This is a genomic window from Novosphingobium sp. ZN18A2 (assembly GCF_036784765.1).
Taxonomy (GTDB): domain Bacteria; phylum Pseudomonadota; class Alphaproteobacteria; order Sphingomonadales; family Sphingomonadaceae; genus Novosphingobium.
On the sequence record NZ_CP136651.1, the window covers coordinates 386,498 to 443,385 of the forward strand.

Annotated in this window: 49 protein-coding genes (2 of these 49 running past the window's edge); 25 read left to right on the plus strand and 24 right to left on the minus strand. The window is 65.0% G+C overall.

Annotated elements, in window-relative coordinates:
- Positions 1–580, minus strand: the 5' end (the start) of a protein-coding gene (gene mnmA, locus RXV95_RS01985) for a tRNA 2-thiouridine(34) synthase MnmA (RefSeq protein ID WP_338467352.1). Its footprint begins 620 nt before the window's first position; the window shows 580 of its 1,200 coding nt (coding positions 1–580); it begins with the start codon at positions 578–580; its stop codon lies off the left edge, out of view.
- Between the two features lie 133 nt (positions 581–713).
- Between mnmA and RXV95_RS01990 the strand changes: the two genes are divergently transcribed.
- The 6 genes from RXV95_RS01990 to RXV95_RS02015 all read left to right on the plus strand — a co-directional run bounded on the left by RXV95_RS01990 (position 714) and on the right by RXV95_RS02015 (position 8,145).
- Positions 714–1,049, plus strand: a complete 336-nt coding sequence (locus RXV95_RS01990) for a hypothetical protein (protein ID WP_338467353.1) — start codon at positions 714–716, stop codon at positions 1,047–1,049.
- Positions 1,050–1,064: 15 nt separating this feature from the next.
- Positions 1,065–1,364, plus strand: coding sequence for a DUF1153 domain-containing protein (locus RXV95_RS01995; RefSeq protein ID WP_338467354.1), 300 nt, complete (start codon positions 1,065–1,067; stop codon positions 1,362–1,364).
- A gap of 302 nt (positions 1,365–1,666) precedes the next feature.
- On the plus strand, positions 1,667–2,863 hold the full coding sequence (locus RXV95_RS02000; protein WP_338467355.1) for an efflux RND transporter periplasmic adaptor subunit: 1,197 nt from the start codon (positions 1,667–1,669) through the stop codon (positions 2,861–2,863).
- 13 nt (positions 2,864–2,876) lie between these two features.
- A complete protein-coding gene (locus RXV95_RS02005) occupies positions 2,877–6,293 on the plus strand; it encodes an efflux RND transporter permease subunit (protein ID WP_338467356.1) in 3,417 nt (1,138 codons plus the stop codon).
- Between the two features lie 107 nt (positions 6,294–6,400).
- Positions 6,401–7,606, plus strand: coding sequence for a DUF445 domain-containing protein (locus RXV95_RS02010; protein WP_338467357.1), 1,206 nt, complete (start codon positions 6,401–6,403; stop codon positions 7,604–7,606).
- Positions 7,603–8,145 carry a GNAT family N-acetyltransferase gene (locus RXV95_RS02015; protein ID WP_338467358.1) on the plus strand — a complete coding sequence of 181 codons (543 nt, stop codon included), beginning with the start codon at positions 7,603–7,605 and terminating at the stop codon, positions 8,143–8,145. Before RXV95_RS02010 ends, RXV95_RS02015 begins: the two co-directional genes overlap by 4 nt.
- 90 nt (positions 8,146–8,235) lie before the next feature.
- On the opposite strand, the gene groL is transcribed toward RXV95_RS02015, so the two are convergent.
- The 3 genes from groL to RXV95_RS02030 all read right to left on the minus strand — a co-directional run bounded on the left by groL (position 8,236) and on the right by RXV95_RS02030 (position 11,833).
- The gene (gene groL, locus RXV95_RS02020) at positions 8,236–9,888 is read right to left on the minus strand and encodes a chaperonin GroEL (RefSeq protein WP_338467359.1); all 1,653 of its coding nucleotides are present in this window, start codon (positions 9,886–9,888) and stop codon (positions 8,236–8,238) included.
- A 128-nt stretch (positions 9,889–10,016) separates the two neighbouring features.
- The gene (groES, locus tag RXV95_RS02025; protein WP_338467360.1) at positions 10,017–10,304 is read right to left on the minus strand and encodes a co-chaperone GroES; all 288 of its coding nucleotides are present in this window, start codon (positions 10,302–10,304) and stop codon (positions 10,017–10,019) included.
- Positions 10,305–10,456: 152 nt separating this feature from the next.
- Entirely contained in the window at positions 10,457–11,833 is a 1,377-nt protein-coding gene (locus RXV95_RS02030) for an MATE family efflux transporter (protein WP_338467361.1), read from the minus strand.
- Positions 11,834–11,962: 129 nt separating this feature from the next.
- Between RXV95_RS02030 and RXV95_RS02035 the strand changes: the two genes are divergently transcribed.
- Positions 11,963–12,472, plus strand: a complete 510-nt coding sequence (locus RXV95_RS02035) for a c-type cytochrome (RefSeq protein WP_338467362.1) — start codon at positions 11,963–11,965, stop codon at positions 12,470–12,472.
- A gap of 172 nt (positions 12,473–12,644) precedes the next feature.
- Positions 12,645–13,508 (plus strand): transglutaminase-like cysteine peptidase, encoded by an 864-nt coding sequence (locus tag RXV95_RS02040; RefSeq protein ID WP_338467363.1) that lies wholly within the window; start codon positions 12,645–12,647, stop codon positions 13,506–13,508.
- 94 nt (positions 13,509–13,602) lie between these two features.
- Here RXV95_RS02040 and rplL read toward each other — a convergent pair whose 3' ends face one another.
- The 3 genes from rplL to RXV95_RS02055 all read right to left on the minus strand — a co-directional run bounded on the left by rplL (position 13,603) and on the right by RXV95_RS02055 (position 15,980).
- Complete coding sequence (gene rplL / locus RXV95_RS02045; RefSeq protein WP_338467364.1) at positions 13,603–13,986, minus strand: 50S ribosomal protein L7/L12; 384 nt, start codon at positions 13,984–13,986, stop codon at positions 13,603–13,605.
- Positions 13,987–14,049: 63 nt separating this feature from the next.
- Positions 14,050–14,565, minus strand: coding sequence for a 50S ribosomal protein L10 (gene rplJ / locus RXV95_RS02050; RefSeq protein ID WP_338467365.1), 516 nt, complete (start codon positions 14,563–14,565; stop codon positions 14,050–14,052).
- A gap of 353 nt (positions 14,566–14,918) precedes the next feature.
- On the minus strand, positions 14,919–15,980 hold the full coding sequence (locus RXV95_RS02055; protein ID WP_338467366.1) for a methyltransferase: 1,062 nt from the start codon (positions 15,978–15,980) through the stop codon (positions 14,919–14,921).
- A 367-nt stretch (positions 15,981–16,347) separates the two neighbouring features.
- Between RXV95_RS02055 and rpoB the strand changes: the two genes are divergently transcribed.
- Complete coding sequence (gene rpoB, locus RXV95_RS02060; RefSeq protein ID WP_338467367.1) at positions 16,348–20,517, plus strand: DNA-directed RNA polymerase subunit beta; 4,170 nt, start codon at positions 16,348–16,350, stop codon at positions 20,515–20,517.
- Between the two features lie 77 nt (positions 20,518–20,594).
- Positions 20,595–24,887, plus strand: coding sequence for a DNA-directed RNA polymerase subunit beta' (gene rpoC / locus RXV95_RS02065; protein WP_338467368.1), 4,293 nt, complete (start codon positions 20,595–20,597; stop codon positions 24,885–24,887).
- Between the two features lie 227 nt (positions 24,888–25,114).
- Here rpoC and RXV95_RS02070 read toward each other — a convergent pair whose 3' ends face one another.
- Both RXV95_RS02070 and glpX read right to left on the minus strand, forming a co-directional pair.
- On the minus strand, positions 25,115–26,257 hold the full coding sequence (locus RXV95_RS02070) for a serine hydrolase domain-containing protein (protein WP_338467369.1): 1,143 nt from the start codon (positions 26,255–26,257) through the stop codon (positions 25,115–25,117).
- Positions 26,258–26,309: 52 nt separating this feature from the next.
- Positions 26,310–27,305 carry a class II fructose-bisphosphatase gene (gene glpX, locus RXV95_RS02075; protein ID WP_338467370.1) on the minus strand — a complete coding sequence of 332 codons (996 nt, stop codon included), beginning with the start codon at positions 27,303–27,305 and terminating at the stop codon, positions 26,310–26,312.
- 68 nt (positions 27,306–27,373) lie between these two features.
- Here glpX and RXV95_RS02080 point away from each other — a divergent pair, with 68 nt between their 5' ends.
- Positions 27,374–27,832: a hypothetical protein gene (locus RXV95_RS02080; protein WP_338467371.1), complete on the plus strand. Its 459-nt coding sequence runs from the start codon at positions 27,374–27,376 to the stop codon at positions 27,830–27,832.
- Between the two features lie 10 nt (positions 27,833–27,842).
- On the opposite strand, the gene RXV95_RS02085 is transcribed toward RXV95_RS02080, so the two are convergent.
- Together RXV95_RS02085 and RXV95_RS02090 are read right to left on the minus strand one after the other, a co-directional pair.
- The gene (locus tag RXV95_RS02085; RefSeq protein WP_338467372.1) at positions 27,843–28,079 is read right to left on the minus strand and encodes a DUF2312 domain-containing protein; all 237 of its coding nucleotides are present in this window, start codon (positions 28,077–28,079) and stop codon (positions 27,843–27,845) included.
- Between the two features lie 105 nt (positions 28,080–28,184).
- Positions 28,185–28,502, minus strand: a complete 318-nt coding sequence (locus RXV95_RS02090; protein ID WP_338467373.1) for a DUF1244 domain-containing protein — start codon at positions 28,500–28,502, stop codon at positions 28,185–28,187.
- Between the two features lie 105 nt (positions 28,503–28,607).
- Between RXV95_RS02090 and pyk the strand changes: the two genes are divergently transcribed.
- Entirely contained in the window at positions 28,608–30,077 is a 1,470-nt protein-coding gene (gene pyk, locus RXV95_RS02095; RefSeq protein WP_338467374.1) for a pyruvate kinase, read from the plus strand.
- Between the two features lie 32 nt (positions 30,078–30,109).
- Here pyk and RXV95_RS02100 read toward each other — a convergent pair whose 3' ends face one another.
- Positions 30,110–30,772 (minus strand): YggS family pyridoxal phosphate-dependent enzyme, encoded by a 663-nt coding sequence (locus RXV95_RS02100; RefSeq protein ID WP_338467375.1) that lies wholly within the window; start codon positions 30,770–30,772, stop codon positions 30,110–30,112.
- Positions 30,773–30,794: 22 nt separating this feature from the next.
- Here RXV95_RS02100 and RXV95_RS02105 point away from each other — a divergent pair, with 22 nt between their 5' ends.
- The 3 genes from RXV95_RS02105 to RXV95_RS02115 all read left to right on the plus strand — a co-directional run bounded on the left by RXV95_RS02105 (position 30,795) and on the right by RXV95_RS02115 (position 34,784).
- Entirely contained in the window at positions 30,795–31,331 is a 537-nt protein-coding gene (locus tag RXV95_RS02105; protein ID WP_338467376.1) for a thiamine phosphate synthase, read from the plus strand.
- A gap of 133 nt (positions 31,332–31,464) precedes the next feature.
- The gene (locus RXV95_RS02110) at positions 31,465–33,843 is read left to right on the plus strand and encodes a DNA translocase FtsK 4TM domain-containing protein (RefSeq protein WP_338467377.1); all 2,379 of its coding nucleotides are present in this window, start codon (positions 31,465–31,467) and stop codon (positions 33,841–33,843) included.
- A gap of 170 nt (positions 33,844–34,013) precedes the next feature.
- Positions 34,014–34,784, plus strand: coding sequence for an SDR family NAD(P)-dependent oxidoreductase (locus tag RXV95_RS02115; RefSeq protein WP_338467378.1), 771 nt, complete (start codon positions 34,014–34,016; stop codon positions 34,782–34,784).
- On the opposite strand, the gene RXV95_RS02120 is transcribed toward RXV95_RS02115, so the two are convergent.
- Genes RXV95_RS02120 through RXV95_RS02130 form a run of 3 tightly spaced genes read right to left on the minus strand, consistent with a single transcriptional unit; the run spans position 34,781 to position 36,741 of the window.
- Positions 34,781–35,626 (minus strand): kinase, encoded by an 846-nt coding sequence (locus RXV95_RS02120; protein ID WP_338467379.1) that lies wholly within the window; start codon positions 35,624–35,626, stop codon positions 34,781–34,783. The genes RXV95_RS02115 and RXV95_RS02120 overlap by 4 nt on opposite strands.
- Positions 35,602–36,234 carry a flavin reductase family protein gene (locus RXV95_RS02125; RefSeq protein ID WP_338467380.1) on the minus strand — a complete coding sequence of 211 codons (633 nt, stop codon included), beginning with the start codon at positions 36,232–36,234 and terminating at the stop codon, positions 35,602–35,604. The genes RXV95_RS02120 and RXV95_RS02125 overlap by 25 nt, the downstream gene beginning before the upstream one ends.
- A gap of 45 nt (positions 36,235–36,279) precedes the next feature.
- Positions 36,280–36,741: an Lrp/AsnC family transcriptional regulator gene (locus RXV95_RS02130; RefSeq protein WP_338467381.1), complete on the minus strand. Its 462-nt coding sequence runs from the start codon at positions 36,739–36,741 to the stop codon at positions 36,280–36,282.
- A 134-nt stretch (positions 36,742–36,875) separates the two neighbouring features.
- Between RXV95_RS02130 and ald the strand changes: the two genes are divergently transcribed.
- Positions 36,876–37,991: an alanine dehydrogenase gene (ald, locus tag RXV95_RS02135; protein WP_338467382.1), complete on the plus strand. Its 1,116-nt coding sequence runs from the start codon at positions 36,876–36,878 to the stop codon at positions 37,989–37,991.
- Positions 37,992–38,066: 75 nt separating this feature from the next.
- Positions 38,067–39,782: a diguanylate cyclase gene (locus RXV95_RS02140; RefSeq protein WP_338467383.1), complete on the plus strand. Its 1,716-nt coding sequence runs from the start codon at positions 38,067–38,069 to the stop codon at positions 39,780–39,782.
- Positions 39,783–39,818: 36 nt separating this feature from the next.
- On the opposite strand, the gene RXV95_RS02145 is transcribed toward RXV95_RS02140, so the two are convergent.
- A complete protein-coding gene (locus RXV95_RS02145; protein ID WP_338467384.1) occupies positions 39,819–41,150 on the minus strand; it encodes a hemolysin family protein in 1,332 nt (443 codons plus the stop codon).
- 241 nt (positions 41,151–41,391) lie between these two features.
- Between RXV95_RS02145 and RXV95_RS02150 the strand changes: the two genes are divergently transcribed.
- Complete coding sequence (locus tag RXV95_RS02150; protein ID WP_338467385.1) at positions 41,392–42,087, plus strand: OmpA family protein; 696 nt, start codon at positions 41,392–41,394, stop codon at positions 42,085–42,087.
- Positions 42,088–42,198: 111 nt separating this feature from the next.
- Entirely contained in the window at positions 42,199–43,194 is a 996-nt protein-coding gene (locus tag RXV95_RS02155; protein WP_338467386.1) for an aldo/keto reductase, read from the plus strand.
- 45 nt (positions 43,195–43,239) lie between these two features.
- Here RXV95_RS02155 and RXV95_RS02160 read toward each other — a convergent pair whose 3' ends face one another.
- The gene (locus tag RXV95_RS02160; protein WP_338467387.1) at positions 43,240–44,022 is read right to left on the minus strand and encodes a 3'(2'),5'-bisphosphate nucleotidase CysQ; all 783 of its coding nucleotides are present in this window, start codon (positions 44,020–44,022) and stop codon (positions 43,240–43,242) included.
- Positions 44,023–44,270: 248 nt separating this feature from the next.
- Here RXV95_RS02160 and sucC point away from each other — a divergent pair, with 248 nt between their 5' ends.
- Positions 44,271–45,470 (plus strand): ADP-forming succinate--CoA ligase subunit beta, encoded by a 1,200-nt coding sequence (gene sucC, locus RXV95_RS02165; protein ID WP_338467388.1) that lies wholly within the window; start codon positions 44,271–44,273, stop codon positions 45,468–45,470.
- 89 nt (positions 45,471–45,559) lie between these two features.
- On the opposite strand, the gene RXV95_RS02170 is transcribed toward sucC, so the two are convergent.
- Positions 45,560–46,162, minus strand: coding sequence for a TetR/AcrR family transcriptional regulator (locus RXV95_RS02170; protein ID WP_338467389.1), 603 nt, complete (start codon positions 46,160–46,162; stop codon positions 45,560–45,562).
- Positions 46,163–46,236: 74 nt separating this feature from the next.
- Here RXV95_RS02170 and RXV95_RS02175 point away from each other — a divergent pair, with 74 nt between their 5' ends.
- The 3 genes from RXV95_RS02175 to RXV95_RS02185 all read left to right on the plus strand — a co-directional run bounded on the left by RXV95_RS02175 (position 46,237) and on the right by RXV95_RS02185 (position 49,164).
- A complete protein-coding gene (locus RXV95_RS02175; protein ID WP_338467390.1) occupies positions 46,237–47,223 on the plus strand; it encodes an alpha/beta hydrolase in 987 nt (328 codons plus the stop codon).
- Positions 47,224–47,451: 228 nt separating this feature from the next.
- The gene (locus RXV95_RS02180; protein ID WP_338467391.1) at positions 47,452–48,198 is read left to right on the plus strand and encodes an electron transfer flavoprotein subunit beta/FixA family protein; all 747 of its coding nucleotides are present in this window, start codon (positions 47,452–47,454) and stop codon (positions 48,196–48,198) included.
- A 36-nt stretch (positions 48,199–48,234) separates the two neighbouring features.
- Positions 48,235–49,164: an electron transfer flavoprotein subunit alpha/FixB family protein gene (locus RXV95_RS02185; RefSeq protein WP_338467392.1), complete on the plus strand. Its 930-nt coding sequence runs from the start codon at positions 48,235–48,237 to the stop codon at positions 49,162–49,164.
- 75 nt (positions 49,165–49,239) lie between these two features.
- On the opposite strand, the gene RXV95_RS02190 is transcribed toward RXV95_RS02185, so the two are convergent.
- Complete coding sequence (locus RXV95_RS02190; RefSeq protein WP_338467393.1) at positions 49,240–49,707, minus strand: GNAT family N-acetyltransferase; 468 nt, start codon at positions 49,705–49,707, stop codon at positions 49,240–49,242.
- Between the two features lie 44 nt (positions 49,708–49,751).
- On the opposite strand from RXV95_RS02190, the gene RXV95_RS02195 reads away from it, so the two are divergent.
- Together RXV95_RS02195 and RXV95_RS02200 are read left to right on the plus strand one after the other, a co-directional pair.
- Positions 49,752–50,690: an isoaspartyl peptidase/L-asparaginase gene (locus tag RXV95_RS02195; RefSeq protein ID WP_338467394.1), complete on the plus strand. Its 939-nt coding sequence runs from the start codon at positions 49,752–49,754 to the stop codon at positions 50,688–50,690.
- Between the two features lie 135 nt (positions 50,691–50,825).
- Complete coding sequence (locus tag RXV95_RS02200; RefSeq protein WP_338467395.1) at positions 50,826–51,275, plus strand: hypothetical protein; 450 nt, start codon at positions 50,826–50,828, stop codon at positions 51,273–51,275.
- Between the two features lie 52 nt (positions 51,276–51,327).
- Here the strand turns inward: RXV95_RS02200 and RXV95_RS02205 are convergent, their stop codons facing one another.
- The 5 genes in view from RXV95_RS02205 to RXV95_RS02225 are tightly spaced (at most 8 nt apart) and all read right to left on the minus strand, a layout consistent with a single transcriptional unit that may run on beyond the window.
- Positions 51,328–52,260: an RDD family protein gene (locus tag RXV95_RS02205; RefSeq protein ID WP_338467396.1), complete on the minus strand. Its 933-nt coding sequence runs from the start codon at positions 52,258–52,260 to the stop codon at positions 51,328–51,330.
- The gene (locus RXV95_RS02210; protein ID WP_338467397.1) at positions 52,260–53,330 is read right to left on the minus strand and encodes a stage II sporulation protein M; all 1,071 of its coding nucleotides are present in this window, start codon (positions 53,328–53,330) and stop codon (positions 52,260–52,262) included. Before RXV95_RS02210 ends, RXV95_RS02205 begins: the two co-directional genes overlap by 1 nt.
- On the minus strand, positions 53,327–54,655 hold the full coding sequence (locus RXV95_RS02215; protein ID WP_338467398.1) for a DUF58 domain-containing protein: 1,329 nt from the start codon (positions 54,653–54,655) through the stop codon (positions 53,327–53,329). Before RXV95_RS02215 ends, RXV95_RS02210 begins: the two co-directional genes overlap by 4 nt.
- Before the next feature lie 8 nt (positions 54,656–54,663).
- Positions 54,664–55,644, minus strand: a complete 981-nt coding sequence (locus tag RXV95_RS02220) for a MoxR family ATPase (protein ID WP_338467399.1) — start codon at positions 55,642–55,644, stop codon at positions 54,664–54,666.
- Positions 55,641–56,888: the 3' portion of a DUF4350 domain-containing protein gene (locus tag RXV95_RS02225; protein ID WP_338467400.1), read on the minus strand. It continues 30 nt past the right edge of the window; only the last 1,248 of its 1,278 coding nucleotides appear in the window; its start codon lies beyond the right edge, outside the window — the gene reads right to left on this strand; its stop codon occupies positions 55,641–55,643. The genes RXV95_RS02220 and RXV95_RS02225 overlap by 4 nt, the downstream gene beginning before the upstream one ends.

A 56,888-nucleotide genomic window follows, 5' to 3' on the forward strand; every position in this document is an offset into this window, starting at 1 on the left:
GGAATCGCAGGAAATCGAGCTGCGAATCGGTGGTGCCGTAAAGGAAATAGCTCTGGTCGCGCGCCGGGTCTGCCGCGCGGTGCAGTTCGGCGCCTGCACTGCCTTCCACACGGCGCACATAATGGCCGGTGGCAAGCGCATCGGCCCCCAGGTCGCGCGCCATCGCCAGCAGGTCGGTGAACTTCGGCCCCATGTTGCAGCGGATGCAGGGGATCGGCGTGCGTCCGGCCATGTATTCGTCGGCGAAACGCTCAACCACCTCGTCGCGAAAGGCGCTTTCGTGGTCGAAAACGTAATGCGCGATGCCCAGCCTGTCGGCCACGGCGCGCGCATCGCGGATGTCGTCGCCCGCGCAACACGCGCCCTTGCGGCCGGTCGCCGCGCCATAATCGTAAAGCTGGAGCGTGATGCCGATGGTTTCCAGCCCGGTCGCCGCGGCCAGCCCGGCGACGACCGAACTGTCCACGCCGCCCGACATCGCCACGACGATGCGCCGCGCGCCTTCGGGCAGGCCGAAAAGCGCAGCCGCATCGGCGGTGCTGCCGGTAACCTTGCCGATATCCAAGCCGGTGATGTTCATCGATGCGCCCATAAACCCCGATGCAGTATCGCGAAACCCCGCCATTCCGGAACGGCTCGCCGGGAAAGAACCTAATCGGAGGTAAATGGGGGGTTTACCCTTGATTATCCATGCCGGGGTTAGAAGCACGGTCATGGAGATGACCTTTCACCCTTCGCGACCTGCGGATTACGGCGAGTCGCAGCACGAATTGCGCGCGCTTGGCTGGGCAGAGCTGTGCGCGCGGATCGGGGCAGCGCAGGATTTGCGCGACGTGATGCGGCAAGGCGATGCCGCCGTGGCCCTTGAGGGCAGCTTCCACCGTCCGGCGGCACGCGCCCTTGCGCGAATCAGGACCACGGGCGGGGAAGGATTCGAGACCGGATTCGAAGAACGTGAATCGGTTATTAACCCAATCCCTTCAGCCCATGGCAAAGACGGGTCGGGCACACATGGTGGTGAGCCGGGGCAGCGCCCCGGCAAGGGCTGAATTCGAGAAGTTGGAATGATCGAGAACCAGAAAATCCGACCCGCGCAGGTCATTGGCCCACTCGGGGAGCCGCTCACGCTGGACAATCTGCCGCCGCCGGACACCACCCGCTGGGTCGTGCGGCGCAAGGCGGAAGTCGTTGCCGCCGTAAATGGCGGACTTCTGACGATCGAGGAGGTTTGCGAACGATACAGCCTTACGCTGGAGGAATTCGCCTCGTGGCAGCGCGCGGTTGACCGGTCGGGGATGCAGGGCCTGCGCGTTACGCGCATCCAGCATTACCGCGATCTTTACGAGCGCCAGCTGAAATACTGATCCGGCGCTTCTGCGCGATACGAAGGGCGGTCGCTCCCGGCGGGGCGGCCGCCCTTCGCATATCTGCCCTTTGCGGATAGGAATGCGTCCTCTCAATGACTTGCCGGGGTCACGTCGCTTGTCGAGCCGCAATTGCCCTTGGTCGGTCATGGGTCTAAGGAGCGCGCCGATTGCGCCTATCGGGGAAAGCGCACGGCATGGCGCAAGCTTGTCGGGACTGATTTAGCGATGTAATACACCGAATTCGGGACGCCGGGGAAGCTATCCTTGCGCGCCTGCCGGGACGAAGGCTTGTGAAGGACATGAACTACGAGACGAGCATCGACGCGGGAAGCACTGCGTCGCCCGAGCATTTCGATGACGGGATGGATGGCGATGAAGCGAAGTCGCGCCGGTTGCCGTGGATCATCGGGATCGTCCTCGCCGTTCTGGCGGTGGGCGGCTATGTCTATTCGCACCGCAGCGGTGCTGGCGAGGGCGCGGCTGCACAGGCGGGACAGCAGCAGGTCGTGACGGTAGTCGCGCCCGGTCGCACTGCCATTTCCAGGACCGTTACCGCCAGCGGCACGCTTGCCGCCCGGCGCGAACTGCCGGTCGGCATAGCGGGTGAAGGTGGCAAGGTTTCGCGTGTGCTGGTGGATGCGGGCGACTGGGTGAAGGCCGGACAGGTTCTCGCCGTGGTCGATCGATCGGTCCAGTCACAGCAGATCGCTGCGCAGGCGGCCAACGTTTCCGTGGCGGAAGCCAACGCCCGCCTTGCCCAGTCGAACCTCGATCGCGCGATGAAGCTGGTGGATCGCGGCTTCATCTCCAAGGCCGATATCGACCGGCTGACCGCGACGCGCGATTCTTCTGTCGCGCAGGTCCGGGTCGCGAAGGCAACGCTCGGCCAGTTGCAGGCCAGCACCGCCCGGCTCAACGTTGTCGCGCCCGAAGCGGGCCTCGTGCTGACGCGCGGGATCGAGCCGGGACAGGTAATCAGCCCTGGCACCGGCGTGCTGTTCTCGATCGCCAAGGGTGGCGAGATGGAAATGCAGGCCCATGTTTCCGAAGCGGACCTTGCGCAAATGTCCGTGGGCGAGAGTGCGAAGGTCGTCCCGGTCGGTGACCAGAAGGCATTCGACGGGCGGATCTGGCAAGTTGCGCCCACGGTGAACCAGCAGAGTCGCGAAGGGATCGTTCGCATCGCGCTTGCCTACAATCCGGCGCTGCGCCCGGGCGGTTTTGCCACTGCCACGATCAGCAGCGGCGTGGTCGATGCGCCGCAGCTTCCCGAATCGGCGATCCAGAGCGACGAAAAGGGCAGCTATGTCTACATCGTGGGCAAGGACAACAAGGTGGTCCGCCGCGACGTGAAGACCGGCGTGGTGAACGAACGCGGCATCGCCGTGATCCAGGGCCTGACCGGCAACGAAAAGGTTGTGCTGCGCGCCGGCGGGTTCCTCAACCCCGGCGACAAGGTGAAGCCCGTGGCTGCAAAGCCGGGAAGCGCCGGCTGAGCGGGGACGGTCAATGAACTTCCGCAACCTTTCCGCGTGGTCGATCCGCAATCCGGTCGTCCCCATCGTCCTGTTCCTGGCGCTGACCATCGCGGGCATCGTCTCGTTCATGGGCATGAAGGTCCAGGACCAGCCCGACATTGAGTTCCCGATGGTGATCGTCTCGATCAGCCAGCCGGGCGCAGCGCCGACCGAGATCGAGAACCAGATCACGCAGCGGGTGGAATCCGCCGTGCGCACGATCGAGGGCGTGGACGTGATCTCGTCAACCGCGACGGAAGGCAACAGCACCACGCGGGTGCAGTTCAAGATCGGCACCGATATCAACGCCGCGGTCAACGAAGTGAAAAATCAGGTCGATCAGGTGCGCGGCGATCTGCCTGACGGCATTCTCGAACCGCAGGTCTTCAAGGTAAACACCTCGTCGAACCCCATCGCCTATTTCGCGGTTTCGGCCGATGACATGACGATGGAGCAGCTTTCCTGGTTCATCGACGATACGGTGACCAAACGATTGCTGTCCGTTCCGGGCATGGCCGAGGTCCATCGCGGCGGCGGTGTGGACCGCGAGATCGAGGTGGTGCTGAACCCCGCGCGAATGAACTCGCTCGGCGTCACGGCCGCGCAGGTGAACAACGCGCTGCGTTCTCTGAATATCAACGCAGCCGGCGGGCGGACAGAGCTTGCCGGTTCACGGCAGGCCGTGCGCGTGCTGGGCAACGCAAGCGATGCCTACAAGCTTTCGCAAACGGAAATTGCGATTGGCAATGGCCGCACTGTCCGCCTGGGTGATATCGCGAAAGTGCGCGACGGCTATAGCGAACTGACCCGGATCGCCAAGATCAACGGACGTCCGGCGGTGACCATCTCCATCGCGCGTTCGCGCGGGGAGTCGGACGTCAGCGTCTATGATGACGCGGTCAAGGAACTGAACAAGATCGAGAAGGAGCAGGGCGGGCGCGTCCACTTCACCAACGTCTTCAACTCGGTGCAGTACACCAAGGAGCAGTACCATTCGTCTATGTCGGCGATGGTCGAAGGCGCGATTCTGGCGGTGATCGTGGTGTTCTTCTTCCTGCGCGACTGGCGCGCGACGATCGTTTCGGCGCTGGCTATCCCGCTGTCGTCGATCCCCACGTTTTTCGTGCTGCACCTGATGGGCTTCACGCTCAACACGATGTCACTGCTCGCGCTCGGCCTTGTCGCGGGCGTGCTGGTCGATGACGCGATCGTCGAAATCGAGAACATCGTGCGCCACATGCGAATGGGCAAAAGCGCGTATCAGGCATCGATAGACGCGGCGGACGAGATCGGCCTGGCGGTCGTCGCGACGACGTTTTCGATCGTCGCGGTGTTCTTCCCGGTCGCGTTGATGCCCGGTGTTTCGGGGCAGTTCTTCAAGAACTTTGGCCTGACCGTGGTTGTCGCCGTGCTGTTCAGCCTGCTGGTCGCGCGCATGATAACACCGATGGTCGCGGCCTATTTCCTGAAGGCGCACGGGCAGGAAAGCCATGGCGAAGGGCCGATGATGGACCGTTACATGAAGGTCCTTCACTGGTCGCTCAATCGCGACAAGGCCGAAGCCATTCGCAGCCGGCTGGTTCCGGCCAGCGGGCGCTGGTGGCACGTGATCGTCGGCACAGTTCTGTGGTTGCTGGTTGTCGCGGCATTTCCGGCGGCGGTTTACGGTGTCGTGAAACTTGGCGGCATGCTGAAACTGCCCGGCCTGGCCACGGCGATTGCGGCCCTTGTCGCGGGCGTTGCCGGGGTGATCGTTGCGGCCAAGGTGATTTCGTCCGTTGTCGGCCTGTCCAGCGGGCCGTTCGCCCGTTGGTACGGCTATGTCGCCCAGCGCGTCGATGCGCGTATCCGCGGCGATCACCGCGTATGGATGCTGGGTGTCGGCCTTGGTGCGCTGGCGCTGAGCGGGCTGATCGTCTCGCAGATTCCACAGCAGTTCTTCCCCGATACCGACATCGATTATGCGACGGTGAATATCGAGATGGTGCCGGGCACGACGCTTGAGCAAACCGAAAAGGTGACGGACAAGGTCGTTGCTCTCCTTGCCAGGCAACAGGAAGTGAAGAACCAGCTCGAATCCGTTCGCGAGGCAAGCGCGAATGTCTATGTCACGCTTCGCAACGACCGTAAGCGTTCGAGTATTGAATTCTCGCGCCAGCTCGCACCCGTGCTGCAGGCCATCCCCGACGCGCGCGTGACGTTCCAGGACATGAATGGCGGGGGGCCGGAAAGCGGTTCGGGCCGGGCGATCAGCGTAATGCTGTCAGGCTCGGACCCCCAACTGCTGCAGAGCACCGCGCAGACGCTGGTCAAGCAGATGAGCGGGCTGAAAAGCGTGGTCGCGCCGCGTATCAGCGCCGACCTGAAGCGGCCGGAGATCGTGATCACCCCCCACTTCGATCTTGCTGCGTCGCTGGGCGTCAACACCGCGGCCATGAGTCAGGTAATCCGCATCGCCACGCTGGGCGAGATCGACCAGAACAGTGCCAAGTTCTCCTTGTCCGACAGACAGATTCCCATCCGCGTCAAGCTGGCGGAGGATTCGCGGCGCGAGATCGCGACAATCGAGAACCTTCCGGTGCCCACCGCAAGCGGCGGATCGGTGCCGCTGTCCACGGTGGCGACGATCAGCTTCGGGTCCGGCCCGACTTCGATCCAGCGCTATAACCAGAGCCGCCGCGTGTTCGTTGGCGCAGACCTTCCGCCCGGCGGGCAGAAGGGCGTGGCCGATGCCGAGATCAGGAAGCTGCCGATCATGCAGAACCTGCCGCAGGGCGTGTCCAACACCGCTGCCGGGCAGGACCGATTCCAGGCGGAGATGTTGCACAACTTCGGAATCGCACTCGCTTCGGGTGTAATGCTGGTTTTCTCGGTCCTCGTGCTGCTTTATCGTCGGTTCGTGTCGCCGCTGGTCAACATGGGTTCGCTTTTCCTTGCGCCGCTGGGCGGATTGATCGCGCTGATCATCGTGAACCAGCCGTTTTCGCTGCCGGTGTTCATCGGCATCCTCATGCTCTTCGGCATCGTGGCCAAGAACTCGATCCTGCTGATCGACTTTGCCCTTGAAGAGATGGCGTCCGGTGTGCCCAAGCAGCAGGCGGTGACCGATGCAGGACACAAGCGCGCCCAGCCGATCGTGATGACCACGGTGGCGATGGTCGCGGGCATGGTCCCCACGGCGCTTTCGCTGGGCGGCGACGCGGGCTGGCGCGCGCCGATGGGCATCGTCGTGATCGGCGGGCTGACGCTGTCCACGCTGCTGACGCTGTTGATCGTCCCCGCCGGATTCAGCCTTGCCGACGGGCTTGAAAAGCGCCTGGGTCCGTGGCTGGCCCGCAATGTCCTTGGATACGAGCCGCATCATCGCGGTTCGGGTTCCCACGCGCCGGAGGCCGTTCCCGCGGAGTGACCAGCACGCCCTCCGATCCGGCCGCAAGGCCGGCTGCAGCCGCCCGGGCCCGTGGGGCGATTCGGCGGGCGCCGGGCCTGCTCGTGCCGGTCGACCGGGCGCGGCGAATGCGGATTATCGCGACGGCGCTGTTGCTGGCGATGGCCGGGCTGTTCGTCGTTTCGCGGCACTTCCTGGGCCTCCACCCCGCCTGGGGTTACGTTCGCGCCTTTTCCGAAGCGGCGATGGTCGGCGGACTGGCGGACTGGTTTGCCGTAACCGCGCTGTTCCGCCGCCCGCTGGGCCTGCCGATCCCGCACACGGCGATCATTCCCGAAAACAAGGACCGCATCGCCGATACGATGGCGGTGTTCCTGCAGGAGAACTTCCTGACGCCGCAGGTCGTCGCGCGTCGCCTTTCGGGCATGAACGCCGCCGCCGCCGCCGGTGCCTTCCTGTCCGACCCGCAAGGGGGCGAGGGGCGGCTGCGCGAAGGCGCGGCAAACCTGTTCGCCGATGTGCTGGAATCGCTCGACCAGGAAAAGCTGGGCGGCATCGCCAAGAACGCGCTGCGCACGCAGCTTGAAAAGTGGCAGGTCAGCCCGCTGCTCGGCAACCTGCTGGGCGCCGCTATCGCCGATGGACGGCACATGCCGGTGATCGAGGCGTTGATCCGCCGCGCGGCGATGACGCTGGAAGACAACGAAGACGTGATCCGCGCGATGATCCACGACCGCGCGAACACCCTGTTGCGCTGGACCAAGCTGGACGAACGGCTGGCGAACGCCATCCTCGATGGCCTCTACAAGCTCCTTGCCGAAACCGTGGTGGTGCCCGACCATCCGCTGCGCCGCCGGATTGAAGACGGGCTGGAACAGCTTGCGCACGATCTCGTCCACGATCCCCAAATGCGCGACCGGGTGGAGCGCATGAAGGTGGAAATCCTTGCCAATCCCGCTTTCGGCCAATGGCTCGATGCGCTTTGGGAGCGGGGCCGGACACGCCTGCTGGCCATGGTGCGCGAACCCGAAGGCGTACTGGCCGGTCAACTGGGAGACAGCCTGGCCGAACTGGGACGCGCGCTTGAAACGGACAAGCGACTGCAGATTCTGGTCAATCGCTTCGCGCGGCGTACGCTGGTGGGCGTTTCCAGCCGCTATGGCACGCAGATCGTGCGACTGGTTTCCGAAACCGTGCGCCGCTGGGATGCGCGCACCGTAACCGACCGGATCGAGGGCGCAGTGGGCCGCGACCTGCAGTTCATTCGCGTCAACGGCACGCTGGTGGGCGGGCTTGTCGGCGTGGCGATTCATACCGTGGATATCTGGCTATGACCCCGTACCTGTCGGACACCGCACCGATGATCGCTACCGACCGGCTGGAACTCTGGCGGCCGCGCCCCGGGGACGAACGCGGCCTGTTCGACGTGGTCGCCCCCGAAGAGGTCCGCTATTTCCTCGGCAACCGGCCGACCAGCATGGGCGAAGAGGCGGCGCGCCTTTTGCGCAACGCCGGATCGTGGGCGCTGTTCGGCTATGGCACGTTCGTTCTGCGCGAGAAGGGGCGCGACGAAATCGCGGGGATCGCCGGGGTGTTCCATTCATGGCGCGGCTTCGGCAAGGGCATGGACGACACGCCCGAAGCGGGTTGGATCCTGCGGCAGGACACGTGGGGCAAGGGCTATGCCGGCGAAGCGATGCGCGCCGCGCTTGCCTGGTTCGACGGTGCGCATGGCAAACGCCGGATCGCCTGCATGATTGAGGATGGTCATGACGCTTCGCTGGCGCTGGCGGCAAAGCTGGGCTTCTCTCGCTATGACACGCACCAGCCCGATCAGGGCGAACGCGCGCTGATCCTGCTGGAACGCACCTGATCCGGCGGAACGAAGGCTGCCCATGAAAAAGGGCCGGAGAACCTGCGTTCCCCGACCCCTTTCGATTTCGAGCGTTGGCTCGGCGCGGGCTTAGAAGCCCATGCCGCCCATGCCACCCATGCCGCCCATGTCGCCGCCCATAGGGGGCATCGCGGGCTTGTCTTCGGGCAGTTCGCTGATCGCCGCTTCGGTGGTGATCAGCAGGCCGGCAACCGAAGCCGCATCCTGAAGCGCGGTGCGAACGACCTTGGTCGGGTCAACCACGCCGGCATCCACGAGGTTCTCGTAAACGTCGGTCGCGGCGTTGAAGCCCTTGGTTTCGTCGTTTTCGCGCAGCAGGTTGCCCGCAACGACCGCGCCATCGTGGCCGGCGTTTTGGGCGATCTGGCGGATCGGCGCTTCGACTGCCTTGCGCACGATGTCCACACCGCGGGTCTGGTCGTCGTTGGCGCCCTTGAAGCCGTCAAGCACCTTTGCGGCGTAGAGAAGGGCCGTACCGCCACCGGGGACGATGCCTTCTTCCACAGCGGCGCGGGTCGCGTGAAGCGCGTCGTCGACGCGGTCCTTGCGTTCCTTCACCTCGACTTCCGAAGCACCGCCGACCTTGATCACCGCAACACCGCCAGCCAGCTTGGCCAGGCGTTCCTGCAGCTTTTCACGGTCGTAATCGCTGGTCGTGGTCTCGATCTGCGCGCGGATCTGCTCGACACGGGCCTTGATGTCTTCGGCCGAACCCGAACCGTCGACGATCGTGGTGTTGTCCTTGTCGATGGTGACCTTCTTGGCTTCGCCAAGCATGCCCAGCGTAACGCTTTCCAGCTTGATGCCCAGGTCTTCGCTGATCATCTCGCCCTGCGTGAGGATCGAGATGTCCTGCAGCATCGCCTTGCGGCGATCGCCGAAGCCCGGCGCCTTGACTGCCGCGACCTTCAGGCCGCCGCGCAGCTTGTTGACCACGAGGGTAGCCAGCGCTTCGCCTTCGATGTCCTCGGCGATGATGAGGAGCGGACGACCCGACTGCACCACGGCCTCGAGGATCGGCAGCATCGCCTGGAGCGACGACAGCTTCTTCTCGTGGATCAGGATGTAGGGGTTTTCCAGCTCGACAGTCATCTTGTCGGGGTTGGTCACGAAGTAGGGCGAAAGGTAGCCGCGGTCGAACTGCATGCCTTCGACGACGTCGAGCTCGAACTCGAGTCCCTTGGCTTCCTCGACGGTGATCACGCCTTCCTTGCCGACCTTTTCCATCGCTTCGGCGATCTTTTCGCCGACTTCGACGTCGCCGTTGGCCGAAATGATGCCGACCTGGGCGATTTCCTTGTTGCCCGAAACGTCCTTCGAACGGCCCTGCAGGTCAGCGATCACCTTGGTCACGGCAAGGTCGATGCCGCGCTTCAGGTCCATCGGGTTCATGCCCGCCGCAACCGACTTCATGCCTTCGCGAACGATCGCCTGGGCCAGCACGGTGGCGGTGGTGGTGCCGTCACCGGCAAGATCGTTGGTCTTGCTGGCGACTTCGCGCAGCATCTGCGCGCCCATGTTCTCGAACTTGTCCTTGAGTTCGATTTCCTTGGCGACGGAAACGCCGTCCTTGGTGATGCGCGGAGCGCCGAAGCTCTTGTCGATCACCACGTTGCGGCCCTTGGGGCCGAGCGTGACCTTCACCGCGTCGGCGAGGATGTCCACGCCCTTGAGAATGCGCTCACGAGCGTCGCGCGAGAAGCGTACGTCCTTGGCTGCCATTTAATGTCTCCTGAATTCGTCATCCCAGCGAAAGCTGGGATCGGGTGGCGCCGGGTGCGCCGTTGAAATGTTCGGTCCGGATGCCCGAGACCCCTGCTTTTGCAGGGGTGTCCGTTATCGCCTGATGATCAGGCAATCACCCCAAGGATGTCCGATTCCTTCATGATCAGCAGGTCTTCACCGTCGACCTTGACTTCGGTGCCCGACCACTTGCCGAACAGCACGCGGTCGCCAACCTTCACGTCGAGCGGCTGGACCTTGCCGCTTTCGTCGCGGGCGCCATTGCCAGCGGCCACGATCTCGCCCTCGGCGGGCTTTTCCTTGGCGCTGTCGGGGATGATGATGCCGCCGGCGGTCTTTTCCTCGGCCTCGACGCGGCGCACGAGCACGCGGTCGTGCAGCGGGCGGAAGTTCATGAGTAGTGCTCCCTCTACCAGGTAAGAATATTGCTGTTGGCACTCACGCAGGGAGAGTGCCAGCGGCGCGCATATGGGTGCGTGCCGACAGGGCGTCAAGCATACCGGTGCAGATTCTTTTCGCCGGAATGAACGACAACCGGAAAAGTCGCTCAGGCGGGGAGGAGAGCCAGCTTCCTGCGCCGTCCCCAACGCTGGAGCATCAGCGCGGCGACGACCACCAGCCCCGCCATCAGGCCCAGCCACACGCCCGTACCGCCCAGCGGCGTGCGCAGGCCCAGCCACAGCGATGCCGAAAAGCCTACCGCCCAATAGCCGAACAGCGCATAGACCATCGGCACGCGCGTGTCCTGCAACCCCCGCAGCACCCCGGCTCCCACGGCCTGCGCCCCGTCGAACAGCTGGAACGCGGCGGCGATGGTCATGAATTGCAGGGCGAAGCCGACCATCGCGGCATTCTGCGGCGCATCGGGATCGATATAGAGCCGCAGCAGAAGGAGCGGCGCCAGCAGGATCGTTATGGCGGATACCGCCATGAAGCCGATGCCCAGCACGATGCCGGTCCACCCCGCGCGCGCGATGCCTGCCGCGTCGCGTGCGCCATAGGCAAGGCCGACGCGGATCGTGGCCGCCTGCGATACGCCGTAGGGCACCTGGAAGGCGATCGCCACAAGCTGCAGCGCCACGGTATGCGCCGCCAGCTCTGCCTCTCCGATCCGGCCCATCACGAAAGCCGCGCCGCTGAACAGTCCGGCCTCGGCCAGCACCGTGGCGGCAATCGGCAGGCCGATGCGCACGAGTTCGAAGAACCGGGCGGCTTCCGGCTTCCACCAGTTGCCCATCAGGCGGTAGCGGCGGAACCGCCTGTCGCGCCGGATGATCACGGCATAGGCCGCGCACATCGCAAGGCTGGTGGTGACGCTGGAAAGCGCGGAGCCTTCAAGCCCCAGCGCCGGCATCCCGAAATGGCCGAAAACGAAAACGTAGTTGCCGATCGTGTTCACTATCAGCGCCAGCAGCGTCACGGCGGTGCCGATGCCGGCCCGGCCCAGCGTGGACACGAACGTGCGCTGGAGCATGGCGAACGTCGAAGGGATGGCCGCGAACATCAGGATGTGCAGGAACGGCCTTGCCCGTGCGATCACCGCCTCTTCCTGTCCCGTCAGCCGCATCAGCGGGATGCCCGCCATGCAGACGGCCATGATGAACAGTCCCGATAAAAGCGCCAGCCACCCGGCCATGCGCACGGTTCGGCGCACTTCGCGCACCGCGTGGCGACGCTTGCCCAGCTCCGCCGCGATCAGCGGCGAGGCCGCGCCGACCAGGCTGGTCATGCTCCACAGCAGAAGGCCGAACAGCGCGACCGACAGCGACGATGCGGCCAGCTGTTCCTGTCCCAGCCGTGAAATGAACACCACGTCGACCGAATAGACCGCCATCTGCAACAGGTTCGCGCCCACCAGCGGCGCGGCAAGGCGCGCGGTTGCGGCCAGTTCCTGCGGCCAGGTAGAGGCGGGGCGATCGAACATCGGCGCTGCCGCATACGCCTTCGCCATCCATTGCGAAAGCGGCCATTATGGCGCTAATGCGCAATTGTCAGATTACAACATTAGCAAAATGAGATAGATGCGGAAGCGCATCTTCGAGGGAGTTGAGAGATGAGGAAGACATCGCAAATTCTCGCCGTGGCAATGCTGTCGGCAGCAGTGGCGGCCTGCGGCGGCGCCAAGAACGATACGTCTGCCAGCGGTGACGAGGCAGCGGCGCCCGCTGCAACCGAAGCGGCCCCGGCCGATTCCGCGGCGGCCACCGATACGGCAACAGCCTCAGACGCCGCGACGACCACCGAAGCTGCGGCGGAAACCACCGCGGCCGATGCCGCGCCAAAAGCCTTCGCGATCTGCAAGACCTGCCACTCCGTGGAGAAGGGCAAGAACATGATCGGGCCGAGCCTGTTCGCGGTCTATGGCACCAAGGCGGCCGAAGTTGCCGGCTACAACTTCAGCGATGCGATGAAGAAGTCCGGCCTTACCTGGGACGACGCCACGCTGGATACCTATCTGGCCAACCCGATGAAGGTCGTCCCCGGCACGAAGATGACTTACGCCGGGCAGCCGGACGAGGCCAAGCGCCAGGCGATCATCGCCTACCTGAAAACGCTCAAGTAAGCGCGCACCGGAAGGGGGCGGGAGCAATTCCGCCAGCCGCGAAGGGGCCGGGGCGGAATTGCTCCGGCCCTTTTCGTGCACGCTTCCCGCGTCTCTCGTGCGCGGCCTCTGGCCGGATTCGCCGGATTCTGCCATATATGGCCGCACAAGAAGGGCGAAAGGTACGCTCGGCATGAATACGGGACGCGGGAAACGGGAATGCGCGGCGGTTGTCGCATGGATGACCGTTTGCGCTGCCGTTCTTCCCGTTGCGGCCTTCGCGGCGGTGGATCGCGCATCCGATATGGCTGCGCCGCAAGGCGTTCCGGCGGCGGGTGGCGATAGCGCGCTGCCCACCGGATGCCCCGCGCCGGGGCTGGCGGATTCCGCAGGGCAGGATGTTTTCTTCCCCGGTGCGGGCGAGATGTTCACGCTGCCGCCGGTCCCTGCGGACGAGCTTCCGCCCGGTTGCCGGACCGTTGAACCGCCTGCCGCGCCGCTGCCGCCGCCACGCCCGCCCGCGCCCGACGTTTTCGGCCTTGCGGCGGTGCCGGCCGGCGCCTCGCTTGCAGCCGGGAAGTGGGATGACGGCAAGCTGGCCGAGCTGGACGGCACCGATGGCGACTGGAACGAGCTGTTGCAGGAAGCCGGGCGCATTGCCGGCAGCGACCCGCTCGACATGGTCAACCACTGGGTCAACTGGCACGTGCGCTATCAGGATGACGTGGGCGGCGACGAGTGGGCCGATGCGCGCGAGACATTGCAGCGCGGCTATGGCGATTGCGAGGATTTCGCGATCGCCAAGATGGCGCTGCTGGCACGGCTTGGCGTGCCGCGCGACGACATGTTCCTTGTGCTGGTGCGCGAACGGGCTCGGCCGGTGGACCATGCCGTGCTGGCGGTGCGACGCGACGGCCGGCTGCTGATCCTCGACAATCGCGTTGACCGGCTGGAACGGGCCGAGGACGTGACCGACTATATCCCCACGTTCGGCTATACCGGCGGGTTCGCGTGGATTTACGGTTCGCGGGTCGGGCAGGCGTTCAGCCGCCGCTGATCCGCCCGCGCGCAAACCGACCGGAAACGAAAAAGGGCGACCCCGAAGGACCGCCCTTTCGATCTTTGCCCGGCAAGAGCCGGTGCGAAGAAGATTACTTCAGCTCGACGGTGCCGCCGGCTTCCTCGATCTTCTTCTTGATCTCTTCGGCTTCGGCCTTGTTCACGCCTTCCTTGACGGCCTTGGGCGCGCCTTCGACGAGGGCCTTGGCTTCGGTCAGGCCCAGGCCGGTGATGGCGCGGACTTCCTTGATGACCTGGATCTTCTTGCCGCCGTCACCGGTCAGGATGACGTCGAATTCGTCCTTTTCTTCAGCGGCGGCTTCGCCACCACCCGCGCCACCGGCGGCGGGACCGGCAACCGCGACAGCGGCGGCAGCGGAAACGCCCCACGCCTCTTCGAGGGCCTTGGCGAGGTCGGCCGCCTCGAGGACGGTCAGCTGCGACAGTTCTTCAACAAGCTTGGCGATATCGGCCATGTTACTTCACTCCTGATGTTGCTGCCGGGCACGCGGCGCGCGCCCGGAAATCGTTGAAACGCCTTATGCGGCTTCCTTCGCGGCGTAGGCGCCGAAGACGCGCGCCAGCTTGGCCGCCGGAGCGGTCGAGAGCTGGGCGATCTTGGTCGCCGGAGCCTGGATGAGGCCGACAAGCTTGCCGCGCAGTTCGTCGAGCGACGGCATCGAGGCGAGCGCCTTGATCCCTTCCGCGTCGAGAACCTGCGTGCCCATTGCGCCGCCGACGATCTCGATCCGATCGGTCGTCTTGGCGAATTCGACAACGGCCTTGGCGGCGGCCACCGGGTCCACCGAAGTGGCCAGCGCCGTCGGGCCGGTCAGCATGTCGCTGATGCCGGCATAGTCCGTGTCCTGGGTCGCAAGCTTGGCAAGACGGTTCTTCGCGACCTTGTAGTTCGCACCCGCATCGCGGACCTTCGTGCGCAAGTCGGTGGACTGGGCCACCGTCAGGCCGAGGTTGCGGGTGACAACCACCACGCCGACCTCGTTGAAGACCGCGTTGAGCGATGCGACCGACTCGGCTTTCTGCGAACGATCCATGCCTTACTCCTTCACTTTGGCCGCGCCTTGGGAGAACCCGCCGCGCGACCGGCTACGTTTGCTTGCCCCCGCGAATGCAGGGGTCCATGGCCGCGAGCGGCCACGGGCGAGTCCGTGCGATGGGGAAGGAGTTGCGCGCAAAACGCAAAATGGCGCCGCACCGAAAGGAGCGAGGGCCGGAAAATCTCTTTTCCCCGTCTAGGCCGGAAATTAAGGGGCAAGGCCCCACCAGCTGTCTCGGACGGATGACCGCCGGAGCGGTCGGGCCGGGCCATTAACAGCGCGCGGCTGAATGTCAAGGATTTGCGTGGGCAGCGGATTGGTTGCGTACGTGTGCGTCGCGGCAGCAACGCTCACCCCGGTTTCCACGCAACCGCCGCGCTGGCCGCGCCGGCGAGGGGAATCTTTTCGAACCGGGTGAAGCCCGCGTCCCGGCACCATCCGGTGAAATCGGCCATCGTGTAGTCGAACCCGCCTTCGGTCTCGATCAGCATGTTGAGGCTCATCATCAGGCCAAGCACGTTCTCGCGCCGCGCATCATCGATCACGTTCTCTATCGCGATGAACGCGCCGCCCGGCGGCAGTGCGGCGAATGCTTTGGCAATGAGCTGTCTTTTCTGCGTCTCGTCCCAGTCGTGCAGGATGTTGCCCATCGCGATCACGTCCGCCGCAGGGAAATCCTGGGTGAAGAAGTCTATCGAGCCGACGCTCACGCGATCGGAAAGCCCCGCAGCTTCCACCTTCGCGCGCGCCAGTGGCTCTGCCGGTGGCAGGTCGAGCGAAATACATTTCATGTGCGGGTGCCGCGCGGCGACAATGCGCGAAAGCGGGGCAAGTGCGCCGCCGAGGTCGGCGAGCGTCGAATAAGGCGAAAAATCGAACGCGTCGGCCAGCGCGATGAAGTTGCCGATCTGCGCGCCCTCCATCGCCTCGAGAAATTGTTTCAGGCGGGCCGGGTCTTCATAAAGCGTTTCGAACATCGGCTTGCCGCCGCCGTTCGCCTCGTTCTGCAATTCGCCGCTTTCCAGCGCTTCGGAAAGGCGGTGCCAGAAGGGATAGAGCCGATCGTTCATCATCGCCAGGAACCCGCCGATGCAGGCCGGGCTCTTGCGATCGAGGAACGTGGCCGTCTCCGGCGTATTGCCATACCGCGCATCCGGCCCGTCGCCTTCGCGTGCGAGCAGGCCCAGCGCCACCAGCGCATCCAGGAAGTCCCGCCGCCCGCGGGGCTGGATGCCCGTCGCCGCGCCAATCCCGCTTTCGGTCATTTCGCCGTCGCCAAGCAGGCTGAAAAGGTCGAAGCGGTTGGCGGTGAGCAGCGTCTTCGCGGCGAAGAACCCGGTCGCGGTCTGCAGGATGTGTTCCGGGGTCAATGCCGGAACCGGATGCTCGGCTGGTTTCGGGGCAGGGGTCATCGGCATCTCTCCTCGAAAGATGTGCGCGCGACCCGTCCGTTTCGGACCTTATCGGCAATGTCCCTTCCGCGCCACCCGTTTGAATCGGGGGGGCGTGTTTGACTCGGCGGCCCGGCGTTCCTATATGCAAATCCGTACTCGCCGCATCGAGCAAGGCAGGCCCATGCGCAGGGGCTTTCCACGGAAGGAAGCGGCGGGTTATCCATCTGACGCGACAACGCTGCAAGGCTTGGATTCCCGAACCGGGAAGCCGTGTGCCGTGCGGCGTGTTTTGCGTTCTGCATGGTGCCACCGTCTGCGCGTGGCATGAATTTCTCCCGCCGTCCTTCGGGGCGGCCGACCCGAAGCGAAGAGGCGACCTCCTCCTATGGCGACCAAGGCCCAGACCCCCCCGCGCGCGAGTGCGAAGAAGCGCATCCGCAAGATCTTCGGCGACATCCACGAAGTGGTGCAGATGCCGAACCTGATCGAGGTCCAGCGCGAATCGTATGAACAGTTCCTGCGCTCCGATCCGGCCACCGGCTATGTCTCGGGCCTGGAAAAGACGCTGCGGTCGGTCTTCCCGATCCAGGATTTCGCGGGCACCGCCAGCCTGGATATCAAGGAAAAGGACGGTTACGTCCTCGAGCCGCCGAAGTACGACGTGAACGAATGCCGCCAGCGCGGCATCACGTATGCGGCACCGATGAAGGTGACGCTGAAGCTTGCCACCTTCGAAGTCGATCCCGACACGGAAACGAAGTCGCTCATCGATATCAAGGAGCAGGACGTTTACATGGGCGACATGCCGCTCATGACGCAGAACGGCACCTTCATCATCAACGGCACCGAGCGCGTGATCGTGTCGCAGATGCACCGTTCGCCGGGCGTGCTGTTCGACCATGATCGCGGCAAGACGCACTCTTCGGGCAAGTACCTGTTCGCCGCGCGCGTGATTCCCTATCGCGGTTCGTGGCTGGATTTCGAGTTCGACGCGAAGGACATCGTCAACGTCCGTATCGACCGCAAGCGCAAGCTGCCGGTTACCGCGCTGCTTTATGCCCTGGGCCTCGACAGCGAGGAAATCCTCCACCACTTCTACGACACTGTGTTCTGGGAGCGTGGTGAGGGTGGCTGGCGCGTGCCTTTCGTGCTGGAACAGTGGCGCGGCGCGAAGCCGACGTTCGACATCGTCGATGCGAAGTCCGGCGAAGTGATCTTCCCCGCCGGCCAGAAGATCAGCCCGCGTGCCGCCAACAAGGCGCAGAAGGACGGGCTTGAGGAACTGCTGATCCCGACCGAGGAAATCTTCGGCCGCTATGCCGCGCGCGACCTGATCGACGAATCGACCGGGCGCATCTGGATCGAGGCGGGCGACGAGGTTTCGCCGGAGAACCTTGAAGTTCTCGACAAGGCGGGCGTCGACCGGCTCGAGCTGCTCGATATCGACCACATGAATACCGGCCCGTGGATCCGCAACACGATGAAGGCCGACAAGGCCGAGGATCGCGATCACGCGCTGGCCGAAATCTATCGCGTGATGCGCCCCGGCGAACCGCCGACGCGCGAAACCGCCGAAGCGCTGTTCGAGGGCCTGTTCTTCGATCCCGACCGCTATGACCTTTCGGCGGTGGGCCGCGTGAAGCTGAACATGCGCCTTGGCCTCGATGCCGCGGACACCGTCACCACGCTGCGCACCGAGGATATCCTCGCCGTGGTCAAGGAACTGGTGGACCTGAAGGACGGCAAGGGCGAAGTCGACGATATCGACAACCTCGGCAACCGCCGCGTCCGGTCTGTGGGCGAACTGCTGGAGAACCAGTACCGCGTCGGCCTGCTGCGCATGGAACGCGCGGTGAAGGAGCGTATGTCGTCAGTCGACGTGTCGACCGTGATGCCGAACGACCTGATCAACGCGAAGCCCGCCGTGGCCGCGGTGCGCGAGTTCTTCGGTTCCAGCCAGCTCTCGCAGTTCATGGACCAGACCAACCCGCTGTCCGAAGTGACGCACAAGCGCCGCGTTTCGGCGCTTGGGCCGGGCGGCCTCACGCGTGAACGCGCGGGCTTCGAAGTCCGCGACGTCCACCCCACGCACTATGGCCGCATCTGCCCGATCGAGACGCCAGAAGGCCCGAACATCGGCCTGATCAACTCGCTGAGCACCTTTGCCCGCGTCAACAAGTACGGCTTCATCGAGACGCCGTATCGCAAGGTGATCGACGGCAAGGTGACCCGCGAAGTGGTCTATCTTTCGGCGATGGAAGAGCAGAAGAACACCGTTGCGCAGGCGTCCGCCGAACTGAACGAGGACGGCTCCTTCGTGGAGGAACTGGTCTCGGCGCGCGAAGCCGGCGAATTCGTGATGTCGCCCCGTGAAAACGTGACGCTGATGGACGTTTCGCCCAAGCAGCTCGTCTCGGTGGCCGCTTCGCTGATTCCGTTCCTGGAAAACGATGACGCCAACCGCGCGCTGATGGGCTCGAACATGCAGCGCCAGGCGGTGCCGCTGGTCAAGGCCGAGGCTCCGTTCGTGGGCACCGGCATGGAAGGCACCGTGGCGCGCGATTCGGGCGCCGCGATCGCCGCGCTGCGCGACGGCATCGTCGACCAGGTGGACGCCACCCGCATCGTGATCCGCGCCAGCGGCGATATCGAACCCGGCCAGTCGGGCGTCGATATCTACACGTTGCAGAAGTTCCAGCGTTCGAACCAGAACACCTGCATCAACCAGCGTCCGCTGGTGAAGGTGGGCGATATCGTCGCCAAGGGCGATATCCTGGCCGACGGTCCTTCCACCGAGCTGGGCGAACTGGCGCTGGGCCGCAACAGCCTCGTCGCGTTCATGCCGTGGAACGGCTACAACTATGAAGACTCGATCCTGATCTCCGAACGGATCGTGAAGGACGACGTCTTCACCTCGATCCACATCGAGGAATTCGAAGTCATGGCCCGCGACACCAAGCTGGGGCCGGAAGACATCACCCGCGACATCCCGAACGTGGGCGAGGAAGCGCTGCGCAACCTCGACGAGGCGGGCATCGTCTATATCGGCGCCGAAGTGCACCCGGGCGATATCCTGGTCGGCAAGATCACGCCGAAGGGCGAAAGCCCGATGACGCCGGAGGAAAAGCTCCTCCGCGCGATCTTCGGTGAAAAGGCCAGCGACGTGCGCGACACCTCGCTGCGCCTGCCGCCGGGCGTTGCCGGCACGATCGTGGAAGTGCGCGTGTTCAACCGCCACGGCATCGAGATCGATGACCGTACCCGCGCGATCCAGAACGAGGAAATCGAGAGGCTAGCCAAGGACCGCGAGGACGAACGCGCGATACTCAACCGCGCCACCTACAACCGCCTGCGCGACATGCTTCTGGGCCAGACCGCTTCGGCCGCGCCCAAGGGTGTGAAGAAGGCCGTGGAGATCGACGAGCAGGTGCTTGCCGATGTCGAAAAGCACGAGTGGTGGAAGTTCGCCGTCGCCGATGACAGGGTGCAGGGCCAGCTCGAAGCGGTGAAGACCCAGTACGACGAGGCCGTGAAGCAGATCCAGGAGAAGTTCGAGGACCGCAAGGAAAAGCTCGAACGCGGTGACGAACTGGCGCCGGGCGTGCTCAAGATGGTCAAGGTCTTCGTTGCGGTGAAGCGCAAGCTGCAGCCGGGCGACAAGATGGCCGGCCGTCACGGTAACAAGGGCGTCATCTCGCGGATTCTCCCGCAGGAAGACATGCCGTTCCTTGAAGACGGTACGCCGGTCGACATCGTGCTGAACCCGCTGGGCGTGCCTTCGCGCATGAACGTGGGGCAGATCTTCGAAACGCACCTTGGCATGGCCGCGCGCGGCCTTGGCCAGCAGGTTACAGCCGCGCTCGAGGAATGGCGTCACGCCAATCCCGATCCGGAGGCCGCCGCGCCGCCGACCGCGGTGGTCGACAAGCTCAAGGACATCTACGGCGAGAACTACCACGCCGAGATCGAGGAGCGCTCCACGCCCGAGATCGTGGAACTGGCGACCAACCTGAAGAACGGCGTTCCGATGGGCACCCCGGTGTTCGACGGTGCGCGCGAGGCCGACGTGTCGGACATGCTGGCGAAGGCCGGATACAACACCAGCGGGCAGGTCACCCTGTTCGACGGGCGTACCGGCGATGCCTTCGACCGCAAGGTGACCGTGGGCTACATCTACATGCTGAAGCTGCACCACCTGGTCGACGACAAGATCCACGCGCGTTCGATCGGGCCGTACTCGCTCGTCACCCAGCAGCCGCTGGGCGGCAAGGCGCAGTTCGGCGGCCAGCGCTTCGGTGAGATGGAGGTCTGGGCGCTCCAGGCCTATGGCGCCGCGTACACGCTGCAGGAAATGCTGACGGTGAAGTCCGACGACGTGGTCGGCCGCACCAAGGTCTATGAAGCGATCGTCAAGGGCGACGACACCTTCGAGGCCGGCATTCCCGAAAGCTTCAACGTGCTCGTCAAGGAAATGCGCTCGCTGGGCCTCAACGTCGAACTGTCCTCGCTCGACAGCGACGAGGACGACGACGGGCTTGCCGAGGCGGCGGAGTGATCCGGCCGGGCGGCCTTCGGGTCGCCCGCCCCACTTTCCGGCACTGAAAGATTACCCTCCAAGCGAGGAATTGAAGAATGAACGACCTGACCAAGTTCACCAACCAGATGGCGAAGCCCGAAACCTTCGACCAGATCCAGATCGGCCTTGCCAGCCCCGAGCGCATCCGCTCGTGGTCGTTCGGCGAGATCAAGAAGCCCGAGACGATCAACTACCGCACGTTCAAGCCCGAACGTGACGGGTTGTTCTGCGCGCGCATCTTCGGCCCCGTGAAGGACTATGAGTGCCTGTGCGGCAAGTACAAGCGCATGAAGTACAAGGGCGTCGTCTGCGAAAAGTGCGGCGTCGAAGTCACCGTGACCAAGGTCCGGCGCGAGCGCATGGGCCACATCGAACTGGCCGCGCCCGTCGCGCACATCTGGTTCCTGAAGTCGCTGCCTTCGCGCATCGGCCTGCTGCTCGACATGCAGCTCAAGCAGCTTGAGCGCGTGCTCTATTTTGAAAGCTACATCGTCACCGAACCGGGGCTGACCCCGCTCGAAAAGTTCCAGCTCATCACCGAGGACGAGCTTTACGAGTACCAGGACGAGTACGGCGAAGACGCGTTCAGCGCCGGCATCGGCGCCGAAGCGGTCAAGCTGATGCTGATGGATCTCGACCTCGAACAGGAACGCAAGGACCTGATGGAGGAACTCGCCACCACCAAGAGCGAGCTGAAGCCCAAGAAGATCATCAAGCGCCTGAAGGTTGTCGAAAGCTTCATCGATTCGGGCAACCGTCCCGAATGGATGATTCTCGATGTCGTGCCGGTCATTCCGCCCGAACTGCGCCCGCTGGTGCCGCTCGACGGTGGCCGCTTCGCCACGTCGGACCTCAACGACCTCTATCGCCGCGTCATCAACCGCAACAACCGCCTGAAGCGCCTGATCGAACTGCGCGCGCCCGATATCATCGTGCGCAACGAAAAGCGCATGCTGCAGGAAGCGGTCGATGCGCTGTTCGACAATGGCCGCCGCGGCCGTGTGATCACCGGCGCCAACAAGCGCCCGCTGAAGTCGCTGTCCGACATGCTGAAGGGCAAGCAGGGCCGCTTCCGCCAGAACCTGCTTGGCAAGCGCGTCGACTATTCGGGCCGTTCGGTCATCGTGACCGGGCCGGAACTCAAGCTGCACCAGTGCGGGTTGCCCAAGAAGATGGCGCTCGAACTGTTCAAGCCGTTCATCTACGCCCGTCTCGACGCCAAGGGCCTGTCGATGACGCTGAAGCAGGCGAAGAAGTGGGTGGAGAAGGAACGCAAGGAAGTCTGGGACATCCTTGACGAAGTGATCCGCGAACACCCGGTGATGCTCAACCGCGCGCCCACGCTTCACCGTCTGGGCATCCAGGCGTTCGAGCCGGTGCTGATCGAAGGCAAGGCGATCCAGCTTCACCCGCTGGTCTGCTCGGCCTTCAACGCCGACTTCGACGGTGACCAGATGGCCGTGCACGTCCCGCTGAGCCTTGAGGCCCAGTTGGAAGCGCGCGTGCTGATGATGAGCACCAACAACATCCTCTCGCCCGCCAACGGCAAGCCGATCATCGTTCCTTCGCAGGACATGGTGCTGGGCCTCTATTACCTGTCGATGGACCGTCAGGGCGAGCCGGGTGAAGGCATGCTGCTGGCCGACATGGCCGAAGTGCACCAGGCGCTGAACGCCGGGGCGGTGACGCTCCACTCGAAGATCGTGGCCCGCGTGCCGCAGACCGACGAGAAGGGCGAACAGTACCTGAAGCGCTTCGAAACCACGCCGGGCCGCATGCTGATCGGCGAATGCCTGCCCAAGAGCCACAAGGTGCCCTTCGAGACGGTCAACCGCCTGCTCACCAAGAAGGACATCGGCGACGTGATCGACGAGGTCTATCGCCACACCGGCCAGAAGGACACGGTGCTGTTCGCCGACGCGATCATGACGCTGGGCTTCCGCCACGCGTTCAAGGCGGGCATTTCGTTCGGCAAGGACGACATGATCATCCCCGACAGCAAGGACCAGATGGTCGAGGAAACCAAGTCACTGGTTGCCGACTATGAACAGCAGTACCAGGACGGCCTGATCACCCAGCAGGAAAAGTACAACAAGGTGATCGACGCCTGGAGCCGCTGCGGCGACCAGGTGGCGAATGCGATGATGGAAGAGATCAAGGCCACCCCGCTCGACGAGAACGGGCGCGAGGCTCCGATCAACTCGATCTATATGATGAGCCACTCCGGCGCGCGTGGTTCGCCAACGCAGATGAAGCAGCTTGCCGGCATGCGCGGCCTGATGGCCAAGCCTTCGGGCGAGATCATCGAAACGCCGATCATCTCGAACTTCAAGGAAGGCCTGACCGTCCTTGAATACTTCAACTCGACCCACGGCGCCCGCAAGGGGCTGGCCGATACCGCGCTCAAGACGGCGAACTCGGGCTACCTGACCCGCCGTCTTGTCGACGTGTCGCAGGATTGTGTCGTCATCGTCGAGGATTGCGGAACCGAACGGGCGCTGGAAATGCGCGCGATCGTGCAGGGCGGTTCGGTCATCGCGTCGCTTGGCGAACGCATCCTGGGCCGCACCCTTGCCGAAGACCTTGTCGACGCGAAGTCGGGCGAAGTCATCGTCGAGAAGGGCGCCCTGCTGGATGAGCCCGCGATCAAGAAGATCGAGGATGCAGGCGTGCAGTCCGCCAAGATCCGCTCGCCGCTGGTTTGCGAGGCGGAACAGGGCGTCTGCGCCACCTGCTATGGCCGCGACCTTGCGCGCGGTACGCCGGTCAACATCGGCGAGGCCGTGGGTGTCATCGCCGCGCAGTCGATCGGCGAGCCGGGCACGCAGCTTACCATGCGTACCTTCCACATCGGCGGCGCGGCCCAGCTGAACGAACAGTCTCACCTCGAGGCGATCTCGGACGGCACGGTCGAATACCGCGACATCCCGACCATCGTGGACAAGCGCGGCCGCCTGCTGTCGCTCGCCCGCAATGGCGAGATCGTCGTGATCGACGCCGAAGGGCGTGAACGCGCGCTGCACCGCGTGCCTTACGGTACGCACCTGCTCCATGAGAACGGAGCGACGGTGAAGCAGGGCGATCGCCTGGCCGAGTGGGACCCGTTCACCCTGCCGGTGATCACCGAAAAGCCGGGCGTGGTGAAGTACCAGGACCTGATCGACGGCAAGACCCTGACCGAACAGGTCGACGAGGCGACCGGCATCGCGCAGCGCGTGGTGACCGAAAACCGCGCCACGGGTCGCGCCAAGAAGGAAGACCTTCGTCCGCGCCTGACCTTGCTGGACGATGCGTCGGGTGAAGCCGCGCGCTATATGATGGCGCCGGGCACCACGCTGTCGGTCGAGGACGGCCAGCAGGTTGATGCGGGTGACATCCTCGCCCGCGCCAGCCGCGAAGCCGCCAAGACGCGCGACATCACCGGTGGTCTGCCGCGCGTTGCCGAACTGTTCGAAGCGCGCAAGCCGAAGGATAACTCGATCATCGCGAAGATCGCGGGCCGTATCGAGTTCGTTCGCGACTACAAGGCCAAGCGCAAGATCGCGATCATTCCGGAAGAGGGCGATCCGGTGGAATACCTGATCCCCAAGAGCCGCGTGATCGACGTGCAGGAAGGCGACTGGGTCAAGAAGGGCGACAACCTGATTTCGGGCTCGCCCGATCCGCACGACATCCTGGAAGTCATGGGCGTTGAAGCCCTGGCCGAATACCTCGTGGCGGAAATCCAGGAAGTCTATCGCTTGCAGGGCGTGAAGATCAACGACAAGCACATCGAGGTGATCGTTCGCCAGATGCTCCAGAAGGTCGAGATCACCGACGGAGGCGACACCACCCTGCTGCCGGGCGAACAGGTCGACCTCGAAGAGATGAACGAGATCAACAGCAAGCTGACCGGGGGCCAGAAGCCCGCGGAAGGCAAGCCGGTTCTGCTGGGCATCACCAAGGCTTCGCTGCAAACGCGTTCGTTCATTTCGGCGGCTTCGTTCCAGGAGACCACCCGCGTGCTCACGCAGGCGGCGGTCGAGGGCAAGCGCGATTCGCTGATCGGTCTGAAGGAGAACGTCATCGTCGGCCGTCTCATCCCCGCCGGTACCGGCGCGGGCATGAACCGGATGCGCGTTGCCGCCTCCAGCCGCGATGCCGCGCTGCGCGCGCAGTACCGCAAGCTGCAGGAATCGCTGATCGCGCCCGAAACCGCGGCGCAAGAGCATGCAGCCGAGCTTCAGGAAGGCCCGGAAGCGGCGATCGGCGACGATCCGCTGGCGGCGGTCGAGGGTGAAACCCACGGCACTGACGCGGATGCCGGCGACTACCTGATGAAGGAAGGCAAGGAAGGCGACGAAGCGTAAGCTTCACCGCCTTCGGCGCCAGCCACGCTGAAACGAAAAGCCCCGCCGGAGCGATCCGGCGGGGCTTTTTCGTGGCCGAGGCGTTGTGGCGACACGACATCGACGGCAGCGCCGCTACGCTGTTTCCCGCCCCGCTGCGACCAGCGCCGCCTGCGGCGACGCAAGTCTCGCTCCCCTCCCGCTTGCAGGAGGGGGTGGGCCATCACGAAGCCGGTAATGGGGCGGAATCAGCGCAAGTTGGTATAAGCCATGCGCTCCAGTTCGGCGAACACGCCAAGCGCTCCGGGGTCGCCGAAAGGCGAAAGCTGGGTCATCATCACGCCGCCCACCCCGCTTGCCGGGTCTATCCAGTAATAGGAATTGAATATGCCCGCCCATGCCATGCTGTTCGGCGCGCGGCCGGCCGGGCCGGGATTGGGGTTGAGCAGGAAACCAAGGCCCCATCCGGTGTGCTGATCGGGGAAGGTATCGAACGGCTGGGCCATCTCCGGCATCGCGGTTCCCATATAGCCGGCGCGTAGCGGTGCGACCTGGTTGCGCCGCATTTCGGCAACCGTCGCATCCGAAAGCACGCGCGCGCCGTCAAGCTCACCGCCGCGCAGCATCGCGCGGATGAACCGGGCATAGTCCGGCATCGTCGAAACAAGGCCGCCGCCGCCCATGTCGAACTCGCCGCCGCCCAGATAGACCGGGATCGGTGCCAGCGCCCCGTCCTTCGCGCGCACATGGACGCGCGCGGCATCATCGGGGAGGGCGGGCAGGAAGGCGGTTTGCGTCATGCCCAGCGGCGCGAAGACGTTTTCGGCAAGGTAATCGCCCAGCCGCATCCCGGTCAGCGCCTCTATCGCCTGGCCGACCCAGTCGGTCGACACGCCGTATTCCCAGCGCTCGCCCGGATCGAAAAGCAGCGGGATGCGGATCGTATCGAGCGATCCGGCGGCTGGCATTCCCCTGGCGGAATAATACTTCAGGATTTCGGGATGGATGAACGAATAGCCGAAGCCCGAGGTATGCGTAAGCAGGTGCCGCAGTGTAAGCGGCCGCGCGGCGGGCCGGGTGATTGGCTGGCCGCCTTCGTCGAACCCCGTCAGAACCTGCGGATCGGCTAGTTCCGGCAGGACGGCATCGATCGGTGCATCGAGTGCGATCCGGCCCTGTTCCACCAGTTGCATCGCACCTGCCGAGACCAGCGCCTTGGTCATCGAAGCGATCTGGCAGGGTGTCGCTTCCTGCATCGCCCGGCCGCTCGATACGTCGGCCTGTCCGGTCGCGCGCGAATAGCGCGTGCCGTCGCGGTCAACGATGGCGAAGGCCGCGCCGGGCAAGCGGGCGGATTCGAATGCGGCGAGAAGCTTGCTGTCGTCGATCATCGGGCAAAGCTAACGCCTTGCGGACCGCGCCGGAAGCACAATCGCGATCCGCTTATCCTGCCTTGCGGTGTTCGCCCTTGATCCAGCGCACGGTGCCCGAACTGGCGCGCATCACCACGCTTTCGGTGGTCACCAGCCCGCCGCGCAGGCGTTTCACACCGTCCAGCAGCGATCCGTCTGTCACGCCGGTTGCCGCGAAGATGCAATCGCCCTTGGCAAGGTCTGTCAGGTCGTATTGCTTGTTCAGGTCTTCGATGCCCCACTTGTGTGCGCGGCCACGCTCGTCGTCGTTGCGGAACAGCAGGCGGCCCTTGAACTGGCCGCCCACGCAGCGAAGCGCGGCGGCGGCAAGCACGCCTTCGGGTGCGCCGCCAGAGCCCATGTAGATATCGATCGTGGTATCCTCGTCCGTCGTGGCGATCACGCCGGCCACATCGCCGTCGGGAATCAGCTGCACGCCGCAGCCAAGATCGCGCAGTTGTGCGATCAGATCGGCATGGCGCGGCCGGTCGAGCACGCAGACGATGATCTCGTCGGGCTTCACGCCCTTCGCCCTGGCCACCGCCTCGACGTTTTCCTTCACCGACTTGTCCAGGTCGATCACGCCGGCGGGATAGCCCGGACCGACGGCGATCTTGTCCATATAGACATCAGGCGCGTTCAGCAGGCAGCCTTCCTCCGCGATGGCGAGAACGGCCAGCGCGTTGGGACCGGCCTTGGCGGTGATGGTGGTGCCTTCCAGCGGATCGAGCGCGATGTCGATCTTCGGCCCCTTGCCGATCGCGTTGCCCACCTTTTCGCCGATATAGAGCATCGGCGCCTCGTCGCGCTCACCTTCGCCGATCACCACGGTTCCGTCCATGTAGAGATCGTTGAACGCGGTGCGCATCGCTTCGACAGCGGCGGCATCGGCGGCCTTTTCGTCGCCGCGGCCGATCAGCTTCGATGCGGCGATGGCGGCGGCTTCGGTCACACGGACCATCTCTAGCACGAGGACGCGGTCAAGGACGTGGCTGGCCTCGGGGCTGGTGGAAGTCTGGATGGTCACATTCACTCCTGATTCAGGCGGGCATGCGGACGTATGCGCGGGGGCTCACTAGCCGCGCGGAGGGCTGCTTGTCGAGATTTGCTGTCGCCATGGTGACGATTGTTCCGGCAATCGTATCCATGCCTGCGGTCGCGCATGCCCAGAATGCCGCGTCCGAGGCGGACCGCCACGTACAGGAAGCGATCGACCGGCAGAAGAAATCGATCGACACGACGCCCAAGGCCTGTCGCCCGGAAAACCGCAAGCCGGGGCAGATACTCGTCTGCGGAAAGAACCTTGAAAACGCGCGCCAGAAGCTGCCCCTGCCGGTACAGCACGATACGTCGCGCACCACCGGCAGCGGTGCCCCGCGCGCGCCCGACGTGTTCAGCTATCCCAAGCTGCAGGGCGGCGTGACCTTCAAGGGCTGCTTCATACCGCCCTGTCCGCCGCCGCCGGTCTATTATTTCGACATCACCAAGCTGCCCGAACCCCCGCCGGGATCGGACGCGGACAAGATCGCGAAGGGTGAAAAGTCTCCGGGCTGAGCCCCCGGACCTATTCGATGCCGAGCGCGTTCTTGTAGGTATCGAGGATGGCTTCCATCTCGCGCCGGTCGTCGGGCTTCATCTTACGCAGGCGGACGATCTGGCGCATGATCTTCACGTCGTATCCCACCGCCTTGGCCTCGGCATAGACGTCCTTGATGTCTTCGCCGATGCCTTTCTTCTCTTCTTCAAGGCGCTCGATACGTTCGATCAGGAGGCGCAGGCGGTCGTCGGCGGAATCGGCCATCGGGGGTAATCTCCAGAGGTATGAATCGGTTGGCCGAGGCTCTTATGACGCCGCGCGGATTCGGGCAAAGCGCTACCTGTGGAAATCCACCGCGCGGTTCGCGAATCAGTGCGTGCCGCCGTTCTTCTTCAGGCTTTCTTCCATCCGCGCCAGCTGCTCGGGCGTCGCCTCTGTCTGGAATTTCGCCTTCCATTCGGCCATCGGCATGCCGTGAATCGCCTCGCGCGCGGCCGCCTTGTCCAGCCCGGCACCCGCATCGTTGATCCAGTCCGCCAGGCAATTGCGGCAAAATCCGGCAAGACCCATAAGGTCTATGTTCTGCGCGTCGTGGCGATGACGAAGGTGGCGCACCAGGCGGCGAAAGGCGGCGGCGGCCACGTCGTCCGGCAAAGTGTCGAGCGGGTCGGCTGAATTCGTATCCATTGCAAGCATCCCTTGGGTTTTCACGCGCAATGCGCCATAGGCGCGCACGATTGCAAGTGCCCGTTGCCCCAACGGCCAACGGCCGGCGTTGCCAAGGAACCATTCGTGGCCAAGATCGATCACAAGCTCGACCCGCGTGGCCGAAAGGTCAAGATTCTCGCCACCGTAGGGCCGGCCAGCCGCTCGCCCGAAATGCTGGAAAAGCTGTTCCACGCGGGCGCCGATGCGTTCCGCGTGAACATGAGCCACGGCGACCACGCGACCCATGCCGAAACGATCGCGGCGATCCGCTCGCTGGAAAAGAAGGTGAGCCGGCCGATCACCGTTCTGTGCGATCTGCAGGGGCCGAAGCTGCGCGTGGGCACGTTCCGCGACGGCCAGGCGGTAATCCGCCATTCCGCGCACTTCACGCTGGATCGCAATCCCGAGCCGGGCGACGACAAGCGGGTATGCCTGCCGCATCCCGAACTGTTCGGGATCCTCGAAAAGGGCCAGCGGCTGCTGATCAATGACGGCAAGATCAGGCTGAAAGTGATTCGCGCGGGCGAGGACGAGATCCTGTGCAGCGCCGAAGTGGGCGGCGTAATCTCCGACCGGAAGGGCGTGAACGTGCCCGACGCGGTCGTCCCGGTGCCCGCGCTGACCGAGAAGGACCGCCGCGACCTGTCGTTCGCCGTGCATCATAATGTCGACTGGATCGCGCTCTCGTTCGTGCAGCGGCCCGAGGACGTGGCTGAGGCGCGGCGGCTGATGGGCGGCCATGGCGCGCTGATGGCGAAGATCGAAAAGCCTTCCGCGGTCAGCCGGCTGGACGAGATTGTTGAGCTTTCGGACGGAATCATGGTCGCGCGCGGCGACCTGGGCGTGGAACTGAACCCGGAAGAGGTGCCGCCGCTGCAAAAGCGCATCGTCGAAACCTCGCGCCGGCAGGGCAAGCCGGTCGTGGTGGCGACGCAGATGCTCGAATCGATGATCGAAGCGCCCACCCCGACCCGCGCCGAAGTGTCCGACGTTGCCAACGCGGTTTACGACGGAGCCGACGCGGTGATGCTTTCGGCCGAAACCGCCGCGGGCGAATGGCCGGAGGAAGCAGTAACGATCATGCATCGCATCGCCAGCCAGGTGGAACAGGATCCCGGCTATGCCGCGCGCGTCCACTTTACCGAGACAAAGCCCGATGCGACGACCGCCGATGCGCTGGCGGAAGCCTGTGCCAGCATATCGGGCACGCTGCCGATTGCCGGGATCATCGTGTTCACCGGCTCCGGCTCAACCGCGCGGCGCGTGGCGCGCGAACGGCCCGGCGTGCCGATGCTGGTGCTCACCCCGTCGGCCGCCACGGCCCGGCGCATGGGCTTGTTGTGGGGCGCGCACGCGGTCAGCACCAGGGATATCGGCAGCTTCGAAGAGATGATCGCCAAGGGCAAGCGCATGGCACTGCGCCACGGTTTCGGCCAGGCCGGTTCGAAACTGGTAACGCTGGCGGGCGTCCCGTTCGGCACGCCGGGATCGACCAATCTGCTCCATGTTGTGACGCTCGCCGGAAACGAACTGGATCGCCACGACGAGGGTTGAGAGGCGTAAGGGACAAGCCCGCCGCCCGGCGCCTATTCGCGCGCGCCGAACAGCGCACTTCCCACGCGCACGTGGGTGGCGCCCAGCGTCACGGCCGTCTCGAAATCGCCGCTCATGCCCATGCTCAGGCCCGTAAGCCCGTTGTCGGCGGCCATCTTCGCCATAAGCGCGAAATAGGGTGCTGGTTCCACTTCCAGCGGGGGAACGCACATCAGCCCGATCACCGGCAGGCCGGCGTCGCCTGCCTGTTCCAGCAGCGCGGGCAGGTCGTCTATCGGACACCCGCCCTTCTGGTCTTCCTCGCCAATGTTGACCTGCACGAAGCAGGGCACACGGCGGTCTGCCTTGTCCATCGCTTTCGCCAGCGCCTTTACCAGCGATGGCCGGTCGAGCGAATGGATGCAGTCGAACAGGCGCACCGCGTCTTCCGCCTTGTTCGATTGCAACTGGCCGACAAGGTGCAGTTCTATCGAGGGATGCCGCTCGATCAGTGCGGGCCACTTGTCCTGCGCTTCCTGCACGCGGTTTTCGCCGAACACGCGTTGACCGGCATGGATCAGCGGCTCGATTGCCTCGGCCGGGTGCGTTTTCGACACGGCGACCAGCGTGACGGCGTCGGCCTTGCGCCGGGCGAGCTTCGCGGCGGCGGCGATGCGGTGGCGGATATCGGCAAGAAGGTCGGCTGGCGTGCTCATGGCGCGGTGCTATAGCGCGCGCATGGCGAAGCGCCACCCCGCGATACCCGGCCTCTGGTTGTTGACCGATGCGCGCAACGATGCGGCGCTGGATCGCGCCATGCGCCGCCTGCCGCGCGGCAGCGGCGTGATTTTCCGGCATTACCATTTGCCCGTTACCGCGCGGCGCGCCCGCTTCGCCCGGTTGGCAAAAACGGCGCGATCGCGCGGGCTGGTTCCCGTGCTTGCCGGAAGCAGCCGCCTCGCGCGGGGCTGGGGCGCGGGGGGAGCCTATGGAGCGCCGTCCGCGCTTGGCCGCCCCACCGGCGGTCTTCGCCTTGCGACCGCGCATTCGTTGCGCGAACTGGCGGTCGCGGCGCGCGGCGGGGCCGATGCGGTGCTGCTTTCCCCCGTGTTTGCAACGCGCAGCCACCCCGGCGGAAAGGCGCTTGGACCGGTCCGGTTCCTTTTTCTGGCGCGTCAGTCTCCGCTGCCGGTCATCGCGCTGGGCGGCATGTCAGCAAAGCGCGCGCGGCGGTTTCCGGTGCATGGCTGGGCGGCGATAGACGCCTTCGCGTGATATTTCTTCGCTTGTTATTCAAGGGCCTGATTCGCGCACGACACGATTGATTCCCAAGGATTCTTGACGCTGAGTCCGCTCGGCGCGATTATACCCTCCGCAAAGGGGCCGCGCGTGGCGCGGGGAAGGGAACATGGCTTCACGGGCAGCATCGTCTCGCACAGGCGCGGATTGGCGCGCGGTCTTGCGCCGCAGCGTCCGGCGCAGTGCGGAACTCGTCGGCGGAAGCGTGCTGTTCCTGGCGGCGGCATTCCTTGCGCTTGCGCTGGTCAGCTATACCCAGACCGACCCTTCGTGGAACACCGCCGCGGGTGGCCCGGTCCAGAACTGGATGGGCAGCGCCGGGGCGTGGACCGCGGACATGGCGCTGTTCCTGTTCGGCATACCCGGCGCGGCGCTGGTGCCGATGCTCTATATCCTGGGCAAGGAGCTGTGGGACGCGGCGGGCGATGTCGAAGGCGGCCTCGATGACGATGATGACGCGGATGGCACGGCCCAGGCATGGTGGCGTCCGGCGTTGCTCCTGCTGGTGGCGATGGTGCTGCTGGGCACCGTGCTGGCGCTGGCGCTTTCCGCGCCGCGCGGGCTTCCCGCCGGTCTTGGCGGCCTTGCCGGGCTGCTGGGCGCGGACGGCGTCAATGCACTGGCTGCCCTCTTGCCCGAAGCAGCGCGCGGCTGGGCGATCCTTGCCGCGACCATCGCGCTGTTCGTTGCGGGCGTGGTGATCGCGGGGCGCGTTTTCGCACTGGACTGGCGTAGTTGGTTGAGCGTTCCCGATGTCCTGAAACGCCGCCCGCGTCTGACGCGCGGCAACGATGGCGGATCGGCCGTGCTCGAACGCAAGCCGAAAGAGCCGCGCTCCGCCCCCCGCGCCGACCCGCGCGTTGTTCCCGATGCGCCCGAACCGGCCGCGCGGCGGCAGACGGAGATCGTCGATCCGCGCAAGCCGCAGGCGCCGTCCAAACTTACCGGCAAGGCCGCGCAGCGCGACCTGTTCGACACGTTCGAGCTGCCATCAATCGAAATCCTTGCCGAACCGCCCGCCGGATCGCAGCAGAAGATCGACAAGCTGGCGCTTGAGCGCAATGCGCGCCTGCTTGAAAACGTGCTCGACGATTTCAAGGTGCAGGGCGAAGTCACCGCTGTGCGCACCGGCCCGGTTGTGACGATGTACGAACTGGAACCCGCACCCGGCACCAAGGCCAGCCGCGTCATGGGCCTGGCCGACGACATCGCCCGCAACATGAGCGCGGTTTCCGCGCGCGTCTCTTCCATTCCCGGGCGGACCGTGATGGGCATCGAACTGCCCAATGCGGACCGCCAGATGGTGTCGTTCAGAGAGCTGGTTTCGTGCGATGCCTTCGTCGGCGCCAAGGGAATGCTGCCGATTATCCTGGGCAAGGATATCGCGGGCGAACCCGTGGTGGCCGATCTTGCCTCCATGCCCCACCTTCTGGTGGCCGGCACCACCGGTTCGGGCAAGTCGGTTGGGCTCAACTGCATCCTTCTGTCGCTGCTATATCGCCTGACGCCCAGGGAATGCCGCCTGATCCTGGTCGACCCCAAGGTGCTGGAGCTCAAGAGTTACGACGATATTCCGCACCTGCTTTCGCCCGTCGTCACCGAACCGGCCAAGGCCGTGCGTTCGCTGAAATGGGCGGTGGAAGAGATGGAGCGCCGCTATCGCATGATGAGCTCTATCGGCGTGCGCAACCTTACCGGCTTCAACGACAAGGTTCGCGCCGCAATCGCCAAGGGCAAGCCGCTGGGCCGCCGTGTGCAGACCGGCTTCGATCCCGATACGGGCGAGGAACTGTTCGAGGAAGAACAGCTCGATTACGAAGTGCTGCCTCAGATCGTGGTGATCGTGGACGAACTGGCCGACCTGATGGTGACGGTCGGCAAGGAAATCGAGGTGCTGATCCAGCGGCTTTCGCAAAAGAGCCGCGCGGCGGGCATCCACCTGATCATGGCGACGCAGCGTCCCTCGGTCGACGTTATCACCGGCGTCATCAAGGCGAACCTGCCCACGCGCATCAGTTTTGCCGTGACCGGCCAGATAGACAGCCGCACGATCCTTGGCGAACGCGGGGCCGAACAGCTGCTGGGCAAGGGCGACATGCTCTACAAGCCCAATTCCGACCCGATAAAGCGCGTCCACGGCCCGTTCGTATCGGACGAGGAAGTGGAGAAGGTGGCCGATCACTGGCGCGCGCAGGGATCGCCCGAGTATATCGACGCGGTGACCGAAGAGCCGGAAGACGGCGGCTTCGGCTTCGACGATATCGATGCCGCGTCCGACAGCCCGGAAGAGCGCAAGTACCGCCAGGTGTGCCAGTTGGTGTTCGAAAGCCAGAAGGCGAGCGCGAGCTGGATCCAGCGGCAGATGGGCGTGGGCTACAACACCGCCGCCAAGTGGATCGAGCGCATGGAGGCGGACGGGCTGGTCGGCCCCGCCAACCACGTGGGCCGCCGCGATATCTATCGCGACAGGGATGGAAACCCGCTTTAGCGACGGTGGAAACGTTCACCTGCAAACCCTCCCGCAAGCGGGAGGGGAGCGAGACTCGCGCCGCCGCGAAACGTTTGCCGCTCACCCCGATGAATCTAAGGGCAAGATACGCTCTGGCCTGAAGCCTTTCACGTGATAGCCTGCCGGGCAAACATGCGAGAGGAGAGGTCATGGAGAGGTTCAGCCGTTCGATAGAGGGCATGGTCGCACTGGTAACCGGGGCGGGCAGCGGGATGGGACGGGCAACCGCGATCCTGTTCGCGCAGGAAGGCGCACTGGTGGCGGCCGCCGATGTGAACGAGGAGGGTCTGGCCCGGACCGTTGCGGCAATAGAGGCGGCGGGCGGCACCGCGCGCGGCTTCGTGATCGACGTGGGCGATCCTGCGGCGATCGATCGCGGCATGGCCGATGTGCTCGGCTGGCACGACCGGCTCGATATCGTGGTCAACAATGCGGGCGTATCGGGGTTCCTGCCGCTGGAAGACGATGGCTATGACGCCAACTGGGAACGTATCCTGCGCATCGACCTTTCCGCGCACCAGCGCGTGATCCGCAAGGCGCTGCCGTTCCTGCGCAAGTCGTCCGCGCCGCGCGTGGTCAACATCGCATCGACAGAGGCGCTGGGCGCGACCGCATACGACAGCGCCTATTGCGCGGCGAAGGCCGGTGTAACCGGGCTTACCCGCGCCCTTGCGCTGGAATTCGGCAAGGAAGGGATCACCGTGAACTGCATTTGCCCCGGCCCGATCCGCACCGGGATGACCGATGCGGTACCAGAGGGAGACAAGGAGCTCTACGCAAGGCGCCGCACCGCGCTGAGACGTTATGGCGAGCCGGAAGAGGTTGCGCACGTCACGCTTTCGCTGTGCCTTCCCGCCGCGTCTTTCATCACCGGCACGGTGATTCCGGTCGACGGCGGTCTGATGGTTCGCAACGCCTAGCCTCGGCCCTCTATCGCCAGCACTTCGCGCCCGGAGCCGAGCCGCACGGTCACATCCGCGCGTGCGGGCATTTCGGCTAGGATGTGCCGGGTAATCCGTTCGTAATGGCGGATAAAACGTTCGACTTGCGCGGGGGGCATCACTCGCGCCCCGTCGGACCGCGTGCGCAGCTTCGCTTCCTGTTCTTCGCGCCATTCGGATACGACGCCGAAACCGGGTGCGGCGAGCAGGATCAGCAGGTCTATCCGGTCGAACAATGCGCGATAGGGGCCGCCCAGCGCGGCGTTTGCGTGCCCACGCCAGATGCCATGCGGGTCTTCCGTCGCTTCCAGCGTGTTGACCGGATCGGCCAGCGCATCGGCCTCTTGCGGCCTTGCGCCCACGCACCATCCCTCGAACAGAAGGACACGGCATCCGGCGGGCGCCGCGGGCCATTCGCTCTCCGGCAGGCGATCGTCTTTCGCCTTGTCGAAGCGCGGCAGGCGCGCCGCTTCGCCGTGTTCCAGCGCGGCGATGACCGAAAGCCCGAGCGCAACGTCATGCGTGCCCGGCACGCCGCGTGTGGCGAAAAGCGGATGGACCGTTTGCGCCAGCCGCATACGCTCCGCGCGGGTAAGATAAAGGTCGTCCAGCGAGAGAATGGCGGTGGGCAAGGCCATGCCGGCCAGCCGATCCGCCAGCGCGGCGGCGAGCGTCGATTTGCCGGAGCCTTGCGCGCCGGTGATGCCGACGACCAGCAGCCTGTTGCCATGCACGGCCTGTTCCCGCGCGACCGTTGCCGTCAGCCGCCGGACCAGCGCGGGATCGGGACCGCCTGTCAGGACGTGGTTTCCGGCGGCCATGCCTTGCGCTTCATATGAAAGCTGTCGCCATTGCGGACATAGCTTCCGGTGCCGTGCGTGCGGCCGATCAGCCGCATCGCCGGGTTGTCTATGCGCAGCTTGCCGCCCTCTCTGCCCAGGAACGCGTCCTTGATGTGCATGGCGACGACTTCGCCCAGCACGATCAGGTTGCCGGGCGCGGGTTCGATCAATTGCCAGGTGCGGCACTCCATCGAAACCGGCGCAGATGCGATCAGCGGCGGCGCTACCTTTCCGGACGGGCAAGTGGCGATCTCCGCCAGGTCCAGTTCGCTGGTTCCGGCGGGGGCGTTTATCGCGGTAAGGTTCATCGCTTCGGCATCCGCTTCGCCCACCAGCGCGATGGTGAATTCCCCGGTCGCCCTGATGATCCGCGCGGTATCCTTGTCGCCGCCGGACGGGTTGGGCATCAGCCCCAGCGCGACCAGCGGCGGCGCATTCGACAGCACGTTGAAAAAGCTGTGCGGTGCGCAGTTGGCGGTGCCGTTTTCATCCAGCGTGACCGTCCACGCGATCGGGCGCGGCGTGACAGTGTTGACCAGCAACTTGTAACGCTCTGCCGGTGAAAGCGATTCCATGTCGAACAGCATGTGCCGGAGCTAGGCGGCCTGCGTTTTGGCTGCAAGGGGCGTCCGCTACGCCATCGATACGGGATAGCCGCGCCTGTGCTTGATCCGCCGGATGGAAAAGGCCGATCGCATCGTGGAAACGCCCGGCAAGCGCGCCAGGCAATCGCGATGGATACGGTCATACTGGTCAAGGTCTGCTGCGGCGACGCGCAGGAGATAGTCGGCGCTGCCCGACATCAGGTGGCAGTCCAGAATGTCGTCGAAATCCTGTACCGCGCTTTCGAACCGGTCCATTGCCTCGCGGCTCTGGTGCGTCAGCGTGATTTCCACGAACGCCAGCAGTTTCAGGCCCAGTTTTCCCGGATCGACCTGCGCGGCGTAACCGGCGATCAGCCCGGCTTCCTCAAGCGCCTTGATCCGCCGGTGGCATGCCGAAGACGACATGCCCGCCAATTGGGCCAGTTCGGCAATCGAGCGCGAGGAATCGCTTTGCAGCGCCTTTACGAGAGCGACATCGGCACGATCCATGAGATAATTTCCCGAATTTGAATGCAAAACCGGGAAATATCATCAACCGAGGTTGCGCGAAAGCTGATTTCAGGTGAAACTTCCCGGGCGAAACGGCGTATTCTCAGGGTCGGCAACAACTCCGGAGAGGCTCCATGCGCGTCGGCACCGTCAAGGAAATCAAGAACCACGAATATCGCGTCGGCCTGACGCCGGAAAGCGTGCGCGAACTGGTCGCGCACGGGCACGAGGTATGGGTAGAGACAGGCGCCGGTCTGGGCATCGGCGCAACCGACAGCGAATATGTCGTTGCCGGCGGGACAATCCAGCCGGATGCGAAAACCGTGTTCGACGCCTGCGAGATGATCGTGAAGGTGAAAGAGCCGCAGCCGCAGGAACGCGCGATGCTGCGCGAGGGCCAGATCCTTTATACATACCTCCACCTTGCCCCCGACCCCGAACAGACGGCGGACCTTGTGAAGTCGGGCGTCACCGCGATCGCCTATGAAACGGTCACCGGTCCGCATGGCTCGCTGCCCTTGCTCAAGCCGATGAGCCAGGTGGCCGGCCGGATGAGCATACAGGCTGGCGCCACCGCGCTGGAAAAGGCGCACGGCGGGCGCGGCGTCCTGCTGGGCGGTGTGCCGGGCGTCATGCCGGGCAAGGTCGCGGTGATCGGCGGCGGCGTGGTGGGCTTCAACGCCGCGCAGATGGCCGTGGGTCTGGGCGCGGACGTGACGATCCTGGATCGCGATCCGGAAGTGCTGGAACGGCTTGGCAACCACTTCGAAAGCCGCGCGAAGACGCGTTTTTCGAACGAAGCGAACCTGCACGATTCGGTGTGTGAGGCCGATCTGGTGATCGGTGCGGTGCTGATTCCGGGCGCGGCCGCGCCCAAGCTGGTGACGCGCGCCATGCTGGGCGACATGAAGAAAGGCGCGGTGCTGGTCGACGTCGCGATCGACCAGGGCGGCTGTTTCGAAACCAGTCACCCCACTACGCACGCGGACCCGACGTTCATTGTCGACGGCATCGTCCACTATTGCGTTGCCAACATGCCCGGCGCGGTGGCGCGCACCAGCACATATGCGCTGAATAACGTGACGCTTCCGCATGCGCTGCGAATAGCGGAGAAGGGATGGAAAGCCGCGCTTTCGGAAAATCCGCACCTGGCAGCGGGGCTTAATGTCCACGCGGGCAAGGTTACCTATGCCGCGGTCGCCAGCGAACTTGGTTATGCATACACGCCGGTTGCGGAAATCGTCGATTGATCCGGATGGGACTTAACCTGATTTAAGGAGGATCGGGCCAATATCCGGTTCATGCGGCCGGGTAGGATTCTGTTTTTGCTGGCGGCGCTTGTGGCGCTGCTTTTGGATGTTGGCCCGGCATCGGCCGAAACCGGCGGATTTGCGCCCGGTTCGACCTGCCATGCGGCGGCGGGGCCACGCGAATCCTTTGCCACCGTGGCCGCCGATCCCGCGCGCTGGACCTGCCGGAACGGCAATTGGGATATCACGCGCGATCGCGTGCTTATCCGCTTCGATCTTCGCGGGGTGGAAGGCCCGGCCCCCGTTCTGCTGACCACGCGGCTCAACCTTGCGCGCGAAGTGCGGCTGACGGCGTTTGGAGCCGACGGTCGCTCCGCCACCAGAACGGTGCGGGGAACGGACCTCGACCCGGGCAGCGGCGGCTGGCTGGCGGCAACGCGCCTGCCCGCGCTGGGCGAACGGCCCGCATACGTCGTGGCGGACTTCGTAGAGCCGATGCATGCGGGTCTGGTCGCCGATGCAAGGCTTACCGGCCCGGACGGCAACAAGGGCGCGGGCGCGGGGTTCAACCTCCTGATCGCCGCGCTGTGCGGGATGCTGTGCATTCCGCTGCTGTTCAACATCGCCTTCTATCGCATCCTGCGCGAACGGTTCCTGCTGTGGCACGCGGTGGTTGTGGTGATGATGCTGGTCCAGACGCTGGCCACATCGGGGCTGTTCAACATCTTCCTGGACCTGCCGCTGCTCGCCTTGCGCTATGCTTCGGCGTTCAGCTTCGGGATCGGAATCGCCGCCGCTGCCGCCTTTTCGGCGGACCTGATCGAAGCCGGGAAGCTGCGGGTTGTGGAACGGCGGCTGTTGCGCCTCAGCGGTGTGTGGATCGCGGTGTGGACGGGCGTTTACCTTTTTGCCAGCGGCCCGCTTCGCCCGTGGGGGTGGATGGCATATTACGCATCGTTCGTGCCGGTGCTGGTATTGTTCGCCTGGACGATGACAGCCGCGCGGATGAAGCGCAGCCGCGCGGTGAACTTCCAGATCGTGGCCTGGGCGCCGTTCATGCTGGTCGGGCTTGGGCGCATCGCGTCGGCACTGGGCCTGACGGCGCATCCGCTGGAATTGCAGGTCGAACAGCATATCGCCATCGCCTGGGAAGTAATCATCGCGGCCCTGGGCGTTGCGGACCGTTTCATGATTATCCGCCGCCAGCGTGACCGCGCGGTTTCCCAGGCGCGAATGCTGGGCCTGCGGGCAGAGCGCGATGCGCTTACCGGGCTGCTGAACCGGCGAGGGCTGGAAGAAAAGCTGCCCGAACTTCGGCGAAAGGGCTTTCGGGCGATGGCGCTGGTCGATCTGGATCACTTCAAGCTCGTCAACGACCGGCACGGCCACGCGGTTGGAGACAAGGTGCTTGCCGCCGTGGCCGATGCCCTTTCGCCCGACAAGGATACGGTCGCCGTGCGCCTTGGCGGCGAGGAGTTCGTACTGCTGTTCGCGGGCGACGATATCGAAGTTCGGGCGGAACGGCGCCGGCAGGCGATTCCCGGCCGGGTCGCATCGGCGGTGCCGGGCCTCGATGCGATCGTCACCGCCAGCATGGGCCTTGTCATCCGCGAGGTCGCGGACAAATCCGGCGCGAACGGCTTCGGTTACGATTATTCATCGCTTTTCGACCATTGCGACCGCCTGCTTTACGAGGCGAAGCGCTGCGGCCGGAACCGCACGATGAGCGAGCGGGTGCACGAATTCGGGCGAAAGAACACGGGTATCCACAGGCGCGGTCACGCCGCCTGATCCAGGTGGCCGCCTATCGGGATGCTGGGATTCGGTTCAGGCCTGTCCTGCCGGTTCCGCGTCGTTCGCCGGCCGTTCTTCGCGCGTCACCAGCAGCTTGTCGATCTTGCGGCCGTCCATGTCGATCACTTCGAAGCGCCAGCCCTGTTCCGCGAAATGCTCGCCCTCGTGCGGCAGGCGCTTGAGCACGGAAAGTGCGAAGCCCGCCGCCGTCGCGAAGTCGCGGTCCTCGGGAAGCGTGATGTCCAGCTTGTCGGCCAGCGCGTCGGCCGGCATCGCGCCGGCGACCAGCAGCGATCCGTCGTCGCGCTCAACCACCAGCGGCTCGTCGCCTTCGTCCTGGTGGCTGACGAAATCGCCGGCGATGGCCGAAAGCAGGTCCGCCGGGGTCACGATCCCTTCCAGGTGCCCATATTCGTCATGCACCAGCGCCATCGCCACGTCGGCCTGTTGAAGCACGCGCAGCGCGTCCATCGCGTCGATCTGGTCGGGCACGATCGTAGGCTTCTTCATCAGGCGGCCCAGCTGGACCTTGCGGCCGCGCAGCAGCACCGCCTGTATGTCGCGCACCTTTACCACGCCCACGATCTTGTCGACGGACCCGTCCGCCACCGGCATCAGCGAATGCGGACATTCGACGATGGCGTTGCGGATGTCCTGTTCGGCGGCGCGGCGCTCTATCCAGTAAAGCTCGGTCCGCGGCGTCATGACTTCGCGTGCCGGCCGTTCGGCAAGCCGCATGATCCCGGTCATGATCGCGCGGTCGTCTTCCTCGATCACGCCGGAACGGGTCGCTTCGGCGAAGATCATGTGCAGTTCTTCCGCCGTGACGGCCGCCTCTCCCTGTTGTCGCACGCCGGCAAGGCGCAGGATCAGCGAAGAGGACCGGTCGAGAATCCAGACGAACGGCGCGGTGATCCGCGCCAGCGTGGCCATCGGGCGCGCCGCCAGAATCGCGATAGGTTCCGCCGCCCGCAAGGCGAGCTGCTTGGGCACGAGTTCGCCGATCACCAGGCTGACGTAAGTGGTGATGGCGATGACAACCGCGAAACCGGCCTGATCCGCCCATTCGGCAGGCAGGCCCAGCGCGGCGAGACGTTCACCCACCGGCCCGCCAAGGCTCGCCCCGGAATAGGCCCCCGCGATTATGCCGACGAGCGTGATGCCCGATTGCACCGTGGACAGGAACTTGCCCGGTTCGGCCGCCAGCGCGATTGCGGTTTCGGCCGCGCGGCTTCCATTGTCCGCCGCCACTTTCAGGCGCGATGTGCGCGCAGAGACGATCGCGAGCTCCGACATGGCGAACAGGCCGTTGAGCAGCACGAGGCCGAGAATGATGAACAGATCGGGCCAGGGAAAGGGCGACACGCCCGAGGCGCTAGCAGATTAGCGCGAAGAGGCGAAGTCCCCCTGAATAACCGCGCGCATCGGGCTTGTCCTGCCGCAATGAAAGTGACGCCATTACACGGCAACCTGCCATGATCGGGGAACCTGATCGCTATGGTGCCAGTTTATGTTCCCGAGGCGGCCTGTTTTTCCTATCATGGAGGGTGGGCCGGACCAGAATACCAAGCCGGAAAACCACAGGATGCGAAAGGATCGTTCCAGCATGCAACTTCGTCGCGCACTTATCTCGGGCGTTGCCGCCATTTCGCTTGTCAGCCTTTCGGGCTGCGTAACCGACCCCAATACCGGCCAGCAGAAGGTCTCGCGCACCGCGCTGGGCGCCGGCGGCGGCGCGTTGGCGGGTATGTTGCTGGGCGGCCTGATCGGCGGGGGCACCGGCCGCATCATCGGCGCGGGCATCGGCGGCATCGCCGGCGGCGCCGTCGGCTACACGATGGACAAGCAGATCAAGCAGCTCAAGGAAAGCACCGCGGGCTCCGGGGTAGACGTCAGTTCCGCCGATGGCGGCAAGTCGATCCTCGTCAACCTGCCGGACGGCGTTACCTTCCCGGTTGACAGCTTCGCGATCCAGCCCGGCTTCCGCCCGACGCTGGACAAGGTTGCGCAATCGCTCAACGACTATCCCAACAGCCTGATCGACGTTTACGGCCATACGGATTCGACCGGCTCGGCGGATTATAACCAGACGCTGTCGGAACGCCGCGCCAAGGCGGTCGCCGATTACCTGTCTTCGCGCGGGGTCTCTTCGGCCCGCATTCGCTGGCAGGGCTTTGGCGAGAGCCAGCCGGTTGCGTCGAACGATACGCCCGAGGGCCGTGCCAGGAACCGCCGCGTGGAAATCAAGATCGTGCCGGTTACGCAGGAAGACGTCGCCGCCGCGCGGGCGAACGGCAACTGACGCCGCGCCATCCGTAAAATTGTAATGAACCATAGCAAGCCGGGTTGACCTTCGGGTCGCCCGGCTGGCAACGGCAAGGGAACGCAGCGCGCCCCAAGCGAGGAGTTTCCGATGTCCTTTTCCCGCCGCACACTGGCTGGCCGTGAAGTCAATCCGATCGGCCTTGGATGCATGTCGCTCAGCTGGGCCTATGGCACGCCGCCGTCCGAAGCGGATGGCACCAGGGTTCTCGAACGCGCGCTGGAACTGGGATATGACAATTTCGACACGGCGCGGATCTATGGCCTTGGCCACAACGAGACGCTGATCGGCAAGGCCCTGTCGCGCCATCGCGACAAGTTCCTGCTATCGTCGAAGACCGGGATCATCGTCGAAGGCAGCAAGCGCCGCATCGATTGCACGCCTGAAACGATACGCAACGCAGTCGAAAGGTCGCTCGAACTTCTGCAGACCGATCACATCGATCTCTATTACCTTCACCGGCGCGATTTCAACGTGCCGATAGAGGATTCGGTGGGCGCGCTGGCCGACCTTATCAGGGAAGGGAAGATCGGCGCGATCGGCCTGTCCGAAATGTCGGCCGACACGCTGCGCAAGGCGGCGGCCGTCCACCCGATTGCCGCGATGCAGACCGAATATTCGCTGATGACCCGCAATCCGGAAATCGCGGTGCTGGAAGCCTGCCGCGAACTGGGCACGACATTTGTCGCCTTTTCGCCGGTAGGGCGGGGGTTGCTGGCCAACCCGGCGCTCGATCCCGAAAACCTGCCCGAACGCGATCTTCGCCACAGCATGCCACGGTTCCAGGAAGACAACTTCCCGGCCAATGCCGCGCTGGCAAAGGAATTCGGCGCCATCGCCGCGCGCGAGGGCGTTACCCCGGCGCAGCTCTCGCTCGCCTGGGTTCTTTCGCGCGGGCCGCACGTGGTGGCGATTCCGGGCACGAGCAGCCTTGCGCACCTGGAAGAAAACATCGCGCAGTGGGACTGGGAGCCTTCGGACGATCTGGTGGCCGAACTCGATGCCCTGATAAATCGCGAGACCGTTGCGGGCCCGCGCTACAATGCGATTACCCAGCGCGCGATCGATACAGAGGAATTCGCCTGACAATGCCCGGCCCGCCGCGAATGCACGCGCAGCGGGCCATGCACGTCAGCCATAGGCGATTTGCATTGCCCTGCCAGAGAGCCGCTCGACAGCGGCCGCATGGATTTTCGGCGCGGTGACCAGAACGCCGAATGCGCGCGGATCGTGCTTGTTATAGGCCAGCGCATTGCCGAACGCGTCGGAAACCGCTGCGCCGGCCTCGCGGGCGATCAGTGCGGCGGCGGCAACGTCCCATTCGAATCCCCAGCGCAAGGTGGCCAGCAAGTCGGCCTGGTCGGCGGCGACCATTGCCATGCGCAGCGCGATCGAATTGGGCTTTTCCACCAGAACAAGGTCCGAATCGACCGTAGCCAGGCTGTCCGCCGGAACGCGCGCGCCGACCAGTTCGGTGCGGCTGCTGGCATGGAGCGGTTTTCCGTTAAGCGTCGCCCCGCGTCCGGCCATCGCGCTCCACAAGTGGCGGCGCGCCGGCGCGTCGAGGATGCCGATCAGCGGCCTCCCGTTGCTGACCAGCGCCACCGATATGGCCCAGCCATCGCGTCCGCGCACGAAATCGCGGGTGCCGTCTATCGGGTCGACCAGCCAGCAAAGCCCCTTGGATACGCGTTCGGGATGATCCACCGTTTCTTCCGAAAGCCAGCCCGCCGAAGGAAGCAAAGCCCCCAGTTCGCGCTTCAGGAAGGCGTCGCAGGCAAGATCGGCTTCGCTTACCGGGTTGTCTGGCGATTTGTCCCACACGTCCAGCTTGTGGCCATGGCCCGGCCATCGCGCGAGTGCGATGCGACCGGCGGCGCGGACGATTTCTTCGAGGCGATCGTAATCTATCATGGGGGCTCTTGCCCTTGTTACCTTTGCGGCGTGCAGTCAATCGTGCGCCGAAGCCGGTGCAATGCGCGATCATGCCAGCCGCGCCATGCCGCAATCGCTCTGGATAATGTGCATTTGCTTCGCAATAGCGAAAATCCCCGAAAGACGCCCTTCCAAAAGGGCATTTGCTGTGCTTTAGGCACCGGCGACTCCTGAATGCGGGGCCGCGAACCGGCCTCCCCGATCCTCAAGCAACGGGATGAACTTCCATGAACGTGCATGAATACCAGGCCAAGGAACTGCTGGCGAAGTTTGGCGTGAACATTCCCGCCGGCTATCCCGCGCTCACCGTCGAGGAAGCGGTTGAGGGCGCCAAGAAGCTCCCCGGGCCGCTTTACGTGGTCAAGGCGCAGATCCACGCCGGCGGCCGCGGCAAGGGCAAGTTCAAGGAACTGGGTGCCGATGCCAAGGGCGGCGTGCGCCTTGCCAAGTCGTTTGACGACGTGAAGGCCGATTCGGCCGAAATGCTCGGCAACACGCTGGTCACCGTCCAGACGGGTGAAGCGGGCAAGCAAGTGAACCGCCTCTACATCACCGACGGTGTCGACATCGCCGAGGAATATTACCTCGCGCTGCTGGTCGATCGCGCTTCGGGCCGGGTTGCCATGGTCGTTTCCACTGAAGGCGGCATGGACATCGAGGAAGTCGCCCACTCCACACCCGAGAAGATCACCACGATCACCATCGACCCGGCGCAGGGCTTCATGCCGCACCACGGCCGCGCGGTGGCGTTCGCGCTGAAGCTTGAGGGTGACCTCAACAAGCAGGCGCAGAAACTGGCGAAGCAGCTTTACGAAGCGTTCATGGCGCTCGACTGCGCGATGCTGGAAATCAACCCGCTGGTGGAAACCAAGGATAGCAAGCTGCTGGTGCTCGACACCAAGATGAGCTTCGATTCGAACGCGCTCTATCGCCACCCCGACGTTTTCGCGCTGCGCGACGAGACCGAGGAAGACCCCGCCGAGATCGAAGCCAGCAAGTATGACCTTGCCTACATCAAGCTCGACGGCAACATCGGCTGCATGGTGAACGGTGCGGGCCTTGCCATGGCGACGATGGACATCATCAAGCTCAATGGCGCCTTCCCGGCCAACTTCCTCGACGTGGGCGGCGGCGCCACCAAGGAAAAGGTGACCGAAGCCTTCAAGATCATCCTGTCCGATCCGGCGGTCGAGGGTATCCTCGTCAACATCTTCGGCGGCATCATGAAGTGCGACATCATCGCCGACGGTATCGTGGCGGCGGCCAAGGAAGTGAATCTTTCGGTTCCGCTGGTCGTGCGCCTTGAAGGCACCAACGTGGACAAGGGCAAGGAAATCCTCGCCACGTCCGGCCTGCCGATCGTTCCCGCGAACGACCTGGGCGATGCGGCCAAGAAGATCGTTGCCGAAGTCAAGAAGGTCGCCTGATCGGGCGCTTGCAATCTTCGCGATTGAAGAAAGGGGCTTCGGGAAACCGGGGCCCTTTTCCGTTTCGGTGAAACGCGAGTGGCCTGTGCCTAACCGGAAGGATGTGCGCCCAGGAAGGCCGTGGCCGCGCGCAGGGCTTCCTCCGCGATGGCCGGGGTAACGCGCCCGTCGCGGAAATAGCCATAGCGCAGGCAAGCAAAGATGATCTCTATCGTCAGCGCCACCGTCTCATCCGAGGTTCCCGCCGGCAGGCGCGGCAGTAGCGTGTCGATCAGCAGCCGCGATTTGCGGTGATGCGTATCGCGGTCGATGGCGCCGAACGGGCCGTTGAACTGAAGGATGCTGGCGACCGGATCGGCGTTGAAGAAGCGCACCGTCTCGTCAACGGCCCTCCTGAACAACGCATGCGGTGCCGGATCGGTTGCCGATTCGACCGCGCGGCGAATCGCCTCCCCCAACTGGTCCATGCTGGCGGCGGCCATCGCGGCGAGCAGCGCGGGCCGGTCCGGGAAATAGCGATAAATTGCCGCGCGCGGCACATCCGATGCCTTGGCCACTTCGGGGATGGAGCAAAGTTCCGGCCCGCCTTCGCGCAGAAGGTCTTCCGCGGCTTTCAGCGCACGGCGGATGCGCGTGCGCGAGCGCTCCTGCTGCGGACTGTCCTCCATTTGCGCGACGACTATATCCGACAAATGTTGTATTTCATCTAAATCCGACATATGTACGGTTTATCCGAATGAGAGAACCAGTCAAGGAGACCGTCATCGTGCAGACCGAAACAACCTATCGCAACCAGCCCGCATGGAGCCGCATCCAGTCGCACCTCCCGGAGCGCTACCGGTTTGCAGAAGCCGACCTTCCCACCGAAGAGACGTGGAACTGGCGCGGCCACCGCATCCACCTCGACCGCTATTACCGGCCCGATGCCCCGGCCCGCGTGGTGCTTTTCCACGGTGTCGGCACCAACGGGCGCCAGATGTCGACCATTCTGGGCCACCCGCTGGCGCAGTCGGGAATAGAAACCGTTTCCGTCGACATGCCGGGCTATGGCGTGACCGAAGTCGCGCCGGGCGCGAACGTGACCTATGACGACTGGGTCCAGGCCGGCACCGATTTCGTCGAGGCGGAACTGGCCCGCGATCCGCGACCGATCTTCCTCTATGGGCTGAGCGCGGGCGGGATGCTGACCTATCATGTCGCCAGCCGCAGTCGCGCGCGCGTTTCCGGCATCATCGGCATGACGTTCCTCGACCTGCGCAACCGCGATGTTGCGCTGGGTGCGACGCTTACTCCGTGGCTCGGCCGCATCTCGCTTCCGTTCCTCGGTCTGGGCAAGCTGCCGGGCCTGCGCGCGCTGAAGCTGCCGATGCGACTGGTGGGCAAGATGCACAAGCTGGTCAACGACAAGGCCACCATGCGCGACATGCTGAAGGACGGAACCTCGGCCGGAAACTGGGCAAGCCTTTCCTTCCTGCAGGATTTCATGACGCCGCAATTCGATGTCGAGCCCGAGGATTTCGACGTCTGCCCCGTGCTGCTGACGCAGCCGGCGGAAGACCGCTGGACCCCCTTGTGGATGGCAACCTCGTTCCTCGATCGTATCCGGCGGGTGCCCGTGCAGCAGGTCATGCTCGAGAACGCGAGCCACTATCCGATCGAGGAACCTGGACTGACGCAGATGCACGATGCGGTGCTCGGCTTCATCCGCCAGACCCTGGGCAAGGCGGACGTTCCGGTGCAGGCGGTGGCGTGATCCTTGTCGCACCCGGCTTGTCGCAAGGCAGGCCGGGCGCGACAGGCCCGGCAATATCGCAACCGCGATTTCAACGCCCTCGGCACTTGACCTGACGGCGCTGCGGCGCAATGCCGGTCGGCGCACAAGGACGTTAACCGGGCGATTAAGACAGGTTGACGTTTACGTAAACGCCAAGTATGCGGCGCACCAGCCGTTCAAAACACATACCGGAAAGGCCTGAAGCACATGAAAGCCCTGGTCTGCGTGAAGCGCGTGATCGATTACAACGTAAAGCCGCGGGTCAAGTCCGACGGCACGGGGGTTGACCTCGCCAACGTCAAGATGAGCATGAACCCGTTCGACGAGATCGCGGTGGAGGAAGCCATCCGCCTGAAGGAAAAGGGCGTGGTGACCGAAATCGTCGCGCTCTCCATCGGCCCGGCCAAGGCGCAGGAAACGCTGCGCACCGCGCTGGCGATGGGCGCGGACCGCGCGATCCTGGTCCAGACCGATGACGAGGTCGAGCCGCTCGCTGTTGCCAAGATCGTGAAAGGCGTGGCCGAAGAGGAAGAGCCGGGCCTGATCATCACCGGCAAGCAGGCGATTGACGACGACAGCAACCAGGTCGGCCAGATGGTCGCCGCGCTGATGGGCCGTCCGCAGGGCACCTTCGCCAACGAAGTGACCGTGGAAGGCGATTCGATCGTCGTGAAGCGCGAGATCGACGGCGGCCTGGAAACGGTGAAGCTGGCGCTTCCCGCCGTGGTCACCACCGACCTTCGCCTGAACGAGCCGCGCTATGCCTCGCTGCCCAACATCATGAAGGCGAAGTCAAAGCCGCTCGCGACCAAGGCACCGGGCGATTACGGCGTGGACACCGCGCCGCGCCTCAAGACCCTGAAGGTCAGCGAACCGCCGGTACGCAGCGCGGGCATCAAGGTGCCCGATGTCGATGCGCTGGTCGCCAAGCTCAAGGAAATGGGAGTCGCCTAAGGGCGAAGCCCGTCAGTCCTGAAGGGATACAATACCATGAAGACGCTTGTTTGGGTCGAACACGACAACGCCTCGGTCAAGGACGCCACGCTGGCCGTTGTGACCGCCGCATCGAAGCTGGGCGAAGTGCACCTGATCGTCGCCGGTTCCGGCTGCGGCGCGGTGGCGGAAGAAGCCGCGAAAATCGAAGGCGTGGGCAAGGTCCACGTTGCCGACGATGCCGCTTATGCCAACGCGCTCCCCGAAAACGTCGCGCCGCTGATTGCCGACCTGATGGGGCACCACGACGCGTTCCTCGCGCCCGCCACCACCACCGGCAAGAACATCGCGCCGCGCGTCGCCGCGCTGCTCGACGTGATGCAGATTTCCGACATCCTGTCGGTCGAGGGCGAGAAAACCTTCACGCGGCCCATCTATGCGGGCAACGCCATCGCCACGGTCGAATCGAGCGATGCAAAGCTTGTCATCACCGTGCGCGGCACCGCTTTCGCCAAGGCGAACCCCACTGGCGGTTCGGGCACGGTCGAGGCGGTATCGGGTCCGGGCGATGCCGGCACCAGCAGCTTCGTCGGCAGCGAACTCGCCAAGAGCGAGCGCCCCGAACTCACTAGCGCCAAGATCATCGTTTCGGGCGGCCGCGCGCTGAAGGACGCGGACACCTTCAAGGAAGTGATCTTCCCGCTCGCCGACAAGCTCGGCGCGGGCGTGGGCGCCAGCCGCGCGGCGGTAGACGCGGGCTACGTGCCCAACGATTATCAGGTCGGTCAGACCGGCAAGATCGTGGCGCCGGAAGTCTACATCGCGGTCGGCATCTCGGGCGCGATCCAGCACCTTGCGGGCATGAAGGATTCCAAGACCATCATCGCCATCAACAAGGACGAGGACGCGCCGATCTTCCAGGTCGCCGACATCGGCCTGGTGGCGGACCTGTTCAACGCCGTGCCGGAACTGACAAGCAAGCTCTGACGCGCGTTACAGCGAACGAACAACGAAGGGGCCTCGCGGCAACGCGGGGCCTTTTCCGTTGGACCTTGCTTGGCGCTATAGTTCCAACGTCAAAAACCTGGTGAACGGGTCGCCTGCGCGGTAGTTCGCGAACGGGCCGCATTCCACAAAACCCTCGCTGCAATATAGCCCCAGCGCTGGCTCGAAGGCCGGTCCGCTGCCCGTTTCAAGGCTCACCCGCGCATAGCCTCGGGCTCTTGCGACGTTTAGCAAGTGGCGCAGTATCGCGCGGCCTGCACCCTTGCCGCGATATTCGGGCGCGGCGCGCATGGATTTCAGTTCGCCGTGGCGCGGGTCCGACTGCTTCAACGCTCCCATGGCCGCCAGCGCATTGCCGTCCCACGCGGTGTAGAACGATACTTCCGGCGCCAGCAGGTGTTCCACGGGCAGCGCATGGATCGATTCGGGGGGCGAGTGTTCGTGCATCGCGCCAAGGTGAAGCGCGACCAGTGCGCGCACGGCGTCACGTGAGAGATCGTCGCGTTCGATGCGATAATCGGTCATTCGATGCGTTCCCAAACCGGTTTCATCTGCTATCGCTTCGCGCCATGACCCAGGCAAGCAAGAAGCGTTGGAGCATCGCGATTCACGGCGGGGCCGGATCGATGCGTCCCGAAATCATGGATGAAGCCCTGCAGGCCGAATACAAGGCCGCGCTCGATACCGCGCTCGATGCCGGGATCGCGGTGCTGGAGAAGGGCGGCAGCGCGATGGACGCGGTGACGGCGGCGGTGATCGCGCTTGAGGACGACCCGCATTTCAACGCCGGACGCGGCGCGGTGTTCACATATAACGGCGTCAACGAACTGGACGCGGCGGTAATGGACGGGCGCACGCGCGCCGCCGGTGCGGCATCGGGCCTGCGCCACGTTAAGAACCCGGTCACGCTTGCCCGCACGGTGATGGAGAAGGGGCCGCACGTGTTCCTTTCAGGTGCGGGGGCGGAAGAGTTCGGCCGCGACCACGGCATCGAAACCTGCGATCCGGATTGGTTCGCCACGCCCGAACGCTGGCGCCAGTTGCAGGAATTGAAACAGAAAAAGCTCGGCTGGTTCGACGTGGACCTGAAATACGGCACCGTGGGCGCTGTCGCCTGTGACGCGCAGGGCCATGTCGCCGCCGCCACCTCCACCGGCGGGCTGACCGGAAAACGTTGGGGCCGCATCGGCGATTCGCCGGTGATCGGCGCGGGGACTTATGCAGATGACCGCTCCTGCGCGGTATCGGCCACCGGCGCGGGCGAGTTCTTCATCCGCGAAGGCGTGGCGCACGAGATCGGCGCGCGGATGCGGCTGGCAGGCGAAAGCGCGCAACAGGCGGCCGATACGGTGATCGGCGAAGTCGGCGCGCTGGGCGGAGATGGCGGCGTGATCGTTGCCGCGCCCGACGGCTCCACCGCGTTCGCCTTCAACACGCCGGGAATGTATCGCGGCCGCGCCGACAACGCGGGCTTGCGAGAGGTCGCGATTTTCGCGGATGCCGGCTGACATTTGACTCCCTTGGTTAACGGGCGCACACCACGCCCGCCCCGAAGCCGAGAGAGAGAACGGGTTGCCCCGACTTTCGAGGTGAATCGAACGGACGAACGCTTGGTGATTCGTCCGAACAAGGGGAATAGCGACATGAAGATGTACAGGATGGCGGCCGGTGCCGCCCTTGCCTTTGCCCTTATGTCCGGCAAGCCGGCCATGGCGGACGACTGGCCGTTCGAGCCGGGGCAGTATATCGAGGTGGCAATGATCTCGGTCGATGACGGGCATGACCTCGACTATGCGAAGTTCCTTGCCAACACCTGGCGCAAGTCACAGGAATTCGCGAAGAGCAAGGGCTGGATCAGCAGTTACGAAGTCGACTGGAACGTTTACAAGCGGCCGGGCGAGCCCGACTATTACCTGATCACCCGCACAGCGGCGCTTCCCGATGCGGCAGAGCAGCAGAAGCGCAACGATGCCTATACCGCTTATATGAAGATGACCGACGCCCAGTTGCAGGCGGCATCGGGCGATCGGGCCACCTATCGCCACGTTATGGGATCGACCTTGCTGCAGGAAGCGGTTTTCAAGGACCAGTAGGCCCTGGCCTCTGGAAAGGAGCGCGGCGTGCGCTCTCGGATCAACTGGCCGGTCAGCTGAACTTGTCGGCTTTCCGGTTTCCGAAGCGCATGCCGCGTTCCAGCCGCGCGCGAAGCTGGGTGTAATAGGCTTCCAGGAAAGCGTGTTCGTTCCACGGGGGTTCGCGCCCCAGCTTGGCCGCGATGGTATCGGCCACTTCGCGCATCGCGTCCTCGCGGCCCGCGCGCAGCACGCGTTCCAGCACCTGAAGCTCGTATTCGCCATAGATCGCCAGTTCGCGCTCTTCGAAGCGCAGCCCTGCCGTTTCGGGGGCGGGGGCCGCGTCGGCGCGGACGGACATCGCCTGTTGCAGCTTGTGGCGCGGGGCTTCCACCACCCATGTCCCGGCAATGATATCGCCGCAGCGCAGCCGGTCGCGGTTGAAGAACGGGAAGAACACGAAAATCGCGAACCACGCGAAGCCGGCCCAAGCGGCAAGCTGCGTATCGCCGCCGTCAAACGATCCCGCCACGAACACCAGCGGCATGAACAGTTCGATATCGCGAACGATATTGCGCGCGATCACCGCTTCGGTCGTCAGGCGCCCGCCGTCCCGGCTGGCGACGCGCAGCCCGGTGATGCGCTTGCCCGGCGTTGCGCCGCGCGGCCCCAGTTCGAAGAACAGGAACCATGCGTTGCGGAACAGGAACATCGTGACGATCCAGATTACCGCAAGGAACTGGATCGCGTGGTCGACCACGCGCTTCGACCCATCGAGATCCTTGTTCAGCCGGATGCCCATCGCCCCGGCAAGCGAAGCCAGCGCCCAGGTGCTAAGCCCCATCGCCACTGTTATCAGGAACAGGTCGATCAGCAGCGCCGCCGCCCTGTTGCCGCGCCGCCCCAGCACGAAGCGCAGCGGCACACCCTCCGGCGTTACCAGCGTCCGCACACGGTCATCCCCCATGCGGGCAGAGCGCGGGGTGCGGGCGGTCGCGGAAGCCATCAGGCAGCCTCTCCCACGTGGCGGTCGCGCCGCCAGAAGAACAGGTATCCGGTCCAGAACACCAGCATCGCCGCGCCGATGGCCAGCCGCCCGAAAGTATCGTCCACAAGCTGGCGGGCAAAGGCTTCCAGCATCGCCGCCACGATCAGCATCAGTACCACGCCGGCCATGACCTGCGCGGATCGCCGCCCGGCCGCGGCGGCGGCGGTCAGCACGGATTGTTCGCCGGGGAAGGCCATCGCGCGCCCGATGTGGACGCCCGCCGCGCCTGCCAGCAGGATCGCGTAAAGCTCTGTCGTGCCGTGAACCGCGATCCAGCCCGAAAAATCGAACAGCAATCCCTGCCCGTCATACAGCCACAGCATCGCGCCAAGCGTCGCGGTGTTCTGCACCAGCAGCATCAGCGTGGGCAGGCCGAAGGCGAAGCCCAGCGCGAAGGCCAGGATCGATACCTGCGCGTTGTTGCTGAACAGGAAGGCGGAAAACATCGCCAGCCCGCTTTGCCCCTGGTTGCCGAATATCGTGGCTTCCAGCGTCTTGCGACTTGCCCCCGGAACCCGCGCGTCGGCGAACTGGGTGGGCACCAGCGCATAGTACCAGTCCGGGTTCGACCGCACGAGCAGCCAGCCTACCAGCACGCCCGCCACCATCGTTACCAGCGCGATGGCGATATCCATCTTCATCGCGCGCACCGACGCCCCCCATCCGCCGCCCAGGAAACGGCGGAACCAGATCAGGAGCGATGCGCGCGGCCCATAGACCTGGAACCACGCGCGCTGCACCAGCGCCTCCAGATAGTCGAGCGTCGCCACGTCGAGCGACATCTCGCGCGCGATGGCAAGGCTTGAGGCGGCGTTGCGATAAAGCGCGGGAAGCGCCAGCAGGTCTTCGTCGGAAACGCGGCGCAAACGGCCTTTCTCCATGCGCGAGACGATGTCTTCCAGCCGCCGCCACTCGCCTTCGCGTTCGAGGCGGAAACGGTCGGACCGCAAGGAAGCCTGCGCAGCCGGGGCGACCGTTCGTTCGGCCCTTGAGAACCAGCCGGTAACGCGTTCGGCAATCGTGCTCACCCGATGCTTCCTTCGCGCTTGATCGAAAGATAGGCGTCCAGCAGCCGCGTACCCACCTGCTGCCACGGCGCTTCCACCACGCGCACGCCAAGGTGGCGCAGGCGTTGCAACACGATGGCGCGCTGGCGCTGGAGGGTGGAGGCGGTAACCGACATGGCGACCGCCTGGAGGCCGTCCGGCTCTCGCCCCGCGATATCGGCCAGTTCCGCGTCGGCAAGAACCACGAAGATGACAAGGTGCCGGTCAACCAGCCGGCCCACGCTTTCGATCATCAGTTCCGCGCTGGTGGGATCGGTGAAATCGGAAAACAGCACGATCAGGCTGCGCCGCTGCAAACGTGCCGAAAGGTCGGACAGCGCCAGCGTGAAGTTGGGCTCCTCGGCATGATAGTCCAGCCCGGAAGCGGCGCTTTGCAGGCGGTGGAAATGGCGGCTTCCAGAAACGAAGGGCGTTGCAACGCCCGGCCGCGCGGCAAAGCCGAACAGAGCCACGCGGTCCCCTGCGCGCAGGGCGACATAGGCGGTGGTCAGTGCCGCCGTCACCGCGCGGTCTATGCGCGGCAGCCCGTCCACCGGTTCGCACATCGCCGCGCCGCAATCGAACGCGAACACGATCTGGTTGTTGCGCTCTGTATCGAATTCCTTGGCGAAAAGGCGTCCGTGCCGGGCGGATGCCTTCCAGTCTATGCGTCGGCGGTCCATGCCCGGTTCGTAATCGGCCATGGCCTCGAACTCTGTGCCTTCGCCGCGGATGCGCCGGGCGATCAGGCCGAATTGCGCATCGCGCAGGAAGATTTGCAGCGCCGGGCTTTTGACCGGAGAGATGTCGGGCCAGACGCGGATCGCACCATCCACCGGTCGGCTGGCGGTGCGCGTGGCAAGGCCCAGCGGGCCGGTCCATTTCAGCCATACGCGGTCTATCGTCCCGGAGCCGCGCCGCAAGGGCACCACCGCCGCGCTGCCGCTCCACGCGCCGTGATCGGGGGCAAGCGGGAATGCGACGCTTCCCTCCGCGTTCAGCCGCGTGTCGACACCTACCGCGGCGACCGGGGCGTCGGTGCCATAACGTCCGGCCAGTTCGGCCAGCACGGAAATCCGCGTTTCACGCCCCACGTCGCAATCGCCGGGCGCGATCAGCCGCAAATCTTCCAGCCGGCCCGCGAACATCGCATCCAGCAGGACCAGCAGCAGCAACGCTCCGCCCAGCGCGGGCGCGACGATCCACGCCGCGGGCGCCAGCGCTCCGATCAGCAGCGCGACCGGCGCGAAACCGGCAATCAGCACCGTCGCGCGCAAGCTGGGCCTGAAGGCGGGAAGGGCGGGCATCGCGCGCGTTACCTTGGGGCTTCGGTCTCAGCCACAAGGTCGGCGACGATTGTCTCCACCTCCTTGCCCTCGATCTCGGCGGCGGGGCTGAGCAGCATGCGGTGGCGAAGGACCGATGCGGCCAGTGCCTTCACATCGTCGGGTATCACATAGTCGCGCCCGTCAAGTGCCGCCCGTGCGCGCGCCGCGCCCGCCAGCAGCACGGCGGCACGCGGGGATGCGCCGACAACAAGGTCCGCATTGTCGCGCGTCGCGCGCACCAGCCGCACGATATAGCCCGTTACGCTGTCCGACAGCGTGACCGATGCGATGGCGGCGGAAGCGGCGGCAATCGCATCGGCGCCCGCCACGGGCGCAAGGCCCAGTTCGGCGGGGCTCTGCGCGCGCTTGCCTTCGCCATACATCGTAACGATCCGCGCTTCCTCCGCCTCGTCGGGATAAGGTACCAGCAGCTTGAACAGGAAGCGATCCAGTTGCGCCTCGGGCAGGGGATAGACGCCCTGGCTTTCGATCGGGTTTTGCGTGGCGACCACCATGAAGCGCGGCGGCAGCGGGTGGATTTCACCGTCCAGCGTCACGCGGCGTTCCTGCATGGCTTCCAGCAGGGCGGCCTGCGTCTTGGGCGGGGTGCGGTTGATTTCGTCCGCCAGCAGAAGTTCGCGGAAGATCGGGCCGCGCGTCAGCGTGAACTCGCTGGTCTGGAAGTTGAACAGGTTCGATCCCAGGATATCGCCCGGCATCAGGTCGGGCGTGAACTGGATGCGCCCGAAGTCCAGCCCCAGCGCTGTGGCAAAGCACTGGGCAAGGAAGGTCTTGGCGGTGCCGGGCGGCCCTTCCAGCAGAACGTGGCCCGATGCGAAAAGCGCGATCAGCAGGTGATCGAGTACATCGGCCTGCCCTACGACGGCCTTGCCCACTTCGGCGCGGATCGCCTGTGCCAGCGCGCGCACCTGGTCCAGCGCGGCGGCGGAATCCTGCGGTTCGTTCACGTAAGTGCCCTTTCGATGGAATGGAGCGCGGCCGCGCGGCGCGCGACGTCCTGCGATGTGCGCGCCGCGCGCATTTGCGCGGCGGCGCTGGAAAAGCTGGGGCCATCGATGCCGCGCGCCTTCTGCACGCGGTCTATCGCCGCCTCGATCTCGCCCGCGTTGCGCCCGCGCGCAAGGCCCAGCGCGGCGGCGATCCTGTCGCGCGCGGCATCGGCATAGGGGGCGGCGACCAGGTGGATGCGCCCGGCCCGGCGGATCAGCCCCGCGCTGTTGGTGACGAGCGCAGCCTTGCCCGCTGCAATGGGCCGGGCCGGCGGGCGCGGCGGGCCGAAGCGGTTGAACGCCCGCCAGCCGACCGCAAGCGCGGCCAGCAGCAGGCAGATCGTCGCCGCAAGGAAGGGCGGCCGGAACGCAAGGTCAAGCAGGTTGCGGCTGTTGCCAAGGCCGTTCAGCGTCAGGTCGAAGGAAACGGGCTGCACCGCGCCGTCCTGCGCGGCGGCGATCAGGCGCTGCGCCATCAGCGCGGTCTGCTCGTTCGCCAGCCCCCAGTTATCCAGCAGGTCGGGCTCGAAAACGAAAATCACCGGATAAAGGTTGGTATCGTCGCCCCCCGTGGTCCTGGGGATGCCGGCAAAGGCATTCAGGTCGGGGTAGTATCCCCGGTCCGCGACATAGGCGGCCAGCACGCGTCCGTCGCCTGCGCGAACCAGCGGGACAAGATGCCTGCCTTCGCCCGAAAGCACCTGCGTCTCTGCTGGCAGCGGACCGCTGGCACGGGCCGTCCGCCAACCCGTTTGCGCCTTGTTGTGCGGGCCGCCGATCGTAACGGTGATGTCGTCGTAAAAGCCTCTCCATGTCGGGGCGCCCGCGCCGGCCAGCGTCACCCAGCCGCGCTTCGCCTTCTCGCCGTTGTTCTTCATCGCGAACCACTTGGGCGTGACGATCAGGGTAGAGCCGATATAGCGCCTTCGTCCGACGATCCGGTCCAGTTCCCGCCCGTCGGCATCGGGCGGGGGGGTCAGCACCAGCAGGCCGTTATCCGCCAGCCGGCGATTGTTGCGGATGCGGCGCACGTCTTTGCCTTCGGCCTCTATCATCGCGGCAAGGCCGGCAAAGCCGTTCAGCCCCTTGCCCGCCACGTGCCCGCCGCCGTTATTGCCGCTGCCGCCCGTGCCCTCCGCCATGAAATAGAGCAGCGCGACGAAGGCGAGCACGCCGACAAGCACAAGGCCGATCACCGCACG

Excerpts from the sequence above, each read along its gene's own strand:
- RXV95_RS01990 (WP_338467353.1), top strand. The coding sequence starts at position 714 with ATGGAGATGACCTTTCACCCTTCGCGACCTGCGGATTACGGCGAGTCG.
- RXV95_RS01995 (WP_338467354.1), top strand. The coding sequence starts at position 1,065 with ATGATCGAGAACCAGAAAATCCGACCCGCGCAGGTCATTGGCCCACTC.
- RXV95_RS02000 (WP_338467355.1), top strand. The coding sequence starts at position 1,667 with ATGAACTACGAGACGAGCATCGACGCGGGAAGCACTGCGTCGCCCGAG.
- RXV95_RS02005 (WP_338467356.1), top strand. The coding sequence starts at position 2,877 with ATGAACTTCCGCAACCTTTCCGCGTGGTCGATCCGCAATCCGGTCGTC.
- RXV95_RS02010 (WP_338467357.1), top strand. The coding sequence starts at position 6,401 with ATGCGGATTATCGCGACGGCGCTGTTGCTGGCGATGGCCGGGCTGTTC.
- RXV95_RS02015 (WP_338467358.1), top strand. The coding sequence starts at position 7,603 with ATGACCCCGTACCTGTCGGACACCGCACCGATGATCGCTACCGACCGG.
- groL (WP_338467359.1), bottom strand. The coding sequence starts at position 9,888 with ATGGCAGCCAAGGACGTACGCTTCTCGCGCGACGCTCGTGAGCGCATT.
- groES (WP_338467360.1), bottom strand. The coding sequence starts at position 10,304 with ATGAACTTCCGCCCGCTGCACGACCGCGTGCTCGTGCGCCGCGTCGAG.
- RXV95_RS02030 (WP_338467361.1), bottom strand. The coding sequence starts at position 11,833 with ATGTTCGATCGCCCCGCCTCTACCTGGCCGCAGGAACTGGCCGCAACC.
- RXV95_RS02035 (WP_338467362.1), top strand. The coding sequence starts at position 11,963 with ATGAGGAAGACATCGCAAATTCTCGCCGTGGCAATGCTGTCGGCAGCA.
- RXV95_RS02040 (WP_338467363.1), top strand. The coding sequence starts at position 12,645 with ATGAATACGGGACGCGGGAAACGGGAATGCGCGGCGGTTGTCGCATGG.
- rplL (WP_338467364.1), bottom strand. The coding sequence starts at position 13,986 with ATGGCCGATATCGCCAAGCTTGTTGAAGAACTGTCGCAGCTGACCGTC.
- rplJ (WP_338467365.1), bottom strand. The coding sequence starts at position 14,565 with ATGGATCGTTCGCAGAAAGCCGAGTCGGTCGCATCGCTCAACGCGGTC.
- RXV95_RS02055 (WP_338467366.1), bottom strand. The coding sequence starts at position 15,980 with ATGACCCCTGCCCCGAAACCAGCCGAGCATCCGGTTCCGGCATTGACC.
- rpoB (WP_338467367.1), top strand. The coding sequence starts at position 16,348 with ATGGCGACCAAGGCCCAGACCCCCCCGCGCGCGAGTGCGAAGAAGCGC.
- rpoC (WP_338467368.1), top strand. The coding sequence starts at position 20,595 with ATGAACGACCTGACCAAGTTCACCAACCAGATGGCGAAGCCCGAAACC.
- RXV95_RS02070 (WP_338467369.1), bottom strand. The coding sequence starts at position 26,257 with ATGATCGACGACAGCAAGCTTCTCGCCGCATTCGAATCCGCCCGCTTG.
- RXV95_RS02085 (WP_338467372.1), bottom strand. The coding sequence starts at position 28,079 with ATGGCCGATTCCGCCGACGACCGCCTGCGCCTCCTGATCGAACGTATC.
- RXV95_RS02090 (WP_338467373.1), bottom strand. The coding sequence starts at position 28,502 with ATGGATACGAATTCAGCCGACCCGCTCGACACTTTGCCGGACGACGTG.
- RXV95_RS02100 (WP_338467375.1), bottom strand. The coding sequence starts at position 30,772 with ATGAGCACGCCAGCCGACCTTCTTGCCGATATCCGCCACCGCATCGCC.
- RXV95_RS02105 (WP_338467376.1), top strand. The coding sequence starts at position 30,795 with ATGGCGAAGCGCCACCCCGCGATACCCGGCCTCTGGTTGTTGACCGAT.
- RXV95_RS02110 (WP_338467377.1), top strand. The coding sequence starts at position 31,465 with ATGGCTTCACGGGCAGCATCGTCTCGCACAGGCGCGGATTGGCGCGCG.
- RXV95_RS02115 (WP_338467378.1), top strand. The coding sequence starts at position 34,014 with ATGGAGAGGTTCAGCCGTTCGATAGAGGGCATGGTCGCACTGGTAACC.
- RXV95_RS02120 (WP_338467379.1), bottom strand. The coding sequence starts at position 35,626 with ATGGCCGCCGGAAACCACGTCCTGACAGGCGGTCCCGATCCCGCGCTG.
- RXV95_RS02125 (WP_338467380.1), bottom strand. The coding sequence starts at position 36,234 with ATGCTGTTCGACATGGAATCGCTTTCACCGGCAGAGCGTTACAAGTTG.
- RXV95_RS02130 (WP_338467381.1), bottom strand. The coding sequence starts at position 36,741 with ATGGATCGTGCCGATGTCGCTCTCGTAAAGGCGCTGCAAAGCGATTCC.
- ald (WP_338467382.1), top strand. The coding sequence starts at position 36,876 with ATGCGCGTCGGCACCGTCAAGGAAATCAAGAACCACGAATATCGCGTC.
- RXV95_RS02150 (WP_338467385.1), top strand. The coding sequence starts at position 41,392 with ATGCAACTTCGTCGCGCACTTATCTCGGGCGTTGCCGCCATTTCGCTT.
- RXV95_RS02155 (WP_338467386.1), top strand. The coding sequence starts at position 42,199 with ATGTCCTTTTCCCGCCGCACACTGGCTGGCCGTGAAGTCAATCCGATC.
- RXV95_RS02160 (WP_338467387.1), bottom strand. The coding sequence starts at position 44,022 with ATGATAGATTACGATCGCCTCGAAGAAATCGTCCGCGCCGCCGGTCGC.
- sucC (WP_338467388.1), top strand. The coding sequence starts at position 44,271 with ATGAACGTGCATGAATACCAGGCCAAGGAACTGCTGGCGAAGTTTGGC.
- RXV95_RS02180 (WP_338467391.1), top strand. The coding sequence starts at position 47,452 with ATGAAAGCCCTGGTCTGCGTGAAGCGCGTGATCGATTACAACGTAAAG.
- RXV95_RS02185 (WP_338467392.1), top strand. The coding sequence starts at position 48,235 with ATGAAGACGCTTGTTTGGGTCGAACACGACAACGCCTCGGTCAAGGAC.
- RXV95_RS02190 (WP_338467393.1), bottom strand. The coding sequence starts at position 49,707 with ATGACCGATTATCGCATCGAACGCGACGATCTCTCACGTGACGCCGTG.
- RXV95_RS02195 (WP_338467394.1), top strand. The coding sequence starts at position 49,752 with ATGACCCAGGCAAGCAAGAAGCGTTGGAGCATCGCGATTCACGGCGGG.
- RXV95_RS02200 (WP_338467395.1), top strand. The coding sequence starts at position 50,826 with ATGAAGATGTACAGGATGGCGGCCGGTGCCGCCCTTGCCTTTGCCCTT.
- RXV95_RS02205 (WP_338467396.1), bottom strand. The coding sequence starts at position 52,260 with ATGGCTTCCGCGACCGCCCGCACCCCGCGCTCTGCCCGCATGGGGGAT.
- RXV95_RS02215 (WP_338467398.1), bottom strand. The coding sequence starts at position 54,655 with ATGCCCGCCCTTCCCGCCTTCAGGCCCAGCTTGCGCGCGACGGTGCTG.